Origin of the sequence: Clostridium arbusti SL206 (assembly GCF_000246895.1) — a bacterium.
Lineage (GTDB): Bacteria > Bacillota > Clostridia > Clostridiales > Clostridiaceae > Clostridium_I > Clostridium_I arbusti.
In genome coordinates this window covers 1-57,671 of the sequence record NZ_BAEV01000008.1, presented here as the reverse complement: position 1 = coordinate 57,671, position 57,671 = coordinate 1, and the positions used below count along the sequence as shown (strand labels likewise).

The 57,671-nt window shown below is 29.2% G+C and carries 55 protein-coding genes and 3 pseudogenes (1 of these 58 running past the window's edge); 36 read left to right on the top strand and 22 right to left on the bottom strand.

What is annotated here, in order from left to right; translation table 11 throughout:
• From RH99_RS02930 to RH99_RS02900, 7 genes are all read left to right on the top strand, one after another.
• Positions 1–575 carry the 3' portion of an alpha-amylase family glycosyl hydrolase gene (locus RH99_RS02930; RefSeq protein ID WP_010233704.1) on the top strand. 784 nt of this gene lie to the left of the window's left edge, so the window shows 575 of its 1,359 coding nt (coding positions 785–1,359); its start codon lies off the left edge, out of view; its stop codon occupies positions 573–575.
• A gap of 231 nt (positions 576–806) precedes the next feature.
• Positions 807–2,237, top strand: coding sequence for an adenylosuccinate lyase (gene purB / locus RH99_RS02925; RefSeq protein WP_010233703.1), 1,431 nt, complete (start codon positions 807–809; stop codon positions 2,235–2,237).
• A gap of 282 nt (positions 2,238–2,519) precedes the next feature.
• On the top strand, positions 2,520–3,389 hold the full coding sequence (locus RH99_RS02920) for an SDR family oxidoreductase (protein ID WP_010233702.1): 870 nt from the start codon (positions 2,520–2,522) through the stop codon (positions 3,387–3,389).
• A 228-nt stretch (positions 3,390–3,617) separates the two neighbouring features.
• The gene (locus RH99_RS02915; protein WP_010233701.1) at positions 3,618–4,178 is read left to right on the top strand and encodes a nitroreductase family protein; all 561 of its coding nucleotides are present in this window, start codon (positions 3,618–3,620) and stop codon (positions 4,176–4,178) included.
• Positions 4,179–4,319: 141 nt separating this feature from the next.
• Positions 4,320–6,602, top strand: coding sequence for a heavy metal translocating P-type ATPase (locus RH99_RS02910; RefSeq protein ID WP_010233700.1), 2,283 nt, complete (start codon positions 4,320–4,322; stop codon positions 6,600–6,602).
• Between the two features lie 372 nt (positions 6,603–6,974).
• Positions 6,975–7,970, top strand: a complete 996-nt coding sequence (locus RH99_RS02905; protein ID WP_010233699.1) for an ABC transporter substrate-binding protein — start codon at positions 6,975–6,977, stop codon at positions 7,968–7,970.
• Positions 7,971–8,194: 224 nt separating this feature from the next.
• Positions 8,195–9,028 carry an ABC transporter permease gene (locus tag RH99_RS02900; RefSeq protein ID WP_010233698.1) on the top strand — a complete coding sequence of 278 codons (834 nt, stop codon included), beginning with the start codon at positions 8,195–8,197 and terminating at the stop codon, positions 9,026–9,028.
• A gap of 230 nt (positions 9,029–9,258) precedes the next feature.
• Here RH99_RS02900 and RH99_RS02895 read toward each other — a convergent pair whose 3' ends face one another.
• A complete protein-coding gene (locus RH99_RS02895) occupies positions 9,259–10,368 on the bottom strand; it encodes a DEAD/DEAH box helicase (RefSeq protein ID WP_010233697.1) in 1,110 nt (369 codons plus the stop codon).
• Positions 10,369–11,027: 659 nt separating this feature from the next.
• On the opposite strand from RH99_RS02895, the gene recQ reads away from it, so the two are divergent.
• Both recQ and RH99_RS02885 read left to right on the top strand, forming a co-directional pair.
• On the top strand, positions 11,028–13,196 hold the full coding sequence (gene recQ, locus RH99_RS02890; RefSeq protein WP_010233696.1) for a DNA helicase RecQ: 2,169 nt from the start codon (positions 11,028–11,030) through the stop codon (positions 13,194–13,196).
• 54 nt (positions 13,197–13,250) lie between these two features.
• Complete coding sequence (locus RH99_RS02885; RefSeq protein WP_010233695.1) at positions 13,251–13,778, top strand: 2'-5' RNA ligase family protein; 528 nt, start codon at positions 13,251–13,253, stop codon at positions 13,776–13,778.
• A 177-nt stretch (positions 13,779–13,955) separates the two neighbouring features.
• On the opposite strand, the gene RH99_RS02880 is transcribed toward RH99_RS02885, so the two are convergent.
• Entirely contained in the window at positions 13,956–15,650 is a 1,695-nt protein-coding gene (locus RH99_RS02880; RefSeq protein ID WP_010233694.1) for a SulP family inorganic anion transporter, read from the bottom strand.
• Positions 15,651–15,835: 185 nt separating this feature from the next.
• Between RH99_RS02880 and RH99_RS02875 the strand changes: the two genes are divergently transcribed.
• On the top strand, positions 15,836–16,855 hold the full coding sequence (locus RH99_RS02875) for a MarR family transcriptional regulator (RefSeq protein ID WP_010233693.1): 1,020 nt from the start codon (positions 15,836–15,838) through the stop codon (positions 16,853–16,855).
• 88 nt (positions 16,856–16,943) lie between these two features.
• Here the strand turns inward: RH99_RS02875 and RH99_RS02870 are convergent, their stop codons facing one another.
• From RH99_RS02870 to RH99_RS20015, 3 genes are all read right to left on the bottom strand, one after another.
• The gene (locus tag RH99_RS02870) at positions 16,944–17,675 is read right to left on the bottom strand and encodes a phosphatase (protein WP_010233692.1); all 732 of its coding nucleotides are present in this window, start codon (positions 17,673–17,675) and stop codon (positions 16,944–16,946) included.
• A 349-nt stretch (positions 17,676–18,024) separates the two neighbouring features.
• Positions 18,025–18,255, bottom strand: coding sequence for a DUF1292 domain-containing protein (locus RH99_RS02865; protein ID WP_010233691.1), 231 nt, complete (start codon positions 18,253–18,255; stop codon positions 18,025–18,027).
• Between the two features lie 155 nt (positions 18,256–18,410).
• Positions 18,411–18,569 (bottom strand): response regulator transcription factor, encoded by a 159-nt coding sequence (locus tag RH99_RS20015; RefSeq protein WP_010233690.1) that lies wholly within the window; start codon positions 18,567–18,569, stop codon positions 18,411–18,413.
• Between the two features lie 57 nt (positions 18,570–18,626).
• Here RH99_RS20015 and RH99_RS18865 point away from each other — a divergent pair, with 57 nt between their 5' ends.
• Positions 18,627–18,827 carry a hypothetical protein gene (locus tag RH99_RS18865; RefSeq protein WP_138990574.1) on the top strand — a complete coding sequence of 67 codons (201 nt, stop codon included), beginning with the start codon at positions 18,627–18,629 and terminating at the stop codon, positions 18,825–18,827.
• Positions 18,828–18,939: 112 nt separating this feature from the next.
• Here RH99_RS18865 and RH99_RS02860 read toward each other — a convergent pair whose 3' ends face one another.
• Positions 18,940–21,918, bottom strand: coding sequence for a Tn3 family transposase (locus RH99_RS02860; RefSeq protein WP_010233689.1), 2,979 nt, complete (start codon positions 21,916–21,918; stop codon positions 18,940–18,942).
• Positions 21,919–22,062: 144 nt separating this feature from the next.
• Between RH99_RS02860 and RH99_RS02855 the strand changes: the two genes are divergently transcribed.
• The 6 genes from RH99_RS02855 (at position 22,063) to RH99_RS02830 (ending at position 25,507) form a co-directional block, all read left to right on the top strand.
• Positions 22,063–22,674 (top strand): tyrosine-type recombinase/integrase, encoded by a 612-nt coding sequence (locus RH99_RS02855; protein WP_010233688.1) that lies wholly within the window; start codon positions 22,063–22,065, stop codon positions 22,672–22,674.
• Between the two features lie 114 nt (positions 22,675–22,788).
• Entirely contained in the window at positions 22,789–22,995 is a 207-nt protein-coding gene (locus RH99_RS02850; RefSeq protein ID WP_010233687.1) for a ketopantoate reductase family protein, read from the top strand.
• Between the two features lie 65 nt (positions 22,996–23,060).
• On the top strand, positions 23,061–23,621 hold the full coding sequence (locus RH99_RS02845; protein ID WP_010233686.1) for a ketopantoate reductase family protein: 561 nt from the start codon (positions 23,061–23,063) through the stop codon (positions 23,619–23,621).
• A gap of 117 nt (positions 23,622–23,738) precedes the next feature.
• The gene (locus RH99_RS02840; protein WP_010233685.1) at positions 23,739–24,158 is read left to right on the top strand and encodes a YkvA family protein; all 420 of its coding nucleotides are present in this window, start codon (positions 23,739–23,741) and stop codon (positions 24,156–24,158) included.
• 334 nt (positions 24,159–24,492) lie between these two features.
• Positions 24,493–25,230 (top strand): cupredoxin domain-containing protein, encoded by a 738-nt coding sequence (locus tag RH99_RS19465; RefSeq protein WP_202802430.1) that lies wholly within the window; start codon positions 24,493–24,495, stop codon positions 25,228–25,230.
• A gap of 58 nt (positions 25,231–25,288) precedes the next feature.
• Positions 25,289–25,507: an SHOCT domain-containing protein gene (locus RH99_RS02830; RefSeq protein WP_010233683.1), complete on the top strand. Its 219-nt coding sequence runs from the start codon at positions 25,289–25,291 to the stop codon at positions 25,505–25,507.
• Positions 25,508–25,725: 218 nt separating this feature from the next.
• Here RH99_RS02830 and RH99_RS02825 read toward each other — a convergent pair.
• Positions 25,726–27,081: pseudogene (locus RH99_RS02825) on the bottom strand (urease accessory protein UreH domain-containing protein); the annotation flags it as partial.
• Between the two features lie 371 nt (positions 27,082–27,452).
• Here RH99_RS02825 and RH99_RS20010 point away from each other — a divergent pair.
• The 17 genes and pseudogenes from RH99_RS20010 (at position 27,453) to RH99_RS02760 (ending at position 37,818) form a co-directional block, all read left to right on the top strand.
• Positions 27,453–28,132, top strand: a pseudogene (locus RH99_RS20010) (YetF domain-containing protein).
• A gap of 16 nt (positions 28,133–28,148) precedes the next feature.
• On the top strand, positions 28,149–28,871 hold the full coding sequence (locus RH99_RS02810; protein WP_010233679.1) for a YetF domain-containing protein: 723 nt from the start codon (positions 28,149–28,151) through the stop codon (positions 28,869–28,871).
• A gap of 24 nt (positions 28,872–28,895) precedes the next feature.
• Positions 28,896–29,096 carry a hypothetical protein gene (locus tag RH99_RS02805; RefSeq protein ID WP_010233678.1) on the top strand — a complete coding sequence of 67 codons (201 nt, stop codon included), beginning with the start codon at positions 28,896–28,898 and terminating at the stop codon, positions 29,094–29,096.
• A 16-nt stretch (positions 29,097–29,112) separates the two neighbouring features.
• On the top strand, positions 29,113–29,310 hold the full coding sequence (locus tag RH99_RS02800) for a DUF2383 domain-containing protein (RefSeq protein ID WP_010233677.1): 198 nt from the start codon (positions 29,113–29,115) through the stop codon (positions 29,308–29,310).
• Between the two features lie 75 nt (positions 29,311–29,385).
• The gene (locus RH99_RS02795; RefSeq protein WP_010233676.1) at positions 29,386–29,916 is read left to right on the top strand and encodes a ferritin-like domain-containing protein; all 531 of its coding nucleotides are present in this window, start codon (positions 29,386–29,388) and stop codon (positions 29,914–29,916) included.
• Positions 29,917–30,958: 1,042 nt separating this feature from the next.
• Positions 30,959–31,507 (top strand): phosphatase PAP2 family protein, encoded by a 549-nt coding sequence (locus tag RH99_RS02790; RefSeq protein WP_010233675.1) that lies wholly within the window; start codon positions 30,959–30,961, stop codon positions 31,505–31,507.
• Between the two features lie 258 nt (positions 31,508–31,765).
• On the top strand, positions 31,766–32,101 hold the full coding sequence (locus RH99_RS20090; protein ID WP_306301447.1) for a phosphatase PAP2 family protein: 336 nt from the start codon (positions 31,766–31,768) through the stop codon (positions 32,099–32,101).
• A gap of 16 nt (positions 32,102–32,117) precedes the next feature.
• Positions 32,118–32,699: pseudogene (locus RH99_RS02780) on the top strand (phosphatase PAP2 family protein).
• A 64-nt stretch (positions 32,700–32,763) separates the two neighbouring features.
• Complete coding sequence (locus tag RH99_RS02775; RefSeq protein WP_010233672.1) at positions 32,764–34,053, top strand: VTT domain-containing protein; 1,290 nt, start codon at positions 32,764–32,766, stop codon at positions 34,051–34,053.
• A 264-nt stretch (positions 34,054–34,317) separates the two neighbouring features.
• Positions 34,318–34,578, top strand: a complete 261-nt coding sequence (locus RH99_RS18220) for a hypothetical protein (RefSeq protein WP_158511925.1) — start codon at positions 34,318–34,320, stop codon at positions 34,576–34,578.
• 6 nt (positions 34,579–34,584) lie between these two features.
• On the top strand, positions 34,585–34,854 hold the full coding sequence (locus RH99_RS18215; RefSeq protein ID WP_026038375.1) for an ABC transporter permease: 270 nt from the start codon (positions 34,585–34,587) through the stop codon (positions 34,852–34,854).
• Positions 34,855–34,873: 19 nt separating this feature from the next.
• Positions 34,874–35,020: a hypothetical protein gene (locus RH99_RS19125; protein ID WP_158511924.1), complete on the top strand. Its 147-nt coding sequence runs from the start codon at positions 34,874–34,876 to the stop codon at positions 35,018–35,020.
• A 38-nt stretch (positions 35,021–35,058) separates the two neighbouring features.
• On the top strand, positions 35,059–35,316 hold the full coding sequence (locus RH99_RS18210; RefSeq protein WP_138990572.1) for a hypothetical protein: 258 nt from the start codon (positions 35,059–35,061) through the stop codon (positions 35,314–35,316).
• Positions 35,317–35,858: 542 nt separating this feature from the next.
• On the top strand, positions 35,859–35,993 hold the full coding sequence (locus RH99_RS19865) for a hypothetical protein (RefSeq protein WP_279373139.1): 135 nt from the start codon (positions 35,859–35,861) through the stop codon (positions 35,991–35,993).
• A complete protein-coding gene (locus tag RH99_RS18860; protein WP_010233670.1) occupies positions 35,993–36,196 on the top strand; it encodes a death-on-curing protein in 204 nt (67 codons plus the stop codon). Before RH99_RS19865 ends, RH99_RS18860 begins: the two co-directional genes overlap by 1 nt.
• 31 nt (positions 36,197–36,227) lie before the next feature.
• Complete coding sequence (locus RH99_RS18200) at positions 36,228–36,416, top strand: hypothetical protein (protein WP_010233669.1); 189 nt, start codon at positions 36,228–36,230, stop codon at positions 36,414–36,416.
• 406 nt (positions 36,417–36,822) lie between these two features.
• On the top strand, positions 36,823–37,818 hold the full coding sequence (locus RH99_RS02760) for a tyrosine recombinase XerC (protein ID WP_010233668.1): 996 nt from the start codon (positions 36,823–36,825) through the stop codon (positions 37,816–37,818).
• A gap of 203 nt (positions 37,819–38,021) precedes the next feature.
• Here RH99_RS02760 and RH99_RS02755 read toward each other — a convergent pair whose 3' ends face one another.
• The 9 genes from RH99_RS02755 to lipB all read right to left on the bottom strand — a co-directional run bounded on the left by RH99_RS02755 (position 38,022) and on the right by lipB (position 48,317).
• Positions 38,022–38,432: a hypothetical protein gene (locus RH99_RS02755; protein ID WP_010233667.1), complete on the bottom strand. Its 411-nt coding sequence runs from the start codon at positions 38,430–38,432 to the stop codon at positions 38,022–38,024.
• A gap of 219 nt (positions 38,433–38,651) precedes the next feature.
• A complete protein-coding gene (locus RH99_RS02750) occupies positions 38,652–39,227 on the bottom strand; it encodes a GDSL-type esterase/lipase family protein (protein WP_010233666.1) in 576 nt (191 codons plus the stop codon).
• A 206-nt stretch (positions 39,228–39,433) separates the two neighbouring features.
• Positions 39,434–40,825 carry a dihydrolipoyl dehydrogenase gene (gene lpdA / locus RH99_RS02745; RefSeq protein WP_010233665.1) on the bottom strand — a complete coding sequence of 464 codons (1,392 nt, stop codon included), beginning with the start codon at positions 40,823–40,825 and terminating at the stop codon, positions 39,434–39,436.
• Between the two features lie 12 nt (positions 40,826–40,837).
• Positions 40,838–42,157: a dihydrolipoamide acetyltransferase family protein gene (locus RH99_RS02740; protein WP_010233664.1), complete on the bottom strand. Its 1,320-nt coding sequence runs from the start codon at positions 42,155–42,157 to the stop codon at positions 40,838–40,840.
• 94 nt (positions 42,158–42,251) lie between these two features.
• Positions 42,252–43,223, bottom strand: coding sequence for an alpha-ketoacid dehydrogenase subunit beta (locus RH99_RS02735; protein WP_010233663.1), 972 nt, complete (start codon positions 43,221–43,223; stop codon positions 42,252–42,254).
• 1 nt (position 43,224) lies between these two features.
• Complete coding sequence (locus RH99_RS02730; RefSeq protein WP_010233662.1) at positions 43,225–44,208, bottom strand: thiamine pyrophosphate-dependent dehydrogenase E1 component subunit alpha; 984 nt, start codon at positions 44,206–44,208, stop codon at positions 43,225–43,227.
• A gap of 206 nt (positions 44,209–44,414) precedes the next feature.
• Entirely contained in the window at positions 44,415–46,388 is a 1,974-nt protein-coding gene (locus RH99_RS02725; protein WP_010233661.1) for a sigma-54-dependent Fis family transcriptional regulator, read from the bottom strand.
• A gap of 303 nt (positions 46,389–46,691) precedes the next feature.
• A complete protein-coding gene (gene lipA / locus RH99_RS02720) occupies positions 46,692–47,564 on the bottom strand; it encodes a lipoyl synthase (RefSeq protein ID WP_010233660.1) in 873 nt (290 codons plus the stop codon).
• Between the two features lie 84 nt (positions 47,565–47,648).
• The gene (lipB, locus tag RH99_RS02715) at positions 47,649–48,317 is read right to left on the bottom strand and encodes a lipoyl(octanoyl) transferase LipB (protein ID WP_010233659.1); all 669 of its coding nucleotides are present in this window, start codon (positions 48,315–48,317) and stop codon (positions 47,649–47,651) included.
• A gap of 388 nt (positions 48,318–48,705) precedes the next feature.
• Here lipB and RH99_RS02710 point away from each other — a divergent pair, with 388 nt between their 5' ends.
• Positions 48,706–49,284, top strand: a complete 579-nt coding sequence (locus RH99_RS02710) for a GDSL-type esterase/lipase family protein (RefSeq protein ID WP_010233658.1) — start codon at positions 48,706–48,708, stop codon at positions 49,282–49,284.
• Between the two features lie 115 nt (positions 49,285–49,399).
• On the top strand, positions 49,400–50,011 hold the full coding sequence (lexA, locus tag RH99_RS02705) for a transcriptional repressor LexA (protein ID WP_010233657.1): 612 nt from the start codon (positions 49,400–49,402) through the stop codon (positions 50,009–50,011).
• A 45-nt stretch (positions 50,012–50,056) separates the two neighbouring features.
• Here the strand turns inward: lexA and RH99_RS02700 are convergent, their stop codons facing one another.
• The 6 genes from RH99_RS02700 to RH99_RS02675 form a co-directional block, all read right to left on the bottom strand.
• On the bottom strand, positions 50,057–51,334 hold the full coding sequence (locus tag RH99_RS02700) for a methionine gamma-lyase family protein (RefSeq protein ID WP_010233656.1): 1,278 nt from the start codon (positions 51,332–51,334) through the stop codon (positions 50,057–50,059).
• Between the two features lie 267 nt (positions 51,335–51,601).
• Positions 51,602–52,777, bottom strand: a complete 1,176-nt coding sequence (locus RH99_RS02695) for a nitrogenase component 1 (RefSeq protein WP_010233655.1) — start codon at positions 52,775–52,777, stop codon at positions 51,602–51,604.
• A gap of 6 nt (positions 52,778–52,783) precedes the next feature.
• The gene (locus RH99_RS02690) at positions 52,784–54,271 is read right to left on the bottom strand and encodes a nitrogenase component 1 (RefSeq protein WP_010233654.1); all 1,488 of its coding nucleotides are present in this window, start codon (positions 54,269–54,271) and stop codon (positions 52,784–52,786) included.
• 55 nt (positions 54,272–54,326) lie between these two features.
• On the bottom strand, positions 54,327–55,505 hold the full coding sequence (locus RH99_RS02685) for an ABC transporter substrate-binding protein (RefSeq protein WP_010233653.1): 1,179 nt from the start codon (positions 55,503–55,505) through the stop codon (positions 54,327–54,329).
• A 42-nt stretch (positions 55,506–55,547) separates the two neighbouring features.
• On the bottom strand, positions 55,548–56,321 hold the full coding sequence (locus RH99_RS02680; RefSeq protein WP_010233652.1) for an ABC transporter ATP-binding protein: 774 nt from the start codon (positions 56,319–56,321) through the stop codon (positions 55,548–55,550).
• A gap of 6 nt (positions 56,322–56,327) precedes the next feature.
• Positions 56,328–57,380: a FecCD family ABC transporter permease gene (locus tag RH99_RS02675; RefSeq protein ID WP_010233651.1), complete on the bottom strand. Its 1,053-nt coding sequence runs from the start codon at positions 57,378–57,380 to the stop codon at positions 56,328–56,330.
• Between the last annotated feature and the right edge of the window lie 291 nt (positions 57,381–57,671).

Sequence of the window (57,671 nt, the reverse complement as noted above, 5' to 3'; positions counted from 1 at the left end):
ACCGCCAGTTTGGGGAGAACTCTGGTATATATAGAAATATTTATTTATATAACTTTGTTGATAACCACGACGTGAATCGAATTGCAAGCACATTAAATCATTCAGATTATATTTACCCATTGCACGTACTTTTATTTACTATGCCAGGTATTCCTTCTATTTATTATGGCAGTGAGTGGGGAATTAAAGGTACAAAAAATAACACCGATGATGATTTGCGTCCAGAACTTGATTTAATAAGTATATCATCAGGTAATTGTAATAAAAAGCTAATAAAATTAATCCATGAATTGGCTGAAATACGAAAAGATTCTAATGCATTAAAGCAGGGGCAATATATGCAAATCAAGGTAATGAATGAACAATTTGCATATGCTAGAATAACCAAAGAACAGTGTATAATTATTATAGTAAATTTATCAGAAAAGTCTAGTTCTATGGAAGTTGATATACCTGTAAAAGGGAGTAATGTGATTGATATTTTGAATAATAAAGAAACATTTAAAATTGAAAATAATAAATGTTTCATACCCAATTTAGATCCTTGCTGGGCACGAATTCTTGAGGTAAAGTGAGAATAGACTATAGCAAGTTGACTTTATGATTAAATATTCTGTTGAGTTAATATAAAATAGATTTAATAGCAAATAGCAAATAACATTTATAAAATCTGGCAAGGTAAAAATTTAGCAAAGAAATAAATATTTAAATTTACGAACATGTAAATTTAAATATTTATGAATGTATGATATAATATGAAATATATTTATTTTACATTAAGCAATGTTCGCTAGGAGGAAACTTATATGAGAAACATTTACCAAACACCGCTAAATACTAGGTATGCATCAAAAGATATGTCATATCTATTTTCTGATGAAATGAAATTTAAGACTTGGAGAAAGTTATGGGTAGCTTTAGCTGAAAGTGAGAAAGAATTAGGCTTAAATATAACTGATGAGCAGATAGATGAATTAAAAGCTCATGTTAATGATATCAATTATGAAGTGGCAGAAAAGAGAGAAAAAGAAGTTAGACATGATGTAATGAGTCATGTATACGCTTATGGAGTTCAATGTCCTAAGGCTAAGGGAATAATTCACCTTGGTGCTACAAGTTGTTTTGTAGGGGATAATACAGATATAATTATAATGAAGAATGCTTTAATATTAATAAAGAACAAGATTATAAATGTTATTGAGCATTTGTCAGAGTTTGCATTAAAATATAAAGATTTACCATCTCTTGGATATACTCATCTTCAGCCAGCTCAGCTTACTACTGTAGGAAAGAGAGCTACTCTTTGGATGCAGGATTTACTTTTAGATCTTGAAAGTATAAATTTTGTCATTGATACCATAAAACTAAGAGGAGTAAAGGGAACTACAGGTACTCAAGCAAGTTTTATGGAGTTATTTGATGGTAATGAAGAAAAGATTAAAACATTGGAGAAAAAGGTTACAGAAAGAATGGGATTTAAGGAAGCTTACAGTGTAACTGGCCAAACTTATTCTAGAAAAGTTGATTCCATAGTGCTTAATACACTTTCAGAAATAGCTCAAAGTGCTTATAAATTCAGTAATGACTTGAGAATACTTCAAAGTTTTAAAGAAATGGAAGAACCTTTTGAGGCTCATCAAATAGGTTCTTCTGCTATGGCCTACAAGAGAAATCCTATGAGATCAGAAAGAATTGGATCTCTAGCAAGATATGTAATTGTAAATTCTCTTAATCCTGCTATAACAGCAGCAACACAGTGGTTTGAAAGAACACTTGATGATTCAGCAAATAAAAGAATTTCAATTGCTGAAGCTTTTCTAGCTTTAGATGGAGTATTAAATCTATACATAAATGTATCTAGCAATTTCGTTGTATATGATAAGGTTATTGCTGCTCGTGTAAACAATGAGCTACCATTTATGGCTACAGAAAACATATTAATGGAAGCTGTTAAAAGAGGCGGAGATAGACAGGAACTACATGAGAAAATAAGAGTTTACTCTATGGAAACTGCAAAACGTGTAAAACAGGATGGACTTGACAATAATCTAATAGAACTAATAGCAAAGGATTCTGCTTTCAACATAAAGAAAGAAGAAATCTTATCAATATTGGATGCTAAAAACTTTGTTGGAAGAGCACCTGGTCAGGTAACAGATTTTATAAATACTTGTGTTAAACCTGTATTAGAAGCTAATAAAGAAATTTTAGATATAAATGTAGATATAAATGTATAATTTCATATTATGTAAAAAGCTGCTATTATTATAGTAGCTTTTTTTATTTACACACATATTCTAAATTACTTATGAAAAATATAAATGTTTATATATAATTATTTTTCTAATAAAGTTTGATATATTAAATAGTTTACATATTAAAAAATGGATGATTTTTAATGAGATTTTATATTATGAAAATTACTTGCCTTGTAGTTTTAGTATATATTCTATAACAATTAATAATACTATAATTTATAAAGTTAAATTTAATTTTATAAAGAGAAAGGAAGAATAAAAATGGTAAGTACTTTAAATTATCCTGAAACTATACCTGCGCAAAAACAAAATCAACAACCAGGATTAGAAACATTAATGAATCCTAGACCAATATATGATAACCCTGAATATAAAGGTAGCGGAAAGCTTAAAAACAAAATAGCTATTATTACTGGTGGGGACAGTGGAATAGGTAAAGCTGTATCAATAGCCTATGCTAAAGAAGGAGCTAAAATAGCTATAATTTATTTAAATGAACATGAAGATGCAAAAGAAACTAAAAAAATTATAGAAGAAAAAGGTTCCTCTTGTTTACTTATTTCTGGAGATATTGGTGATGATCAATTTTGCAAGGAAGCAGTAGATAAAATAATGAAAGAGTACGGTAAAATAGATATACTTGTTAATAATGCAGGAGAACAGCATCCTCAAAATAGTATTGAGGATATAACAAATGAACAATTAGAAAGGACATTTAAGACAAATATATTTGGTATGTTTTATATGACAAAAGCAGTAATGCCATATTTAAAAAATGGAGATTCAATTATAAATACTGCATCCATTACTGCCTATAAGGGAAATGAAACCCTAATTGATTACGCATCTTCAAAAGGTGCTATAGTTTCATTTACAAGATCATTATCACTTTCTTTAGAAAGTAGAAATATAAGGGTTAATGATATTGCTCCTGGTCCGATATGGACTCCACTTATACCTTCTTCTTATAGTGATTATAAAGTTTCTCAATTTGGATTAGATACACCTTTAGGAAGAGCGGGTCAACCAGTAGAACTTGCTCCAGCCTATGTATTTTTAGCCTCTAATGATTCATCCTATGTTTCAGGTCAAACAATTCATGTAAATGGTGGAAATGTTTTAAATGGTTAAAGAATTTACAATAAAATATAATTATTATTTGAAAAATATATCTAATATATTAAATAATAATTGACAAAATTATTTAATTACTATAGAATAATAGTAAATATATAGGAATGTTAGGTTATTCTGACTAGTGAAACTAGAGGGAAATCTCATAATAATGAGATTTCCCTTTGTGCTTTAATAAAATCATTAAAGCACAAAATAAAATAATATAAGTGAGGGTGAATAAAAATGAGTGAAGCATTAAGAAATTTATTAGAAAGAAGAAGTGTTAGAGCCTTTAAAAGTGAACAGATAAAAGATGAAGAATTACAACAAATATTAGAGGCAGGGAAGTATGCTCCTAGTGCAGCTAATCAGCAGTCTTGGCATTTTACTGTAATACAAAATAAAGAGGTATTACAAAAAATAAATGATGTGACAAAAGCTGTATTCGGAAAGTCAGGAAATAAAATATATGAAGAAAGAACAAAAGCAAAAGATTTTAGTGCTTTTTATCATGCTCCAACCTATATTATAGTATCTGCGGATGAAAAGGCAATTGCCCCAGTAGCTGATAGTGCTCTTGCACTAGGAAATCTATTTCTAGCAGCTGAAGCTTTAGGCATTGGTTCTGTTTGGATTCATGCTGTAAATTTTCTTTACACCACAGAAGAAGGTAAAGCTTTATTTAAAGAGTTAGGAATACCTGATGGTTATATTCCATATGGATCAGGTGCTTTTGGTTATAATGCTGGAGAAAAACCTAAAGCAGCTCCAAGAAGACAAGAAACCGTAAATATTATAAAATAGCTTAAAGCTTTATTTTTTAAGAATTTATAAAAATATGAATAGTTAATAATAGTACAATTACCAACTAGAAGAACTAGAGGTGGTGTTACAATGTAATGCCACTTTTTTATATTTTGCATAAAATAGGGTGTGATAGATAAAATGATAGAAAGTATTTCTTTAAGGATATATGGAATGACATGTTCTTTATGTTCAATTAGTATTGAATCAACTTTAGAGAGGCTTGAGGGAATTAATAGAGTGAATGTAAGTTATTCAACTGAAAAAGCTAAATTACAATATGATTCAAGTAAAATTGAACTAGATAATATCAAGAGAGAAATAGAATTATTGGGTTTTTCAGTAAGAAAAAATGAAGAAGACAGTGATAATGGGATAGATCCTAGTTTGATACAAGAAAATAAATTAAGAAATACATTTATAATTTCTGCTGTTTTAAGTTCCCCATTAATTTTAGCTATGATACTTGGGGGGTTAGGATTTTGTCATGATTACATAGATCCTAATTCTACTACAAAAATTGGTGCATTTATTGCGTACTTAAGATGGAGAGCACTAATACTTCATGATTGGAGATTGCAGTTTGCATTAGCTACTCCCGTTCAGTTTATAATAGGTTTTAGGTTCTATAAAAATTCATTTTATGCTTTGCGTGCCAAAGTTGCCACTATGGATTTACTTGTTGTGGTAGGATCTACAACAGCATATTTCTATAGTTTGTATATTGTATTTTTTCAAAGACCATCTTTCCTTTATGGAATGAGGAATATATATTTTGAATCTTCAACTGTAATCATAACTTTAGTTTTACTTGGAAAGTATCTTGAATCAATTGCTAAAGGGAAAACATCAAAAGCTATTAAAATATTAATGGGGCTTAAAGTTAAAAAGGCCAGAGTTTTAAGAAATACTGTTGAAGTAGATATACCAATTGAAAAATTATTAGTTGGAGATATTGTCATTGTGAGGCCGGGTGAAAAGATCCCTGTGGATGGAATAATTATAGAAGGTACTTCAATGGTTGATGAATCTATGCTTACAGGTGAAAGTATACCTGTTAAGAAAAATGAAAAAGATTTTGTAACAGGGGCTTCTTTGAACAAAAATGGTACATTTAAATTTCAAGCTACAAAAGTTGGAGATGAAACAGTTCTTTCTAACATAATAAGAATGGTTGAAGAGGCTCAGGAAAGTAAGGCTCCAATACAAAAAATTGCGGATAAAATATGTGGTTATTTTGTACCATTTATTTTCTTAGTAGCATTTAGTACATTTTTAGTTTGGTATTTTATTATATATCAAAGCCAATTACTGGATTTTGCTTTAATTAATGCCGTTTCAGTTATGGTTGTTTCTTGCCCATGTGCACTTGGACTTGCTACCCCTACAGCAATTATTGTAGGAATGGGTAAGGGAGCACAAAATGGAATATTAATTAAAAATGGTGAAGATTTAGAAAAAATATGCAAAATAAATACTATAGTATTTGATAAGACTGGTACTATTACCATAGGGAAGCCAGTGGTCACTGATGTGATTATATTGGATAAAAGCTATGGATATGATAAGGAAAAAATAATACATATTGCTGCAGTGGCTGAAAAAAGGTCCGAACATCCTATTGGTGCAGCTATATATGAAAATGGAAAAGAAATAATAGATCAACAAGAAGAAAGTGCAGTAGTCAAAAGTTTTGAAGCTATACCAGGAAAAGGAATTCAAGCAGTTATTAACAATAAAATTGTATTAATTGGAACAAAGAAGCTAATGCAAGAAAATAAAATTGATCTTAAAAATGCTGAGACAACTTTGAATTCATTTCAAGAAGAAGGTAAAATTGCAGTACTTATGGCTATAGATAATAATTTAATTTCAGTTTTAGCTCTTTCAGATAAGATTAAGGATAAATCTAAAGATGTAGTTTCTTCGCTTAAAAAAATGGGGATAGAGGTTTATATTCTTACTGGAGATAATGAAAAGACAGCTTTTTCTGTGGCGAACAAAGTTGGTATAGAAAATGTTATGGCAGAAGTTCAACCAGGAAATAAAGCGGAGGTTATTCAGAAATTAATGGATAAAGGTAATATTGTAGCCATGGTTGGAGATGGTATAAATGATGCACCAGCTTTAGCAACAGCAAACATAGGCTTTGCAATTGGTACTGGTACTGATGTAGCTATTGAAACAGGAGATGTGATTTTATTAAGAGATGATTTAAGCGCATTACCATTGTCAATTAAGCTATCAAAGAAGACTATGTGTAAAATCAAACAAAACTTATTGTGGGCGTTTATTTACAATTTAATAGGAATACCAATTGCTGCTATGGGCTATTTAAATCCAGTTTTAGCAGCGGGAGCTATGGGTTTGAGCTCAATATCAGTGCTAATTAACTCATTAAATTTAAAAAGATTGAAATTATAAGATTATGATAGTAAAAATTTATTTTAAAATTACACATATCTTAAGAATGTTTTGTATTCAATGCATTATCATCAGACTTATGTTTCTAAAAATTTAATTGAATGTATACGTAAATAATTTAAGTTTATTTAAACTAAATAGTAGTTTAATATTAATACTCACTAGATAACTAGAGGTAGCTTTTAAAATAAAAGCTACCTCTTTTTTATAAAGTAGCTTCTGATATTTTATTCTATAAAACAAATATGAATAATAATACTTGGAGCTTAAAGATAACAATTTTTAAATTATTATTTATTATCAATTTAACATGTATTATCAAAATCTGAAAGTTATTTAAACTTTAATATATTAGTAAATGGAGGCTTTAATATGAAAAAGAAACTTAGGATCTTAGTAACAACTATAACATCTCTTTTAGTTGTATTATCACTAACAAGTTGTGGCAAAAGTCAGAGTACTAGTACTGAAACAGATGGATCAAAAAAATTGTTTACAATTAGAATGGTGACTCAGACAAGTTTTAATGAACTGAATATTGCTGATGAACTTGGATATTTTAAAGAACAGGGTATTAAGATTCAATACACAGGAGTACTTAAACCTGGTATAACGGAATATCAACTTATTGCACAGGGAATAAATGACGCATTTGTTGGGGGACATCCACCCAATGTAGCGCAAGCCAGATTAGCTGGGATAAAGGTTACAGCCGTTGCACCTGGTATGGTAGATAATCCCAAATATCCTCATGTAAGATATTTGGTGAAAAATGATAGTCCCATAAAAACTTTGGATGATATCAATGGTAAAAAAGTTTCTATTTCTGGTGTAGGCGGATGTACAGATGGATATATAAAATATTATTTAAAGCAAAAAGGCAAAACTGAAAATATAAAATGGGTAACATTGCCAAATCCAGGACAACAGGAACAGTCTTTAGTACAAGGGTTAGTAGATGTGACAACTTCCCATCCACCTTATGCAGGACTAGCAGTTGCGGCTGGTGGAGTGCGTGAGATTGGGACAAGCTGGGATATTCTTCATTCTCCTGGGGCGGGTCTCTCAGTGCGTGGTTTTAGTGATCAATTTATAAAAGAACATCCTGATGTAGTTAAAGGATTTACTGAAGCGTTATATAAGGCACATGTATATATAAATTCACATCCTAAGGAATCTAAAGAAATTATTGCTAAATGGTTAAAACTTAAACCAGATGATTTAAGTGCATTCTGGTACGATGAAGATAAAACTATAAATCCAGAATATATAAATAAATGGTTTGATATATCTCAAAGTATAGGATTATGGAAAAAAGGAGATATAAAACCTACTGACATTTATACTAATGCTTATGCTCCAAAATAATATTTTGATTACATGATTTGTATTACTAAAATGTTAATTTAAGATTTATATATAATCTATTGATAATATAAATTAAAAAAGCTGGGTTAAAACCTAAATAAAATTTTTACTCAGCTTTTTTTAATTAAGTTTGAAGTTTAATATTAAAATAAGTTCGTTTGGATATATAAGGATTACATGGGAAATATAGAATATTATTAAAACTTACATGGAGGGGATAGAAAATGTTGTTAAAAAACTTAAATGAAGGAAATAGAGTTTTAGTAAAGGAGTTAAATAGAGTAAATGTAGCAGTAGCAAAAATTTTTAGAAAAATATATGAAGTGATTTACAAGCTGCTAGCTATATTTATTTTTATTGGATTATGGGAATTTATTGCTAGACTTAAAATAATTAATCCTGTGTTTTTACCACCTTTCTCAAAAATTTTTGTTACATTCTTTGGATTATTCATTTCAGGGGATATATATCCAAATCTTTTTATAAGTCTTCAAAGGTCATTAACTGGATTTATTGTAGGGCTTATCATAGCAATACCTTTGGGTCTCATAATAGGTTGGTTTAAAAAATTCGAGAAATTTATAGATCCCCTAATGCAAACTTTTAGAAATCTTTCGGTTTTGGCACTTCTTCCCGTATTTGTACTTTTCTTTGGCATAGGGGAAACCTCTAAAATAATTGTAATAGCTTGGGCAGTTACATGGTCTGTACTTTTAAACACCATTTCAGGTGTTAAAAATGTTGATCCTCAAGTTATAAAGGGAGCTAGATCAATGGGTGTTTCAAATTTCTGTTTATTTAAAACGGTAATTTTCCCAGGCGCTTTGACATCAATTTATACAGGCATAAGAATCAGTGCAACAACTTCTATTTTAGTATTGATTGCTGCTGAGATGCTTGGTGCCAATACAGGTTTGGGATATTTATTATATCTTTATCAATCAAACATCAAGATACCTGAGATGTTTTCAATTATAATTATATTAGCTTTACTAGGACTGTCGGTAAATTATTCTTTAGTAGCTTTAGAAAAAAGATTATTTAGATGGAAAGAATAAATATTCACTAATTTATAATGAAAATTTAACTATATAGTTAAATAAATTAAGTGAAAATATTTAATTGTCTAGTTAATATATAAAAAGTAGCTTGTTTAAATGATCGAAAAATATTGGTTTCTAATGTGAAAAGTGAAGGATTTTTATTAATATAAGTTATTCAAAATTAACAATGACTATAGATAGATTTCTTAGAATTCAAATCTATCTATAGTCACATATCTAAAGCTTTATATATCTAATTTTCTTCTTGGTATCTTAAATTTTATGGCCTTCTCTATTTCCTCTAATTCTCTTTTGTTTTTAGGGTCAATAAACATACAGGTATATCCATATTCACCAGCTCTTCCAGTTCTGCCAATGCGGTGAATATAGGATTCTGAACTTTCTGGAATGTCATAATTATATATATGACTAACTCCGCTTATGTCTAATCCTCTAGAGGCAACGTCTGTAGCTATTAAGTATTGAATATCTCCATTTCTAAAAGATTTCATTATTCTTTCACGTTTTGACTGAAGTATATCACTATGAAGTTTTACACAATCGTATCCACGTTTATATAAGGCCACTTCAAGATCGTCAACCCTTCTCTTAGTTCTACAAAATATTATAGCCATAAAGGGTCTATCTTCATCTAAAACACTGCATAAGGCATCTTGCTTTTGTCTATCTGTAGTTTCTACTACATATTGCTTGATATTATCCAGTGTAACTTTTTCTTTTTTTGCAGTTACTACTAGAGGGTCATTCATATATCTATAGGCTAGTTTTTTAACTTCAGGGTTCATAGTTGCAGAAAAACATAATGTCTGACGTTTTTTAGAAGTTTCTTTTATAATATTTTCAATATCATTTTTAAAGCCCATAAGCAGTATTTGATCAGCTTCATCTAGCACTAGAGTTTTTAAATTCATAAGGTTTATTGTCTTTCTAGCAAGATGATCTAAAAGTCTGCCTGGAGTTGCTATAATCAAATGAATGTTCCTCTTTAATTTTTTCATTTGAGATCCTATATCCTTACCACCATAGGCTGCTAAAATATTAATATCTTTAGCTTCTTTTAGTTTCATAGCTTCTTCAGTTATTTGAATAGCAAGTTCTCTTGTAGGGGTTACAATCAAAGCTTGGATTGATGGAGCATCAGGTGATATATTTTCAAAAATAGGTAGTAAAAAAGCAAGAGTTTTTCCAGTACCTGTTTGTGCCTCCGCTATAACATCTTTTCCTTTTTTGATAAAACTAATACTTTCTTTTTGAATCGCTGTTGGCTCAGTAATGCCTGTTTTCTTCAATATGTTTATTATATCTTCACTAATTCCTAGTTCTTTAAAACTCATTTTCGTATACCGTCCATTCTTAGGTACATTTAGAAAATAATCAATCAGTATGCTAGCTTATTTTGCATTTTGGATTTATTACTTATTTTCAGATACCTTATTCATATTTTTTATTCAAATCATCTAATGATATCATATTGCTGAAATTAATACTAATAGTATTACGTAATGTGGACATAAATATTATTTATTATATGATAGGACTATTTAGCATTAATTTTTTGAGCATCTACTTTACGTAATTAATATTATGTAAATTAAACTAAATGTAAACTAAACCAAAGTTTAAACTTTAAGATTAAAATTCTTAAAAATAAAAATTTGAATTAAAAATACATATGATATAAATACCTTTTCATTAAACATAAATTGTAAAGTATATCCTAATATATAAGAAATACTTAGTATAAAAAATTCACTAAAAAAGTTCGTATTGCTCAGAAGACTTTGAATAAAACTAGTTTATAAATAAAATATGATAATTTTAATGTACGTAATTTTATATATTGTAGATTTATTAATAAATTTTGATAAAAAATATACATTATATTTAAAATCTAGCAAAAGTAAAAGAAGACTACTGAAATATTATTTGAAAACTTGTCAATAATGTATGATAATAAAGGTACATATAAGTTTTGAATGAGGTGTCCAAATTGATGAATAACGCATTAAACGCATTGCAGGAATACTATGGATATAAAGAATTTAGAAAGTCTCAAAATTCTGTAATTGACAGCATATTGTGTGGAAAAGATACTTTAGCTGTTATGCCTACAGGAGGAGGTAAATCCATTTGTTATCAGATACCAGCACTATTATTTGATGGAGTTACAATTGTCATATCTCCACTGATATCTCTTATGAAGGATCAGGTGGATAATATAAAAGATTTAGGAATAAATGCAGAATATATAAATAGTTCTCTTAATTTTAAGGAAACTCAAGAAGTCATTGAAAAATTAAATAATAATGAAATAAAACTTCTTTATCTGGCACCAGAAAGATTGGAATCAGTTGAATTTTGTAATATTATGCAAACGCTAAATATATCTCAGGTGGCTGTAGATGAGGCTCATTGTGTATCGCAATGGGGTCATGATTTTAGAACAAGCTATAGATATATAAGTAAATTTGTAAAAACTCTTTCAAAAAGACCAATAGTAACTGCATTTACTGCTACAGCTACTGAGTCAGTAAGAAAAGATATAATAAAACTAATAGAACTTAATAATCCTGGAGTTTTTATATCTGGTTTTGATAGAGAAAATTTAAAAATAAACATACTAAAAATAGCAGGAAGATTAAAATATACATTAAATTATGTAAATGAAAATAGAGATCAATCGGGAATAATATATGCATCAACTAGAAAAGAAGTAGATAATATATATGAAAATCTTATTGAAAATAACATATCTGCCTCTAGATATCATGCCGGATTATCCGATTCTGAAAGAAAACAAAATCAAGAAGACTTTGTATATGATAGAGTTAATGTTATGGTAGCTACCAATGCCTTCGGTATGGGAATTGATAAATCAAATGTACGGTTTGTAATTCACTACAATATGCCTAAAAACATTGAGAGTTATTATCAGGAAATAGGAAGAGCTGGTCGTGATGGGGAGAAAAGTGAATGTATTTTATTATTTTCACCACAGGACATTATGACTCAAAAATATTTAATTGAAGTTGGAACTCAGCAGCCTGAAAGAAGAATAAATGATTATAAAAAACTTCAAACTATGATTGATTTTGTTCATCATAATGGATGTCTTAGAAAATATATATTAAATTATTTTGGAGAAGAAACCGAATATGAGGATTGTGGTAACTGTAGTAACTGTTTAGCCGAAGGTGAATTAGTTGATAAAACTGTAGATGCACAAAAGGTTTTATCCTGTATCTATCGAATGAAAAGAGATTTTGGAGTAAATACAATTGTAGATGTATTAAGAGGATCCTCTCAAAAGAAAATATTACAGTATAGATTTAATGAACTATCAACTTATGGATTAATGAAAAATTATTCTAAAAAGGATTTGTCAGAGTTTATAAATACATTGATATCTCATGGCTTTATAAACTTAAAAGAGGGCGAATACCCTACAGTGATACTTAGTGATAATTCTATGAAAGTTTTAAAAGGAGAGGAAAAGGTAGTTTTTAAGGAAGCTATTGTAGTTAAGAAAATATCTGAGAATAATGAACTTTTTGAAGTCTTGAGAAGCCTGCGTAAGGATATAGCGGCAAGTGATGGTGTACCACCATATTTTATTTTTCCAGACAATACATTAAAGGAAATGAGTTTGAGGTACCCTTTGAATAAAGAACATATGCTTGATATATCTGGTGTAGGGCAAGTGAAATATGAAAAATATGGTGAGACTTTTTTAAATGAAATAAATCACTACGTAGAAAAAAATAATATTGAAGTTAAATGGACTGAAAGAATAGAAACTAAAACTCTGCATACAACTAAGACTAGAAATAGAACTACAAATCATAAGGAAAAAACTCATGATATAACTATTAATATGATAAAAGATGGTAAAAGCATAAAAGAAATTGCTAAAGAAAGAAATCTTACATTAACTACAGTACTGGGACATATAGATAAGTATTTTAGAGAAGGCAATACAGAAAATTTTGAAATTAATTTTGATGGACTTTTTACAGAAGATCAAGAACAAGAGGTTATATTAGCTGCTGACAAATTAGGTATGGATAAAATTTCGCCTATAAAAGCTGAAGTATCAGATGGAATAAGTTATGATGCAATAAGAGCGGTCTTATTAAAAAATTATGTTCTTAATAAAATTTAAAAGCATATCAAAAATCTATCTGAGTAAGATTATGAAAGGAAAGTGAGCTTTGTAATGAGATATGTTATAGTTACTACATTGAATGGAGAATCATTAAAATTTCATGATGAAATAACAACAGAAGTTTGTAATAAGTTTAAGGTGAGAAGAACTAAATTACCAGGACACATTACATTGAAAGCACCTTTTCATAGTGAAAATGTAGATAAACTAATGGATTTACTTGGATCTTTTGCAAGGAACAATAAAAAAACACCAGTATACATAGATGGATATGGTAGTTTTAGAAATGATGTTGTATTTATGAAAACAACATTTTCAGAAGAAGCAAAAAAAGTTTATACTGATTTAGAAAATTTATTAAAAACACAAAGTTGGTTGCCCTGGAGCAGAAATGAAAGTGGGGAAAGAGTTTTTCATACTACTATAGTTTCAAAAAGAATAAAAGATAAGTTTGAAGAGATATGGAATTATGTAAATAAAAATCAGTGCAATTTTAATATCTACTTTGATAATATATCTGTTTATGTGTGGGAAGAAAATACTTGGATATTATATAAAAAATTCTTGCTTAGAGATTAAGAAGAACTTATAAAAGAAATTGTTATGCTGAAAAAATCAAAAAATTTCAAAGATAATATAATTAAGGTATTTATTAAAATAAGTACTTTAAAAATTGCTGGTAAGGATAATCTTATCAGCAATTTTCTAGTGTATATATTCAAATATAACTTTCTCTATTTTTAAAAATTTAGTTAGCTATTCAGTAATAGTCTTACTAGATATTTGTTTATTATCTATGTTGGATTTATGCTCACTTAATATAACATTAGCTCTCTCAATGGCTTCATCTACTGCACCACAAAAATTATTTTCTCCAATCATTTCTACAAAACCATATTTTTTAAGCATTTCTAATGGTTGATTTTGAATCTTTAATATGATTAATTTTGTGTGATGTTTTTTACAGATATTGTGAAGCATTTCAAAGGAATGATAGGCTGTAGAATCCATAAAAGGAACTTTGCTCATTTTTATTATTAGTACTTTAGTAGGTACTCCCATTTCTCTTATTGCAGACACAAATTTATTGGCGGCTCCAAAGAAAAAGGGCCCACTGATTTCATAGATTGAAATATGCTCATGCAGTGTTACATTTTCTATAAATTCATTAGCATCTTTATCCTCCTCATCATCTAATATACATTTGATTTCTGTAATTTCACCCATCTTTCTCATAAATAAGAAGGATGCAAGTACTACACCTACACCTATAGCAACAACCAAATCCAAGAAAATAGTTAGAATAAATGTAACTATAAATACTAAGGAATCACTTTTAGGAGATTTAAATACTGTTCTAAATGCTTCCCAATCTCCCATGTTATATGCAATCATTACTAAAACAGCGGCTAAAGAAGCCATGGGAATTAATTTAACATAGGGCATAAATAATAACATGATAATTAAAAGCACCAGGGCATGAACTATTCCTGCTATTGGTGTTCTACCACCATTTTTAACATTTGCTGCTGTTCTTGCAATAGCTCCTGTAACTGGTATGCCTCCAAAGATTGCTGAAAAAATATTAGCAAATCCTTGAGCTATTAGTTCCATATTGGAACGATGACTACCACCAATCATGCCATCCGATACTACCGCCGATAATAGGGATTCAACAGAACCAAGAATAGCAATTGTAAGAGCTGGAAGCATCAGTTCGTTTATCATAGCAAAATTAACTCTTGGGAAACTAGGATGTGGAAGTGAAGAAGAAAGATTTCCAAACTGGCTTCCTATAGTTGTAACATCTAATTTAAAAATCATTGTGACTACGGTTACTATTATTATTGCTATAAAAGTTCCTGGTATTTTCTTATTTATCTTTGGCCATAATATAATTATTCCAAGAGTTAGAAGAGATATAAATAAACCTTGAAAATTAATTGTATGAAAATTATTAAAATATGATATCAATTTTTCTACAAAATGGGAAGGTACAGTTTTCATATGTAAACCAAAAAAATCTTTTACTTCCGTAGATAGAAGAACTACTGCTATACCGCTTGTAAATCCAGTAGTTATTGAAGATGGAATATATTTTATCAAACTTCCAAATTTCAACAAGCCCATTATAACAAGAAAAATTCCTGCCATTATAGTCGATACAAATAAACCTTCCAGTCCAAACTTTTGTATTATTCCATATACAATGACTACAAAGGCTGCTGTGGGACCTCCGATTTGAACTCTACTTCCACCGAGTAATGATACAATAAAACCTCCAATGATTGCTGTGTATAAACCTTTTTCAGGTGAAACTCCAGATGCAATAGCTAAGGCAATGGATAGCGGCAGGGCAATAATTGCAACTATGATACCTGAGATAAGATCCTTTATAAATTGTTCTTTAGTGTAATTTTTTAAACATGTAATTGACTTTGGAATTAACAAGTTATCACTCCTATAACATTTTTATAATTAGTTAGTATTCGAATATTGAAATGCGGTACATAAATAATCATATCTTATTTTATGCATATAAACAACAAGTTTCGATATTTTAACATAAAATTTGATTTGCTACTTAAGACTATGTTAAAATTATACATACTTGTTTTATAAGGAAAGGATACAATATGGATCTAAAAAATAAATTATTTGATATTCATGAATTTTATAACTTATCAAGATATGTATTTTTAAATATAGAATGTAATTATAATAATTTTGTTAAGAAAACAGGTATTACTTTACCTCAACTAAGAGTACTGTGGATTATAAAAATATTTGAGGGCATCTCTCTTGGTGAAATTGCAAAGATAGGCTGTTGGTCTCCGCCTACAGTAACAAAAATACTTAAACTTTTAATGGAGAAAAATTTAGTTGTACGTGAAGAAACTTTAAATAAGAAATTATATACTTTAAATCTCACTGAGGATGGATATAATTTAATTAAATTGAACAGAATGAAAAAACATGACAAAGCTGCATTAATTCAATTGCTTTCAGGAGTTAATGAAGAGGATTTGAATTTTACTATAGAAATTTTAAAATCTATAACTGTATATTCAAACAATACTTTTTTATTTGAATATATTGAGAAACTAAATAAATTAGGATTAAAAATTGACTTTAGCGATTTTAACTCTGAAGATAAATTTATGCTTCAAAAGCTAGTTCTCTTTTATAATCTTTTAAGAACATTTATTTTAACTCTTGTAAACAATCACAGAAACTTACTTTCTAGCTTTAAACTTACATATCCTCAACTTAGAGCTTTATGGATTATTGATGCTTTTCCTGGTGTTACTTCATCTAAATTAAGTAAACTTGCTTATTTAGCTCCCTCTACTGCTAATATTATAGTAAAGAAGCTCTATGAGAAAAATTTAATATATAAGGAAAAATCTGAATTGAAAAATTCACTATTTTTGTATATTTCAGAAAGTGGAGAAGGACTACTTATTAAAGAATTTGATGTAAATCAAAAAAGTTTTTTAATATATAAGGATCTAGAATTTTTATCAAGAAATGAATTATTGAAGTTGAATAAATTCATGCTGAAATTGAACCTAGTGCTTAAAAATGATTTTGTAAAAGAATACATTGAAAAAACTTTTACAGTAATAGAAAAAAGACTTTATGAAAAAGTATAATTTAATAAAGAAATTTAAAAATAACAGCAAAGTTATTCCTCTGCTGTTATTTTTATTAGTATACATGAGTGTATACTAATTATTAAAATTATCTTGATTCAATTGTTTTACCCTTATCTTTTAAATAGTTAAGTAAATCTGTTTTACTTCTATTTATAATTAGTTCTTCTGGCATATCAATATCTTTTAACATTTTTAATGCTGCATCAAAATTTCCAATACTAAAACAAGAATGAGCATCACTGTTCAATATTATTTTTACATTGTTCTCTTTGCATAAACGAGCTATTTTTGTACAGACTTTTTCACTTCCAATTCTTGATCTAACTAAAGAGCTGTTATTTATTTCAATAAGTATATTCTTTTCTTTTGCTTTTTTAACTAACTCCTCTGCGTGAATTGGAAAAGCAGGATTACCAGCATGACCTATAATGTGCACATTGGGATTATTCATAGCATTTAAAAAGGCAGCAGTATTTAAATCTGGATTATCATTTGGTTTCATTACTGGATCATGTATGCTGGCTATCATAATATCAATCTGTTCTTGTCTGTACAATGGTAAATCTATATTGCCATCATAATCAATAATATTAGCCTCGCAGCCATAAAGCATAGTAACTCCATAAATTTCTCTTGGCAATGCTTTAAAATTACCAAAATACCACTCATGCGGTGCATCAGGCATACTAGGGGCATGGTCTGTAGTACCTAAAATTTCAAGGCCTATTTCACTGGCATATTTTGCATTTTCTAATAATGTAGTATAAGCATGACCACTTGCTACAGTATGTGTGTGTATATCAATAGGATATTTCATAAATTTGTTTCATTCCTTTCAATTCCTAAAAAATATTTTTAGCTTATAAACTCAAATTCTTATTGATTAATTAAATCTCTATATTTAATTATAACTTAAAAATTATTTGTTTGCATTTATTTGAAGTTAATAATGTTTGGTGTATGTAAAATTTTTATGGAAATCAAGTAGATGGTATCATTTAATTGTAAAATAGTTAAAAAGCTATCTCAAAATGCATAGTGAGATAGCTTTTTATTCTACTGAAAATTGAAATGATTTAAATAAAATTAACTGTAACAGTGAAAAATCATATACTATCATTGACAAGATAGTAGTAACTGCACCTATGCACTACATAAAATATTTTTTACTGCTGATTATATTTTTGTAATACTTTTTTAAACTCTTCCCCTTGGCCTATGGATAAGTATGTGGTTTCACCATTCTTTATAATTGACTTGTAAGCATATGCTTCATTGGAATCCTTAGGACCAACTATTACATATTCATTTCCATCCATTTTAATAGCATCAATAAATTCTAAATCCACTTTCTCACCATTTTCATTTAGTACAGTGATTAATTTATTAGTTTGCATATACATACCACCTTTCACTATTATATTGTGTCTAAGAAAAGGTTTTATACCAAGTTTTTATAATAACTTAAGTTGAAAATTTCTTAATAAAATCTTAATAAAGTTATCTTTTAACATACTTATAAAAAACGTAACTATAGAATAATGTAGTCACGTTAAATTTTGTTATTCAAGTAGATTACCAGTTCTGTTCTACTACTTAGTTGTAATTTTTCTAATATTTTAGATACATAATTTTTTATAGTGCCTTCAGTGACGAATAGAATTTTACCTATAGCTTTATTCGTTTTCCCATCTATTATATGTTTTACCACATCAAACTCACGAGGGGTTAATGTCTGTAACAGTTTTATTTTTTCTTTATCTTTATTTTGAACAATATTTTCATTGTTCCTAGAGCTAATGCCCTAACAACTTTTTTAGTAACTTTAGGATTTAAAAGTATGTTTCCGCCTAAAGCAGTTTTTATAGAGGCTACTATTTCTTTTGAACCGCAATCTTTAAGAATGTATCTATCATGTCAGGGAAAAGGAAGTAATGGAAGTAATAAAACAAATATTTATTTGGGGTAATGGGAGCATTCGTGTCATGTACTGAAAAGTAAATGGATTATAATGTAGATATTATAATAAAATCCACACTAATAAATTTTAAAAATTAGAGTGGATTTATTTATACTTAGTGTTATGCTTGTACTGCGTTATTGTACATATCTATTGGAATCCTTTGATTCATATCTAAATCAAAATTCCCATATGGATTTACATGATTATAGATTAATGGAGTTAAAGCTCTAAAATCTTCTGGTGCCATCATATCGTACCATTTCTTTTCAGATAATACTTGTTGTATCATTAATGTATTTATATATACCAAACAATTTTGTACTAGATGAAGGCTTAATACTGAAAGCTCCTGATCTTCGATTCTATTTGTTGATATTTCACCACTCTTGCCGTAGAAAATAAATGAATTGGCTGAATTCCAGTTTTCAACAACATTGAGACCTTCATGTATCTCTATTCTCAATTCTTCTGAATTTAGGTATTCACAAAGGAATATAGTTTTTATAGCTTTCCCTAATTCAGCAAAGGCAAGGTATGTTGGATGCTTTAAATTATTTCTAGTAAATCGCTTTAATATAGCTTCTGTTTCAGCAGTACCTAACCTTAATGCAGTTGCATATTTTATCATTTGGTCGTACTGTTGTCTTATAAGTTCCCAATTTATAGGTCTTGTTAACACTGGCTGCAGGTTAGGGTATGCTTCACTTATTCCAGTATCCGGTCTATATAATTTTTGTGAATGTATTGCTTTAATTCTAGGCATTAGATTAAAACCTAACAAGTGACAGAAAGCAAAAGCAACTTCACTTTGGCCATGAGAATCTACAAAATTTTTTTCTATTTCCATGTCTGTACAATGTTTTAATAATCCTTCTATCATTGCAGATACCTCAGAAGATGAGCATTGTTTTAACTGTGAGTATAGACATGTAGAATTTTTTTCAACATGCCAGTATATCATTACACCACGCCCACGATATCTAATATGCCATTCTGTCATTAAATTCTGATCCCATGCTCCAAATTTTTTACTATCTGAAGCACAAGTTGTTGTACCTTCACCACAAATATCTTCTACTCTACTTTTAAGTATGGCATTAACCACTGTTGATATTGCATTATGCAGATTATCTTTATTTATAAATTTTCTTTTTATATAAAGCAAATCTTCATAATTTTCACCATGATTTCCTGCAGCAATACGTTTTAAACCTGTATTTGTACCTAATCCATATAGAGCTAAAATAAGACGTCTTTGTATTGTCTCTCTATTTAGCCTTTCATGTGAAGCTACAGTTTTAAAATTATCAGTAAAGTTTATTCTTAAATCTGCTTCCTTAAGTACATCAAGTAAATTAGTCATAGGCCAATGTCTCATAATTTCAGTTTTTATTTTTGATAAGTTCATAGGTTCATTTTGTGGCTCACTTGGTGATACAGTAATCCAACCTTTATTATTTTTATTAGATATACGTACTTTGGGATTTTTAGGCATGTTAATATCCAGTTTAGTTAATGAATTATACATTGATTGCTTAATATCATTTATAAATTTTTCTGAATCTAATGGTTTATTTAAAGCTTTATAATTTTCTTCTCTATGCTCTTCAAAATCAGTTGGTAAATCTTCATCAGGATTTCTATACCTATTTCCACCAACTACCCATATTTCTTTACATCTTAATTTATCTCTTAAGGCCTGTAAAGTAACAATTTCATAATTTATTCTATTTATACGTTCATGGCCATCAGCATCATTTTCTATAACTGCATCTTTCATAGCAGTACGAATAACACCATTAATAGGTATAATTTCAGTGTTAGTGAAGTAATGGGTACCTATATTATAATATTTTTTAATAATATCTAAAGCTTTTATAATAGGTTGATGTATTTGATTATTTGAGCAAAATTGTAGAGTGTTAAGTATTTCTGGAACCATTCGTCTATAGTGGTTACTATAAGATGATCTCATGACTGTATATACTTTTCGCTTATACGCAGTATCAGTATTCTTAAATTCTTTTACTAAATTAGCAAGTGTATCTTCGCTTACTATAGGAAATAATACTTGCTTTATTATACCATCAGGATTATTTAAAGCAGCATCTGCCATTTGAAAAAGAATATTTGTTTTGCCATTAACCTTTCTAAAGTCATTTATGAATTCTCTTTCAACTTTTCTTTCAGCTCTGACACCTATTTTATGAATTATTTGCATCAGAAGTTCAATAAGATTATCTGTAATTTCTCTACTTCTAAGCCAAAAAAAAGCCGCTAATATTGTATATCTCATATTTTCTGGGTGACGGCGTAATTCTGTTAATTTTTCTGAAACAGCTCTTAACTTATACTTTCTAAGTACTTTTTGAGAAATATTATTGAATAAATCATCTGGCAACGCTAGAAATTGAATAGTTTTTAATTTTGTTACTTCTTTAAATATACTCTCTAATCCAATACGACCAGGATCTGATCTTAATTGACTAAATGAAATAAATTCTTCTGTGTTATTATTAATTTCAGATTCATCGCAAGAAGTAAGATCGTTTAATAAATTATCCATTTTAACAATAGTTTTTCTTGATAATTTATTGAAGGTTTTTTCAAAGAATTGTTTTTCATACGTAGATATTGATGATTTTATTATACGATCTATACGCTCAGGAGTTGGAGGTTCTATATGCAACTGTCTAAATTTACTATATACTTTCTCTTTAAGAGTTTCAGTATTAGCATCGTAGTAAAAAACATGATTTGATAACCATTTTGTCATAGAATTAGCATCTTCGGCTGTAGGTTCACGAAATTCAAAATACTCCCTAGTTTGAGATTTGTGGTTATAATAGGTTCTACTGTTCATATCATAATTGTCAAATAAATTTCCTGTTACTTGTACTTGTTTTGCAATATAATCAATTACTACTTTTGCTACTTCATTCTTTGAATTTGGAAATCGAGCTTCCATTTGAAAGAATTTTAACAAAACTGCAAATCCAAGTCTTGTCTCACCATATTTATTTCCAATGAGAGATAGTTCATTAGGCATGAGTGTAAAATGTTCAATTAAATCTTCTAATTCCCAGTTTCTTCTCAAAATAACTTCACCCTTTATTATTTTTAATTAATTTATCGTAAGTATATCGTATTTCTGAATGTTACATAATTATACAATATAATATTAATGTGTAACATTATCCTTAATGTAATTTATACAATATGATTCAAGGAGAAATAAAAAATGAACTCAGTAGAACCAATAAGAGATATTAAAACAATTAAAAATATGAGATCTGTTTTAAAGGGTCAATCCACTAGAAATGAATTACTTTTTATACTTGGTATAAATGTTGGATTAAGGATCAGTGATATATTAAAATTAAAGCTTTCAGATTTATTAAAGCCTAATATGAAGACTGTAAAAGATTATGTAACAATTACTGAAAAGAAAACTAAAAAGACAAAAAAATTCTATATTGGAGATATAGTTGTTAAATTAATACAGAATTACTTAAAGGAATATCATGAATTGGATTTAAACTCTTATGTCTTTAGAAGTCGCAAGGGTAGTAACTCACCTATAACTCGCCAGCAAGCATACAGAATATTAAATAATGCTGCTGAAGCTATAGGTCTTATTGAAAGAAATGAAAATACTAATATTATAATATCAGGAGAAATTGGAACCCATACTTTGCGAAAGACCTTTGGGTATCATGCATATCAAAATGGTACATCTTTAGAATTGCTTATGGATATATTCAATCACTCCTCAAAATCTCAAACTTTAAGGTATATAGGAATTACCGAAGAGCAGAAGAAAGAAGTTTATTTACAATCTAATTTAGGTTAATAAAGATACCTTTTATATGCAAGAATATATTTTAAATCATGGTAAAAAATGATACTATTATATAGAGAATTACAACGCAATTGTAAAATTAGCCGAATTTAATGGGGGATAAAAATGAGAGCAAATCAAATGAAAAATGTAAGAATATTAATATATGGTGCAGGAGCAATTGGAAGTATTTTTGGAGGTAAATTAGCTTTTTCTGGCGTTGATATTACTATGCTCGCAAGAGGAAAGCGTTTTGAAGAACTAAAAAAGAATGACATAATACTTAAAAATGTAATCAACGGAAAAGTAGAAAGGATAAAAGTTCAAATATAGTTTTTCTAGTAAATAATCCGTGTGGCTATCAAAAGTATATTGATTCAGTTGGGTACGATAGGATAATGATAGGGTTTCCAGCTGCGTGGGGAGAAAGAAAAGATGGAATTGTTTCATACTTTATAGGCAAAGGGTCTGCCAAGCTATTTCAATCTACGACCTTCGGTGAAATAAATGGTAAAAAAACAGATAGACTTAAAAAATTGCTACAGGTTTTTAAAAAGGCAGGATTTTCACCGAGCCAAAACAACAATATGATGGATTGGCAAAAAACTCATGTTGCAGTTATAGTCCCAATAGGAAAAGCATTATATAAGTTTAATTCAAATAACTATGAGTTAGCTAAATCACCTGAAACACTGAAAAAAATGATACTTGCAATTAGAGAATGTTTTACGCAATTAAAGAAAAAAGGAGTTAAAATTACCCCAATAAAATTAAATTTTTTTTATCTGCCTTGCTTTATATTAGTTCCAATTTTTTCACTAGGCATGAATACCAAAATCGCTGAATTTGCTATGGCAAAACATACAATAGTAGCAAAAGATGAAATGGATGTTTTGGAAAAACTCTTTATAGAGATCTTAGGTAAAACAAAAGATACTATGCCTTATCTTAAATTTTAAAACTTATACTAACTTCGTCTAATTCTAAAATGAAGTAATAGTAAACTATAAATCAACTAAAATACGATAATTTAATAAGTAAATTAAAATATTGCAAGTGCAATTTTGAGGTGTTTTATGAAGAATGAACTAAATAAAAAATTTAAGACTTGGTTTTCAATAATTAAGCAAAATGCTAAAAAAATAAAAAAAGAGATTGGAGCATTATATTTTGCATATAAACGGCCCGATGTACCTTTTTATGCAAAATTAGTTTCAATATTAGTAGTATGTTACGCTTTAAGTCCCATTGACTTAATACCTGATTTTATACCTGTTTTAGGATATCTTGATGATTTAATTTTATTGCCACTGGGTATTGCTTTTGCTGTAAAACTAATACCAAACGATATTATGAATGAGTGTAGACAACAATCAGAAAATATTTTTAACGAAGGTAAGCCTAAAAATTGGATTGCTGGAGGTATTATAATATGTATCTGGATTATAATAGTAAGTTACATTTTAACAAAAATAATTTACCATTTTAATTCATAATATTCTATAAAGGCCAACTAACAATATTATCTAAAAACCATATGAATACTGTTATACCTATTATGTGGGGAATAAATGAAGTAATGTCCGTAATTAGCTCTGTATTGTCTTTGGGCTTTACTGGAGCATTAATTATTGAGTATATTTTTTATATTTTAGTTAGTTGTTTTAATACTATTTGATCTTTGGCTTATGATTTACTTATAATCATAGGCATATTTACGTATAAACATAATTTTAAAATATTTTTCTGTCCATAATTCCACCATAATTGTCTTTTATACTAAATTTATAAACATGAAATAAGTTTTACTAAAAATTATGCGTATATAAAATGAAAGGACAAGGTGATATTATGAGAAGAGCAAAGCTTGGTTGGAGCTTAGTATTAACTATTTCAATTGTCTCCCTCATAGGTTACGGTATTTGGAGTTTTAACTTTGTTAAAAATAATTCAATTTCTGCATTTCATTACAATAATACAGGTGAAATAAACAATTCCACTATCACTTCTACTAGTGATGAAAATATCAAAGATTATAAAAATTTTGAAGGTATGATGAGTGGATATGGTATGATGGGCGGAAATGGAACAACTGCTTTATCTTATTTAAATGAAGATACTGCAAATAAACTAATGGAAAATTCTTTAAAAGGTGCAACTGTAGATAAAAAAAATAATACTATTACTTTTTCAGGAAAAGATATAACTATTGTAATGTTTGGTGGTCCTGAAACAGCAGATGGAAAATTTGTCATTGGTGGTTTAATTAATCCTACTATTCAAGTTCCTAAGTCTGCAACGATTTCTTTAGAAATGGTTAATGAAGATGAAGGAATGCCTCATGGAGTAGAAATCACGAATGCTGCTCCGCCTTACGCCTATATGCCTATGATGCAAGGCGGTATATATGATAATTCTTTTGTTTCACCACTGCCTGCAGCTTCAAATGATAATTATCCTGCGGCAGTTACTGCCTTTACTACTGACGCAAATGGAACATTTCATTACATTTGCCAATACCTAGGTCATGCATCAAAAGGTATGTATGGAAAATTTATTATTAAATAATTTATTATTAAATAATTTATTATTAAATAATTTATTATAATAGAAGGAGAATATTATTATGATGTATTATGGATTTGGTTATGGAGGGATGTTTATGATGTTAGTACCTATAATTCTTATTGCTATTATTGTTTACGCTATTATTAAATTAAAAGATCATCCAAGTCATGGTGATAATAATAACAGGGCTTTAGATATTTTAAATGAACGTTATGCCAGAGGAGAGATTAATGAGGAAGAATATAAACAAAAGAAAAATACAATTATGAGAAGATAAAGTTAACTCTTCTAAGACTTCAATCACCTATGTTCTTAAAAAGATATAGGTGCTTTTTAAAACACTATAAAATTTATCACCACAAATATTCTATCTTGTTCAGGTTAAGACAACCTATTTATAGAATTACCAGTGGTTAATTTAACCATATAAGTAGTCTTTTCTTATCTTTAGTTGGCAGCAGGTTCTGTAGTTGTCCTACCCAAGTTGTAATCAGGCATTTCACTAGATGGAGCTGATATTGAAGGATCAGGTTTTGAGGTATCTACAGTGGAAATATTATTAACTACTTTAATTACACCTCGAATCATACCCATTCCACAGCTGAAGCTTATATCTTTATCCTCTGGTGTAAATTCAATTACATTTTCACCAGGCTGTAAACTCTTTTGAATGTTTAAGGAAGGTATAATAATTTGTCCGTTGCAGGAATTTAATGATTTACCGTCGATTATCCATTTTACAGGCATATTTTTTTCAACATATAGATCATTTGGAGTATATCCTTCATTATCTGCAGTCATTCTAATTACCTGAACACCATTTTCTATAGTTAGCTTAGCACCTGATGAAGATGATACTTTATTACCGGATAAACTAGTGGTTAATATAGCTGCAGTTGGTATGTTTACACCAGCTAAGGTAAGTCCCCTGGTTCCCATTAGAATACCTAGAACTACAACTAGGGTTCCACTAAATTTTAGTAGAGTTTTTGTATACCTCTTGCTTATTAAGCCTGATAATGCACCAAAGGTTAACATTAGAGGTATTGTACCAAGGGAAAATATAAACATAGATAGTGCACCATTAAAAGCACTTCCGGTTCCTAAAGCATATAGTTGCATTGTCTGAAGTGGTCCGCAGGGCATGAGTCCATTGAGAATACCAACTATAAAAGGTGTGTTATGCTTTTTCTTAACTGAACAAGTAGACCATGGAAGCCTTAAATTAAGCTTTCTAAAAAAATCATAACCACTCATATTAAGCCCCATTATTATCATGAATATGCCAGCAAATATTTGAAGTGTCGCTTTCATGGATATAGATAGAGAAAGTACTGAACCTAGAGCACCGACTACTCCACCAATTATTGTATAGGATAAAACTCTTCCGGCATTGTATAAAATAGTAGGCTTAATTGAATCAAATTTACTTTTGATATCTTTATTTATACTTTGCGATAGCATTATTCCTCCACACATACCAACGCAATGTATTGATGTAAGTATTCCCACCATGAATAGAACAAAATATGTAGCGCCATTAAATTTAGAGGTCATATCAATTCCACCTGATGAATTTCCAATTAATATAATAGCAGCTGCAATTATAAATATACCAGCTATTTTATAGTTGTTTGAACTTTCTGTACTATAACCAGCTGATTTAATAGCAGTTTTAATTTTCTCAAGATTACAGAGTTCTATATCATATTGTATAGTTAAAGATTGGCCGCTGAAGCTTGCCACAGCATTTTTTACGCCATACAACTTTTTAACTGCTCTTTCTACTCTTAATTCGCAGGATGTACATGTCATGTCGAAGACTTTAATTTTTTCCTTTTTAATACTCAAATTTAAACCTCCTAAAAGTTTTTAATATGATTATTTTGTGTGAGAATAATATTGTATTCAATAAATTTTTATGTTGAAAGTGCCATTAATAGAATAATAAGATTGATTTTCTATTTTTGATAATATAAATCATAATTCAAATTATACAAAAAAGAAGTCAGAAGGCTTTATCTTTAACGTATAAAATATTCTGATAATTAAACACTAAATATGATGCTTTTTTCTCAAATGGTAGGTAATAAATCAAAAACTCATTTATATGCTGATATCATCATTGTTATCATTGCAGTTATTCTTTCAGAACTACTTGAAAAATAATTATCAATAGTAGTAATAATTGGGGAGGTGTCGCTTTGAACTGGAATTCATTTATGGAAGGTAGTAAGAATTTATCCACCTTTGCGCTGGCAATAAGGGCTGTTATTCTTTATATCGCATTAATTATTGCAAATCGTTTGATGGGTCACAGACAAGTAGGAATTTTATCAGGCCACAACTATCTAGTAGCTGCTGGAATTGTGAGTTTGGCTGCTATTAGAATGTTAAACCCAGAATCTTCTCTTACTTCTGGAATAGTAATTATTTTTGTATATGCCTTTGTAAATATTTTTCTGTCTTATTTAGATATAAAATGGCCTAAAGCAATCGACCGAGAACCAACGATCCTTATGAAGGATGGGATAATACTCAGGCAAAATATGCTTGATTGCCATGTAACACTGGATAACTTATTAGGGCAATTAAGACTAAAAGGAGCTCATAATCTATCAGAAATTGATACCATTGTATTGGACCCTATGGAAAAATAAGCGTTATCAAAAAGCCTGAAGCTCTACCACTTACGCGAAAGCAAATGAACTTACCACCTAAAATGACAGCATTACCTACAATTCTTATATATGATGGAGAAATAAAGGAAAAAAATCTTCAAGGGATGGGATTAGATTATAAGTGGATAATGGCAAAATTAAGTGAAAAGGGCATTACCAATCCAAAAGATATATTTTTAGCAATGCTTGAGTCAGACGGAACAGTTTATATAAGTATATAGTAAAGAAGGGATGATAATGGAACTATTAAAAGATATATTTGGACCTGCTGAGAAAATTACTCCCTTTGTATTTTCTTTACGCAGTATCGCAGTTGGATTTTTGCTGTATGTAGAAGGAAAAGTTCTACCACACAGATCTGGCGGACAATTTGCAGGATATGATTTCGCATTTTTCTGGATGATGGGAGGTATTACAGCAGCTTCTTTATTTGACGCTAAAATAAGCTTTATTAACACTGTTGTTATAATTGCTGTTATATACATTCTTCATTATCTTATATCCTACATTGCTGTAAAAAATAGAGCTTTTGCTAGGATTGTAATGGGAGAATCAATACCATTAATTTCGAGAGGAAAAATTCTCCGCTCTAGCATGGCAAAAGCTTTCTTTCCATTAGAACTACTTTTATCTGATATGCGGAGTATAGACTCGCCTAATATTAGTGAAATGGAAGATGCAATTTTGGAAACAAGTGGCCATGTAAGTGTTCTAAAAAAATCTGATTATCAGCCTATAACTCCAAAGGATTTAAATATTGAAACCATGGGTGGTGGTCTTCCAACTCTTCTTATAAATGAGGGAAAGATTATTGAAGAAAACTTAAAAAAATTAGGATATGATGAGAAATGGCTAAAGGATGAATTGCTTAAAAAAGGTATTATAAATATTAAAGACGTTTATGCCGCATTAATTGATTCGAACGGTGAATTATACTATTCTGTGATTACTGAAAAATAATGAATATTAGGAGGTAATGTAAAAATGCTTACTGAACAAGAAATAATGAACAATGCTTTTAAAAAAATGCAATTTCATGAAGAAAGTATGGCTAAAAAATATGCCAACATTTCGGAGCAGATTAATGATCCAAAGCTTAAGCAAATGCTAAAAGGAATGGAGCAAGGTTCACGTAATAACTATAATACATTGTCACAAACCATGCCAAAGTTTTCAATTGTTTAAAGGAGGATAATATTAAATGAATACTATTGACTTTCTACATGATTCTCTAGAAGATGAAATAATGTTGCAGTCTATGTATAATAAGTACATGATGGAGATTAGTAATCCAGAGGTGCGTCAGCTTTTTACCCAATTAAGAGATAGAAAAATGCAAAACGTTTCACAACTTCAGCAAGAAATTAAAATTATGACGGGGCAAGGAAAAACTCAATAAAAACTATGAAAAGTGTAATATAACTTTAAATTCAGCATAAAATGAATTGTATTGATATTTTTATAGGAGGCAAAGATGCCAGGTGATATATCAAAACATACAAAATTCATTGTTAATTTACCTTACCCAAAACCAAGGGTAGAAAGACAAAATGTAGAGTATGCAAATATTCTTCTTCAAGACTACGCAGGAGCAGTTAGCGAATTTACCGCAGTTTCTCTTTATGTGTATCAGCACCTTGTAAGCAAAGGAGAATTTGAAGATTATGCTGAAATTATTGGTGGAATATCTATGGCTGAAATGAAACACTTAGAGCTTATAGGAGAAACAATTAAACTTCTAGGGATAAAACCAATTTATATTAATTCTGTATGTCCTCATGGACAATTATGGACACCATGCTATGTGAATTTTACAATATTTATCAAAAATATGTTGTTAGAAGATATTAAATCAGAAAGAAAAGCTATTGAAAATTATAAATATCATATATCAATAATTAAAGATATATATATAAGAGAACTTCTTGAAAGAATAATTTTAGATGAAGAGCTACATTTAAAATTATTTATGGAGTTATATGAAAAATATAGTACAAGATATTAGTTCTAATAATAAAGTACCCTGCTAACACATTACTATTAGCAGGGTACTTCATAAAATAGATAAGTGAAAAGTTAATTAGTTTCTTATATTTATGTTCTACCAATTATACCCACCATAAAAAGCCAGTCTATTCAACAAATAAGCTAATTAAAATTTTCCCACACTTTTCCCACAAAAGTTTCAGATAACTCTAGTTTTGTTTAGAAAGTATTAGTAAGTAAAGCTAGCAATGCCAACATTTATAGGAAAGTGTAGAAAGATAAAAAACTATTAAAATAAATCTGAAGGCCGGGAGTTCGGGTTACCCTAGGTGCACCAAAGCCTTGATACAAGCTAGTTTACGAATGATGTAAATTTTCTTGTATTTTTATTTTCCCACAAAAGTTATAGAACCATTTAGTTTCTTTTAGAAGAGAATAGTTGATAAATTAGTAAGAACGATAGTTATAGTTAATTTTAGAGATATATAATTCGATAGTGAATAGGCAAAGCAATCGAGGGCCTAATTCACTATAGGTACGTTATTAGTAAGTTTTCTATAGTACATATTAAAGAAAAAATTTTTATGCTGTAATAATATTGAAATTAAAATTATTATAAGTATTGGTGTTGCGTCAATAAATTTCTAATAATTATAAATTACCTCTATTGGCACTGCTTTAATCGATAATAGAATCGAAGATGATATAGAGATTTTAGGTTTACTTAGAAAAAAGACTGTCTCAAAAAATAATATAATTACTATTAAGTAACGAGAGAAGATATAATAACATATTCTCTCGTTTAATTTTTTGACTTTTGCCAACGGATAATATTTCTAATGAATATCTAAGTATTTTTTAATGAAATTTTAATGTTCTAAAGTTAATATATTAAGAGGTTTTTGTGGAGTGTATTATTTTTAGGGGGAGGATACTTCTTTAGAGACATTCCTTTTATAAAACAGCATTTTACTATGTATTAATTGCTTGTATAATAATATCTATTATTCCAGGAATAGTTACATTTATTAAAGAAAAGGGAAATGGAGGTAATAACGAAGATGATGTCATTAATACAGAGCCTTGATAATTCTATTCTATTGTATATAAAGAATAATATGCATGGATATATAATGGATAGAGCTATGGTTATCATAACCTCTTTAGGTAACGGAGGATTCATATGGATTATAGTAGCTGTTTTACTAATGAGTAATAAAAAATATAGAAATATAGGCTTCATGGCTTTAGGAGCGTTAATATTAAGTACAATTTTAGGAGAAGGAATATTAAAACATATAGTTCAGCGTATAAGACCATCAGCAGATATTCCAGCAGTTAATCTTCTGATTTCAAAACCTTTATCGTATTCCTTCCCATCAGGACACACTACTACTTCATTTGCAGTTACAGGAGTATTAGCAAAATATTTTAAAGATTATGCACTTGAGTTTTTCAGTTTAGCATCTTTGATAGCTTTTTCAAGATTGTACTTATATGTTCACTATCCTACAGACGTTTTAGCTGGTATAATTTTAGGATTAATATGCAGTAGAATAACAATTTATATGTTTAGTAGAGTAAGTCAGCATTCCATAGTCTCTATGTAAACAAAAGAGGTGATTATGTGTATTTAAATGTTTGGAGAGAAATAAATATATTTGATAACTATATCTTATTTGTTATTAAGAAGTATGTACAAAATAAATATTTGGATATATTAATGCGTATAATGACAACCATGGGAAACTTAGGGGCTATTTGGATTACTTATAGCTATTGTTTTATTATTAGATAAGCCTCATAGAATAATTGGAGGCATAGTTCTACTGACATTAATTATAAGTACAATCATTGGAGAAGGAATAATGAAGCAATTAGTTAGACGTATAAGACCATGTAACAATGGAAGTGAAATTAAACTTTTGATTGAGAAACCCAGATCTTATTCATTTCCATCAGGACATACGATATCTTCTTTTGCTGTAGCAGAGGTTTTATCAGTATACTTTACCGAGTATAGGTTAATTTTTATAGGTATAGCATTTTTAATAGCTTTATCAAGATTATACTTGTATGTTCATTATCCAACTGATGTTATTGCTGGAATTATATTTGGATTGCTATGTTCAAAGTTGGTCTTTATAATCTTACAAGAAGGATATTTACAGAAATTTATAGTTGCATACAAAAGTATACGATAGAAAGGGTGTTTTAAATATGAATATGGAGATTTTTAAATTAATAAATAATTTAGCAAACAAAAATGTAGCTTTAGATGTAGTGATGATTTTCTTTTCAAAATATGTATAATATATATTTATGGGTATTGTTGCATTAGTATTTATTTTAGGTGTTATTAAGAAAAATGAAGAGTATAGAAAAGTGTCTGTGAACACATTTATTATTACAGTGATTAACTTAATATTAAGTTCTTTAATTGGAGTCGTATATTATGTAGACAGACCTTTTGTGCATAATAAGGTTAACTTGCTTGTTCCACATGTTAAAGATGCATCTTTTCCAAGCGACCATGCTATAGGAACAATGAGTATAGCTTTAGGTTTGGTTGGAATGATAATGACAATACTATCAATAACTGTAGGGTTTTCAAGAGTGTATGTTGGAAATCATTATCCTTCAGATGTTATTGGTGCATATATTATAGTTTTTATTACAAACTATATATATAATTTAGTATTGAAAAATAAAATTGAAGAGTTTTATACAAAAATTGAAAAGTTGTTACTTAGTAGATTGAAGTTTGGTAAGAATACAGGTGAAAATATATTAAATAACTAATGAGATAAACACTCTTCACCCTATAATGAGTTTGTAAAGGGTAGACATTGGAGGGATTTATAAATTGCAGTCTATAACAGGACTTCTCAATCATTACGGATATATAGTTTTGTTAGTTGCATTAATATTAGAATTGATTGCATTTCCACTTCCGGGTGAGGTCCTTATGACCTATTGTGGATTTCTTGTAAATCAACAAAAATTGAATTGGTTTTTAAGTATTATAATTGCATCATCTGGAGCAATTATAGGTGTAACAATATCGTATTTAGTAGGAAAATTGTTAGGTGTTAAGCTTTTTAAGCGATATGGTCATTATATTCATTTAGGTCCAGATAAATTAGATAAGACATCAGTATGGTTTAATAAATATGGCAACAGACTATTATTAATTTCGTATTTCATACCTGGTGTTAGGCATATTACAGGATATTTTTCAGGAACAATGAAAATTTCCTATAAAAAGTTTGCATTAAATTCTTATATAGGAGCTATTTTATGGACTGCAACATTTATTTCATTAGGGAAAGTTTTAGGAACTAATTGGCAAAAATATCATCGTATGATTTCTAAATATTTAATTATAGGTGGTTTGATAATATCTCTAATTATAATTGTTATCTATTTATATAGGAATTATAAGCAACAGATTAATGAGCTTAATATAAGAATACTTGGAAATGCTATAAGAACATTCAATTCTTTTGGTAAGATTAAAGTTGCGATAGCAGGAGTTGCTGTAGCTTTTTTAGGACTTTCTGCTCTTGTAATTGGCGTTACTCAAGATTTTTTAGCTCACGAATTTAACCAATTTGATACCATTGTAACCTATTTAGTAAAAACAATTTTTACAGAGAATTGGCGATATACGATGGGTTTATTTGATAACATAACATCTTTAAAGATGCTAATACCAGTGACCATTTGTGCAATTATATTGATTATGATAAAAGGTATTGATAAATTTCTTGAAATTAGATCTGTGTTTTTAGCAATTGGTGGTGGAGAGGTTTTACAGGCCATATTAAGACTCCTTTTTAGACGTTTAGGACCAGCAGGATTATCACTCATAGGAACTATTAAATATACTTTTCCAAGCAAACAATCTTTAATGGCTATAGTCACATATGGTTTCTTATGTTCCCTTATATTACGACATACAAAAAGAGCTTGGATAAGGACTGCTTCTGTAGTAGTAACTATAATTATTTGCTTTCTTGGGGGCTTGAGTCCTGTATTTCATCAAATAGAATATCCAAGTGATGTTTATGCTGGATACGTTTTTGGTGGGGTATGGCTAACTTTAAATATTGTTTTATTAGAGGTTTATCGCATATTATCTAAAATACAGTAATAATTTTCAAAGTATAAAAAAGGAGATAATTTTGTGGGACAGAAAAGATTAAAGATATATCCATAATTAAAATAGTATAAGTTTATTGCAACTATTGTCTTAATTACAGTATTTGTAAGATGCAATTGATACGCAACATTCTTATATTGTTCATTAACTAAAAAGGCATAACTGCCTTTTTTATTTGCATTTGTATAAGTATAAAACACCATATTATTACATTTACTTTTCAGTACATGACACGAATGCTCCCTCCACCCCTATTTGGCAGACGAAGATAAAAGCAGTTACTCAAAACAATTAATATCTATGATAAAAAATCATAAAGATGATAACAATGAAATTGATGTTGGAGCAGTTATTGAGAAAGACTTTGGAAATGATTTGAAAAATGGTAAGGGTTTAAAGGTAAAACTTATTAAAAATTATGATAATGCTGATGGAAAAAATCTTTCCCAATCAATTTTATCTGAAGGAAATACCATGGAAAAGATTATAGGAGATTCGAAAAAATTGGGGATGTGATGAAAGATGATAATATATATTTCAAAGCGGCTTACCAATAAAATAAATGATAATAACAGTATAACAATTTCAGTAAAAGCTTTAAATTTAGGTGAAAGCACAGAAGATAAAACAACTGTAACTTTAATTGGATTTTTGGTGATGTTTTTATGGATTGTTGTAATACAGGGGTTAAGAACTTTAATAGAAGAAAAAGAAAACAATACCTTTAATCGAATAATAGGAACACCAATAAATTATGTAAAATATTTAATCAGTAAAATATTTAATCAGTAAAATTGCAGCTGCATTTATAATGGGGCTAGTAATGATAGCAGTAATACTTTTAGCAGCAGAATATTTTTTCAAGGTTAGCATATTTAACAATACTTTTCCAATGATGTATATATTTGTAATATATTCATTTGCACTGATTGGAATAGTAATGATATCGTTCTGTTAATAAAAAAACATCAAAGTTTCACTATATTTGAAGCAGTGATGATGGCATTAACTGGAATGCTTGGCGGATGCTTTTTCTCAATAGATGAATTTGCACCAAAATCAATTCAAACTATATCAAAATTTATGCCGGAAAGTTGGGCAATAAAATCTCTTAAAAATGTAATTTTTAATAATTCATCTTTAACATCTCAGATGCAGACTATACTTATAATATTTTGTATTGGGATTATAGGAATCTTAATAACAATAATATTAATTAATAGTGATATTAAGGCCTATTCAACAAATAAATAGACTAGCATCTTTGACTTGCTCTTTGGCTTCGGATGAGTAAAGCTGAAAAAGCTTTTAAAAATAAAAAATGGAGGTTTTAAAATGAGTTCAACATTAATATTGAGAATATTGGAGATAATTTTAGGGATAATATTAAATATATTTATAGGAAATATAAAGATTAAGTATATGTATTGTATGTTATTATGCATAAAACATACAATACCGTATATTAATGCAATAATATGAGAAGATTTTCCGGGAAAACACTTTTATTAATGAATAAATAATGTATAATAGTAAAACTAATAAACGTCACTCATTTTTTATAATTAAGTTAATTTTTAATATGTAATAAGCAGATATAAGTTAGTATACAATGATAGTTTTAAGAAAAAAATATTGTAATTGGTTAAAAGTTCCATTGACATCCTATTTATAGTATAATAAATGGGAGATTGTGTATAACAAGTATCTTGTAAATCTTAGAGGAGCGTGATATGATATGATATGATATGAGTAAGATAAACGATGAGAGTCACAGTGATAAAGGAGAGAACGATATGGAAATAAGAAAAGATACTTCTAATTCTAATAGATCAAAAACTTATAAACAGGCTAAAAATAGTGATGTTCTTGCAAGTATAAAAAAATGTACAAAAAAATATGATAGTGCTTTAAAAAAATTAGCTAAGTAATGGATATAATTACATTAACAAAAGAACAAATATATTTATTTCACGAAGAGGCTCTCAAGGTTTATGGTGGAGAAGCAGGTATAGATGAACTTACAGATGGAAAAATAGAAAGCATATTGGCACAACAATCAGGATATTTTGAATACGATAAATATCCAAGTGTATTTGATAAGGCGTCAATGTTGCTTTGTTTTTTTTGCTAAAGATCATTGTTTTAAGGATGGAAATAAAAGAGTGGCATTATATTCAGTAGTTGTTTTTCTTGATATTAATGGCTATGAAACTACTTTTTATAACGAAGAAATAGAAAAGGTTGTATATAATGCAGCTAAAGATGAATCAAAAAATATTAAAATAGACCAATATATAGAAAAGTTATCTATTTGGATTTCTAAAAAGTGTATAATAAAAATATCTAATTAATTTTAGCTTTTGTTTTAAAGGAGATTGTTTATCATAGGATGCTATCCAGCATCCTATTTATTTTCAGCGGATTTCCAATTGAATTACCAGTAATAAGAGATTTCCTGAAATATATAATTGATAACCATTATCATTTGATTATCATTGGAGCGGAATAGGTGACAATTAGAGGATTTTTTAATAAACATATATAGCAATTTAAAAATCAAATCTGTTGAAATTTTAATCAAATAGAATTTCTAAAATTACATTAGATATGACTAGTAAAAAACTATTTTAATAAAAATTTATTTAAAGCTAATATAAAAATTACTATACAAAAGAAGGAATTTATCCCCCTCGCGTCGAATTATTTATGCGTAAAATAAGAATTTGACGCAGTTGGGTTAATTTTAAGGAGGATTACATGCAATATAATATAAAAAATCTATTTGATAACACTGTACCAAGGCAAGTAAATGACTTTTTAAATTATTTAGGAACTATTCGAGGAAAATCAGAAAATACAATTTATAACTATAAAATTGATCTAACTCTGTTCTTCCGTTTTTTAAAATTATATAAAGGTCAAGTAAACAAGAATGCAGATTTTAATGAAATATTTATTGGAGATATAGATGATGAATTCATTAAAAATATATCACTTTCAGATTTATATGCCTTTATATCTTTTACAGAGAATTTTAGAAATAATAGTAATTATGCTCGTGCAAGAAAAGTTGCTACATTAAAATCATTTTTTAAATATCTATCTTCAAAAGCAAAAATATTAAAGGAAAATCCTACTTTGGAATTGGAATCTCCTAAGATTCATAGTAGAAATCCTATATATTTAAGCTTGGAGCAAAGCAAAGAACTTTTATATGCAGTTAAAGGTGAAAAATATGAGAAAAGAGATTATTGTATATTAATATTATTTTTGAATTGTGGAATGAGACTCTCAGAACTTGTAGGCATAAACATATCAAAAATTAAAAATGATACTCTATCTATAATTGGAAAAGGCAATAAAGAAAGAACTGTATACTTGAATAACATATGTATTAAAGCTATTGAAAATTATATGTCTATACGCAATGAACAATTGGAAAAAGTATCAAGAGAAGATAAAGACGCCCTTTTTTTAAGTAGAAATAATAAAAGAATAAGTAAAAGAACTGTAGAAATTACAGTGAAAAAATATATAAAAAAAGCTAATTTGGATTCCGATAAGTACACTCCTCATAAGTTAAGGCATACTGCTGCTACATTAATGTATAAGTACGGAGATGTGGATATAAGAAGTCTTCAGCAAATTTTAGGACACGAAAGTGTTTCTACTACACAAATATATACTCATGTAGATAATGAAAAATTAAGGGAAGCTGTAAAATCTAACCCTCTTAACGATTTAGATGATTGATAAATTATATTCTCATTTACTTATTAAAATATAAGCAAATGAGAATATAGGAATATTAATATTCTGGAATTATGCGATTATTTCCATCAATATTTTATAATATGCCCCTCATAATTAAATAAAAATAAGAAACTATATATAAAAAATCAAAAACTTTTATACATAGTTTCTTATAAAATTATTTTGTAAATATTTTCTTATTACTATTTTTGCTTTTTAATAACAAAAAATCCTGGATACTTTTCTTCAATAACTTTATTTCTTTCTTCTTCATTATCTAATTCTAGCACTTCTTTTAATCCATCAATATCATCGATTAATTCTATATCAAGCGGTATATCGTCTTTTTCATTTCTTATATAGTCTTCATCATAGTCATTTAGGATTTCTCCATTATTATCTTCATCATTATAATTGTAGCCATTTTCTTCTACTTTTTTTATTTCTTCTGGATCCTCAATAATTTCATCTATTAAAATTGACTTTTTATCATGATCTAAGTCAAGGCATTTACCACAATTATTACAGATTTTATTTTTATCTAAATCGCATATATTACAATCACCGCAATCAGTACATTGAATCGTTGTATTAAAAATACATATTTTATTCATTAAATATTCTATCCTTTCCTATTTAAATTTAAACAGTAAAATTAAATATATCACAAAAATCTTTAATTATCAATGGTTTATTTGAAAAAATAGTATATTGGTGAATAAATTTTATGATTGAATCAATATTAAGATTAGTTGTCATATTATTAATTTACATAATATTTAGTATGTAAATTAATAATAGTTTGCTATAAATTAAAGCTAAAATGGTAATAATTATATTACTATTTTAGCTACCTCTTCTGCTATTTTTTCATGACCAAGTTTGTTTAAGTGTAATCCATCAATATAATATATAGGATCAACTTCTCCATTTTTCTTATAAAATATAGAATTAAAATTTAAAACCTTTATATTATACTCTATAGCAAATTCTTTTATCCAATCCCCTAAATTCTTCAACCTATCATTAATATATTCAGCACCATATTTTGAAACTGGTTTCCACTTTTTTTCTGCCAATGTACTGTGAAGTGGTACAGGTATTAGTATAATAGGCTTTATATTGTAATGCATCATATGAAATAAAATAGTAGCTATATTTGAGATAACCTGTTCTATATGAACACCCCATATAAAGTCATTTGTTCCACACATAATAATAATTTTATCTGGTTTACTTAAAAATACATCTTTATAAATCCTGCTTAAAACCCCTGCAGTAGTATCTCCGCATATTCCCCTATTTATAATATCACAATTAAGCTTCTTATCAAGTATAGATGTCCACCTATCATTTCTTTTAACTCCATATCCATAGGTTAAACTATCTCCAATACAAATTATTTTCATTGCATTGCCTCCAAATAAATATATATAGTAAGTCAAAGATGTGACGGATATTTTGAAGTCTACAAGGAAACGGGTTTCCTATGATAGTAAGCTATCTGATGGTTCTGTTGACGTAGTAGGATTCAAAATAGACTAGCATACTGGCTAGTTATTTATTTGAATATGCCTTAGATAAAATACCCTGGCTAAAAGGCCAGAGTATTTTATCATCTATTCACCATATGAATAGCCTCTTTATTAACAGCTAGAGCAGCTTCTCTCATAGCTTCACCAATAGTAGGATGTGCATGTACTGTACTTACTATTTCTTCCACAGTAGCCTCAAGCCTTATTGCTAGTGCAGCTTCCGTTATAAGATCTGTTGCTCTTGGACCAAAAATATGAACTCCTAATACCTCATCATATTTTTTATCTGTAATAAATTTTATAATACCACCATTTTCACCCATTATAAGAGATTTTCCATTTGCAGCTAATGGGAACTTACCAATTTTATAGTCTATACCTTTTTCCTTAGCCTGTTCCTCTGTTAAACCTACAGAAGCTATCTCCGGTTTAGTATATACGCAAGCTGGAACAGTTTTGTAATCCATCTTCTTATTTTTACCCATTATATTTTCTGCTGCTACAACCCCTTGATCTGAAGCAACATGCGCAAGCATATTTTTACCAGTACAATCTCCTATAGCATATATACCGCGTACATTGGTCTCCATTTTATCATTAACTAAGATGAATCCTCTTTCTGTTTTTATATCATTCTTTTCTGCTTCTAAATTCACGATATTGGAGCGTCTACCTACTGCTACAAGTACCTTTTCTGCCTCTACGCTAAGTTCGCCATTATCACCCGTAAATAAAACCTTTAATCCATCTTTACTTTCTTCAATCTTAGTAACTTTACAATTGTTGTACATATCAATACCTTCACTTACTAACTTTGTCTTAGTAAGTTCTGAAATTTCTCTGTCTACAGGAGGTAAAATGTATGGAAGCATTTCAATAATGGTTACCTTACATCCTAGTGGATTAAATATACTAGCAAATTCTACACCAATTACTCCACCTCCAATAATGACTAAACTCTTAGGATTATTTTCTAGACTTAAAGCTCCCGTGCTATCAATTACTCCTGGTAATTTACTTCCTTCAATAGGAGGTATAAATGGTACTGATCCCGATGCAATTATAGCATTATCAAACTTTATCTTTTCACTTGAGCCATCTTGTTTCGTTATTAACACAGTATCCTTTGCTTTAAATTTGGCAGTTCCTTTAATTACTTTAACTTTATTCACTGCAAGTAAACCTTTAACTCCAGAAACTAGCTTATTTACTACATTACTCTTTCTATTCTGAATTCCTTTCCAATCCACAGTTACTTTTCCGTCAATCTTAATTCCTATCTCTTCTCCTCCTCTTATTTCTTCAAGAAGCTCTGAAGAATGCAATAATACTTTAGTAGGTATACAGCCTACATTTAAACATGTACCACCTAAGGCCTCTTTTTCAACTAAAGTTACATCTGCACCTAATTGTGCTGCACGAATAGCTGCTACATATCCGCCTGGTCCACCACCAATAACTACTAATTTCATTTTCGATACCCCCTATAATAAAAGTAATTCTGGTTTTTCAACATACTTTTTAAGTGTTAATAAGAATTGGGCTGCAACAGAACCATCTACCGCTCTATGGTCCGCAGTAAGAGATAAATTCATAAGTGGTTTTATCACTATTTCACCATTTTCAACTACTGGTGTCTCAGTAATTTTATTAACTCCAAGTATTGCAACTTCTGGCTGATTTATAATTGGTGAGAAATACTCTATACCAAACATTCCTAAATTTGTTATAGTAAATGTTCCACCTTTGATGCTATCAGACTCAAGCTCATTATTCTTTGCCTTTTGAGCCAAGTCTTTAACTTCTGTAGAGATTTCTTCTAAACCCTTATTATTTGAATATTTAATAACAGGAACTATGAGTCCTTGCTCTAAAGCTACTGCTACTCCCATATTTACATAGTTCCTCATGATCAATTCATTTCCATCAATAGAACTATTAAGAAGCGGAAATTGTAATAATACCTTTGAAACTATTTTTATTAATAAATCTGTATATGTTATTTTACATATATCCTTGAAATCATTCTTTAATTTCTTTAAATTACTAGTATCTACTTTTATATCATAAGTAACTGTAGGCGATGTAGTCCAGCTTTCACTCATTCTTGCTGAAATAACTTTTCTCATAGGTGACATTTCAATTTTTTCTTCTGCGTATGCTCCAGTATTTACATCACTGCTACTATTGCTATTATTACTAAATGTCAATACATCTGATTTCATTACTCTTCTATTTACATTTATTTCTTTTAAATCTACACCTAAATCCTTAGCCAATTTATTTGCTGCAGGTGATACCTTAATTTTATTATTCTCTATATACTTTTTCACATCTTCTATTACTATTCTTCCCTCAGGTCCTGTTCCTGTAATAATTTCAAAATCCAAATCATTTTCAATAGCAAGTTTTTTTGCTGCCGGTGATATTTTTAACCTGCCTTCTCTACTAGGCAGTTGTTCCTCTTTAGAGACTTCTTCCTTAGTTTCTTTACTACTATCACTTTCATCTTCGATGCTATCTCCCTCAGCATCAGCCTCTTTTAATAAAGCAGATATATCTTCATCGATACCTGCAATTATAGCCACATTCTTTAGGCATTCTACAGTTTCACCTTCGGGAGCTAATATTTTTCTTACTACTCCACTTACCTTAGCTTCAATTTCATTGGTTAATTTATCAGTAGTTACATCAAATAATATCTCGCCTTCCTTAATCTCTTCTCCCTCTTTTTTATGCCACTTTTCTATTTCTCCTTCTGTCATAGTTAATCCAAGTTTTGGCATTACAACTAAACTACCCATAAATAATCCTCCCTTAATCACATTTTAATATCATTGCAAATACATCATAAAGAATTTTTTACTTCCCACTCAATTTAGATAAGAATTTTTTATCTTAGAACATAGATTTAGCAGCTTCAACTATTTTTTTTACACTTGGAAGTACAAAACTTTCCAACCCTGGTGAATAGGGTATAGGTGTATTAAGAGATGCAACTCTCAATACTGGTGCATCTAAATAATCAAATATTTTTTCATTTATTTCTGCTGAAATTTCTCCACTATAGGCTCCTCTCTTATTTTCCTCCGTAACAATTAGCGCTCTATTAGTCTTTTTCACAGAATTAAATATAGTTTCTTTGTCAAGCGGAAACAAAGTTCTTGGATCTATAACTTCTACTTCAATACCATTCTTCGCTAGTTGTTTTGCAGCCTTAAGAGACTCATGTACCATTCTTCCTGTAGCAACAAGTGTAAGATCAGCCCCCTCCCTTTTTATATCTGCTACTCCAAAAGGTATAGATTTTATTTCCTCAGGTACTTCTCCCTTCATAGCATAAAGCATCTTGTGTTCCATGAACATAACTGGATTATCATCTTCAATAGCCGTAATCATAAGTCCTGCTGCATCAGCTGGAGTCGATGGATACACCACTTTAAGTCCTGGTATATGAGCAAACCAAGCTTCTAATGACTGTGAATGCTGAGCTGATGCACCAACACCTGCTCCACAGGGCATCCTTACAACTAAAGGCAAGTTCATTTTTCCTCCAGTCATATATCTAAGCTTTGCTGCTTGGTTTACAATCATATCCATAGCTACTGTTGAGAAATCCATAAACATTAATTCAGCAATAGGTCTTAATCCTGTTGCTGCAGCTCCTATAGCACAGCCAACCAGAGCCCCTTCTGATATAGGGGTATCTCTAACTCTCATCTCTCCAAATTCTTTATGCATTCCTGCAGTTACTCCAAAACATCCACCAAAAGGACCTACATCCTCTCCAAATATCAAAACGTTTTCATCCTCGAGCATTTTAATTCTCATACCCTCTCTTATTGCCTCTGAATAGCTCATAGTTCTCATATTACTCTACCCCCTCTTTTATATCAGAATAGATATCTTCAAACACAGACTCAACTTCTGGATAAGGACTATTATTTGCAAAATTAACAGCTTCTGAAACTTCGTCATCAATACCGCTTTGTATATCTTTAAGTCCCTCTGTACCTACAACCTGTTGTTCTAAAATATATTTTTCAAATCTTGGTATAGGATCTTTTTTGATCCATTCTTCCTGTTCTCCCTTTGGCTTATATGTTCCAGGGTCACCTTCATAATGTCCTCTTTGACGATAAGTTTTACATTCTAATAGTGTTGGCCCCTTGCCTTCTCTTGCTCTTTCTATAGCTTCCTTTGAAGCTTCATAAACTGCCAATATATCATTTCCATCAACTATAACCCCAGGAATTCCATAAGATGAGCTTCTATCTGCTACATCTACTATTTTTTGATGTCTCTTTTGACTTACTGAAATTCCATATCCATTATTCTCACACACAAAGACTACAGGTAAGTTCCATACACTGGCCATATTTACTGCTTCATGAAATGTTCCTTGGTTTGTAGAAGCATCCCCGAAGAAACATATGGAAACTTGTTTTGTCCCCTTATATTGTGCACTTAATCCAGCACCCAAACATATATCATGTCCAGCACCAACTATACCGTTAGCTCCTAATATTCCTTTTGTAGCATCTGCAATATGCATGGATCCGCCTTTTCCCTTACCGTATCCAGTTGCTTTTCCAAAGAGTTCAGCCATCATCACATTAAGTTCTCCACCCTTTGCAATAATATGACCATGTCCTCTATGTGTACTAGTTATATAGTCATCCTCATTTAAATTAGCGGAGACACCTGTTGCCACTGCCTCTTCACCTATATATAGATGTACAAATCCCGGTATTTTACCTTCAGCAAATAAGTTCATGGCTGTTTCTTCAAATTTTCTTATTCTTAGCATAGTCTTATACATATTAATAAGAGTATCATTATTTAGTTTTTCCATGACAATCCCCTCCATATAATATATTAAATTTAAACAAAATTAAGTTTTATTAAAAAAATTTAAACACATAGCTTTTAGCCTGCACTTATTATATAAAGCAAAAGCCATGCCAAAATTAGCATGACCTATATCAAGGGTTTAATCCATATGCAATCAAGTAGAAATTCAAATTGGGAAAATATTTTTATCAATTTGGGAAAATCCAACTATAATTTTCCCATTAAATTACTTTTAAGTTTTAAATCAATATCATATTGTTTAATCTTTCTATATAAAGTAGATTTACCAATGCCTAACATTTTACTTGCCTCAACAACATTTACATTACATTTTTTTAAAGCTTTTAAAATAAGTTCTTTTTCTTTATTCTTCAGAGTTCCCAGATTATTTGTAATAATCAATTCATTAATTGATTCATTTTCATGAACACTTTCATCCGATTGTCTTGCAATAAATGAGTAATCAATAATCTCATCTTTTGATAAATAGTATGCTCTCTGTATCATATTTTCAAGTTCTCTCACATTTCCTGGCCAATTGTAACTTATAATCTCATTTATAAAATTTCTTCCAAATGTTTTTTTACATTCATTATTTTTATTATTCAGCCTTTGTAAAAATAAATTAGCACACAACACCGCATCCTCTTTACGTTCCCTTAAAGGAGGAATATGTATACTAAGTACATTTAATCTATAGTATAAATCACTTCTAAAATTATTTAGCTCTATTTCTCTATAAAGATTTCTATTAGTTGCAGCTACTACTCGTACATCTAATTTTCTTTCGTATTTTCCACCAAGTCTAGTTATACTATGATTGTCCAAAACTCTAAGCAGTTTAGATTGTACTTCTAAGGGTAATTCTCCAATTTCATCTAAAAATATAGTTCCTCCGTTAGCCAATTCAAATTTTCCTGGATATCCTTCCTTAGATGCTCCAGTAAATGCACCTGATTCATAACCAAATATTTCACTTTCAACTAAATTTTTAGGTAATGCCGCACAATTTATAGCAACAAAAGGTCCTTTACTTCTGTTACTTCCATTATGAATTGAATGTGCAAATAATTCTTTGCCAGTACCACTTTCACCCATTATAAGTACTGAACATTCATTTCTTGAAATATTTTTGGCCTCATCTATTACAGATAACATCTTTGAATTTTGGGTAATTATATTTTCAAAGGAATATTTTGATGAAAATCCTACCATTTTATTAACAACATTACGTATGGTTTTTAAATTCTTAATAAGAATTACAAATCCTTTCTGTACATTATCTAACTGTACTGGTGTTACATTTATATTACACTCAACCCTGCGTTTTTTTACATATAAAATAGCCTCTTTATCAGAAATTCTAATATTTTTACTGATACTATCAATACTTTTAACAACATCTTTCAGTAAGAATTTTATATCCAGCTCCTCTATATCCTCTTTTTTTATCTTTAATATATTGCATAATTTTGAATTAAAGTTTTTTAATCTAAAATCTTTATCTATAACTAATATTCCATCATTAATTGAGTTAAATGCCGCATCTACCCACTTTCTCTGCTGGAGCATAGAGAATTGCTTTTGTATAGTATCCGACGCTTCAACTACTATTCCTATAGTATGAGAATGGAAGTTAGAAAAATCTCCTGATAAATTAATGCAACCTATAGTTTTACCTTCACTATCATGTATAGGTGCTCCTGAACAAGTCCACTTATGTTGTTTCTTGCAATAATGTTCTGCTCCTAAAATCTGTATTGGTTTATTTAAATAAATACTAGTTCCAATAGCATTTGTACCCACATCTTTTTCAAGCCACCTACATCCTTTTAAAAAACTTAGTTTTCTATTTTCATCCATTATTAATTCATTTCCCATCACCTCTAATATAACCGCATTTTCATCTGTTAGAATAATAGAGTAATTTGATTCTTTTAAAAGATTAAATAAATCTAGCATTACTGGTACAGCTATTTGAATAAGTTCCTTCCTATCATCTAATATTTTATTTAGCTCACCTATAGATACCTTTTTATTGCCCATTCCCATATTGGGATTAACATTAAAACCTTTACATCTAATCCAAGAGTTCAATATGTCTTGTCTCATATCTTTTGATATTTCATTATTATTTACAAAATTATTCCATTGTCTTTCTATCTTTGCCGAGTAATTCATAAATTTTCCCCCTGTGAATATATAAAAATTCTTATACTTAATTATTAATTTATTATACATCACCAATATTTTATGGATTTAAATAAATTATAATACATTATATTTATTTAAATCAAGCAATTGTTTTAGTTAATTATACTAGTTTCCAACAATTAAATAGAAAAAGCTCCAGCATAACATGTTACTATATCTTTAGAAAGCAGATTTAATCTAAAAGATAGACACCAACATGTGTGCTAGAGCCAAAATTTCTCTTTATTCAGTTTGGAATCAAGTGAAAATAATATTCACTTAATCCACTTATTAAACTCCTTTATTTAAATTTCTCAAAGTTTCCATCCCCTCAGAAGCTTTATAAGAACTGCGAACAAAAGGTCCCGAAGCTACAAACTTAAATCCTTTATTTAAAGCTATATCTCTGTATTCATTAAATTTCTCTACTGTTACATACTCTACCACAGATATATGCCTTTCAGATGGACGAAGATACTGACCTAATGTTAAAATATCACAACCTACTCTAAGTAAATCATCCATTACCACTTTTACTTCTTCCTTTGTTTCTCCTAGTCCTAACATTATTCCACATTTAGTATATACACTGGCATCAATCTTCTTAGATTGATTTAAAAGTTCAATAGATCTTTCATATACTGCTTTAGGTCTAACATTTTTGTATAGCCTAGGAACTGTTTCTATATTATGATTAATTATATTTGGTTTTGCCTCTACTATTTTTCTTAGAGCCTGCCAATTCCCCTGTAAATCTGGTATTAGAAGCTCTATAGTTGAGTTAGGGGTTATTCTCATCAACTCTTTAACAATTTTCACAAAATGTTCTGCTCCACCATCTTCCAAATCATCCCTAGTAACTGATGTTATAACTATATGTTTAAGTTCTAATTTTTTACTGGCTATTGCTACATTTACTGGCTCCTCTTCATCTAAGTCTTTTGGAATCCCTTTGCTTACAGCACAAAATCTACAGTTTCTTGTACATACATTTCCCATAACCATAAAAGTAGCAGTTTTATTTTTAAAACATTTACCGATATTAGGGCAATTTGCACTTTCACAAACTGTATGAAGAGAAAGGTCTTTAATCATGTTCTCCATTTTATCCAACACTTCCATTTCAGGTGCTTTCATTTTAAGCCATTCAGGTCTTGCAATCATAATATCACTTCCTATTTCTTAAGATATTTTGTTTTAAAACTTGTATATTACAGTAGATAGGATATTGAAATATATCTTTTATCTTTACCAATCATCCGGCCTAGCTTTATCAATTAACTCAGTGTGAAAAACTTCTTGAAATTTTGTTTTAATATTATAAATAACTTCATTGTAATCTACTTCTGTAACAAAATCTTCAAGAGAGCATATTCCAAAGCTAGTTATACCACAAGGATTTATTAGTGCAAAGTGATCTTTGTTTACAGAAATATTAAAGGAAAATCCATGTTTGGTTATCCATCTTCTTAGCGCTACTCCAATAGCCGCAATCTTTAAATCATCAACCCAAACTCCAGTGTATTTAATTTTCCTTCCGGCATTTATGTCATACTCTCTTAAAGTTCTAATTATCACTTCTTCTAACTGCCTTAAATATAAGTGGGCATCTTTATTAAATTTATTTAGATTTAATATAGGATAAGACACTAATTGTCCCGGTCCATGGTAAGTAATATTTCCACCTCTTGTAGTTTCATATATTTCTACTCCTAGTTCGTCTAATTTTTCTTTGGAAACAAGTAAATTTTCTTTTCCTCCACCTTTACCAATTGTAATAACAGGTTTATGTTGAAGTAATAATAGAATACCATCTATTTTTCCAGCATTAACAATATCAAAAGCTTTTTTTTGCAATTCAATCCCTTCTTTATAGGATATAGATTCTCTTAATTCAGTAACATAACAACTTTTCAAATGTTCCGCCTTCTTCCTTATTAGATGAATTCGTTTACAAATCAAACCTATATGATAAACTTATTATAATATTACAGCAAATTTCATACCAATATTTTCAATTTAATATCATGTGATGAAAATACCATTTATATAGCTTGTTTTATTAGTTGCAACACTTAAAATATGAGTTAAATATTTTAATCAATATCAATATAAACATTAATTACAATAATATTTCCGATCTATTTTTCGGCAAATACCTCTCAAACTGGGAATAATTTTCTCGATTTCCCATTTTGAGAGGTACTCTTGCATTAATTACACTATATTAATACACTAAATTTAAATAATGAAATAATGTGATATAATAAATAATAAAATATCATTAATATATAAGGAGTCTATTATGAAAATAGTTTGTATTGGGGATAGCTTAACCTATGGATATGGGGTATATTCAGATGAATGTTGGGTTAAATTACTTCACAAGAGTTTAAATATAGAAATAATAAATAAGGGTGTTAACGGCGATACTACTGCTGGCATACTTTCTAGATCCCATAAAGATATATTAGAATTAAAGCCTTCTCATGTTATACTTATGGCTGGAACTAATGATATACTGTTAAATTATCCTGTAAATAATATTATAGATAATATAAAATTTCTACTAAAAGAAATAAAAGACAATAATATAACCCCCATTTTGGCCTTACAGCCCCCTATTATTGGTGAACTCGCTGAAATTTATTGGGATAAATACATAAGTTATAGTAAGGCTAACGAACATTTGTTCGAATACATTAGAAAAATTAATTCTTTTGCCTGTGAAAACAATATTAATATTATAAATTTCTATGATTCCTTTATAAAAATTAAAGATATAGTTAACTTATATAGCGATGGCATTCACCCTAACAGCGAAGGTCATAAATTAATGATTCAAACTGTTATTCAATCAAATATTTCTGGAATATATCAATAATTAGCTTTTAGTAAGATTCATTGATATTTTGTACTTTCAGAACATAAGTTTGCACCATGTATAATAATATGTTATAATTTTCTCAAATAATGTTATTATAGTTAGGGGTGTAGCTATGCCAAAAGATAAGAAAAGGGATATGCAAGCTGAAATATATGAATTTATTAAATCTGAAGTAATAAATAAAGGTTACCCTCCTTCAGTTAGAGAAATTTGTGCTGAAGTAGGTCTAAGTTCTACATCCACTGTTCACGGTCATCTTTCTAGAATGGAAAAGAAAGGACTTATAAAAAGAGATCCAACAAAGCCTAGGGCAATTGAATTATTAAGAGATACGGCTACCAAAAGAGAACTTATAGATATTCCTATTGTAGGTAAAGTTAAAGCTGGTGAGCCAATTTTGGCTTTTGAAAATATTGAAGATTCTTTTACTATACCACTAGAATATATTAAAAATAAAAATGATTTATTTATGCTTAATATATCCGGCGATAGTATGATTGAAGCCGGTATATACGATGGTGATTTAGCAATCATTGAAAAAATAAATTCAGCAGAAAACGGAGACATAGTGGTAGCATTAATTGATGATGAAGCTACAATAAAAAGATTTTATAAGGAAAAAGACCATATAAGACTACAACCAGAAAATCATACTATGGATCCTATAATTGTTCCAACTTGTGATATTATAGGTAAACTTGTAGGATTATACAGACGTTATTAAAAAAATCAGGCAAAAACAAATCGTGTTTTTATGCCTGATTTTTTATTATAAATTTGAAAGAGCTATCATAATACCTATTTTAGCATGATCAAAGGTTAATCCACCTTGTAGATAAGCAATAAATGGCTCCCTTATAGGTGCATCTGCTGAAAGTTCTATAGAAGCTCCTTGAATAAATGCCCCTGCCGCCATTATAACTTGATCTTCATATCCTGGCATATCCCAAGGCTCACATTCTACAAAAGAGTCAATAGGTGATCCTTTTTGTATTCCCTTACAAAATTTAATAAGCTTATCTTTATCATTAAATTTTATTGCCTGTATTATATCACTTCTATTATCATCAAATTTAGGAAGCACTTCAAAACCTGCAAGTTCCATAATTCTTGCGCAAAATACAGCTCCTTTTAATGCTTCAATAGCTACATGAGGTGCAAGAAATAATCCTTGATAAAAAGATCGCATAACTCCAAAAGTTGATCCACATTCTCCACCGATACCTGGTATAGTAAGCCTATAGGACGCTTGAGTTACATACTCTTCTTTTCCAACTATGTAACCACCTGTTGGAGCTATTCCACCGCCTATGTTCTTAATTAAAGAACCTGCTGCTAAATCGGCTCCCACTTCTGTAGGTTCCTTTGTATCAATAAATTCACCATAGCAATTATCTACAAAGCATATTACATCTTTTCTTATAGCTTTAATAAAATCTATAACATTTTTGATTTCTTCAATTGTTAAAGCTTTTCTCCAGCCGTATCCAGTAGATCTTTGTATATGAACTAATTTTATGCTTTTATCTTCCTTTAATGCCTTTTCTATAGATTTAAAATCAAATGTTCCACTTTCACTTAAATCAAATTTTCTGTATTTTACGCCATATTCCATAAGAGAACCTATGTTCTTTTCCTTACTTATACCTATTATATTATGTAATGTATCATAAGGGGTTCCACAAATAGAAATCATTGTGTCTCCAGTTCTTAAGTTACCAAATAATGCTGCACCAATTGCATGGGTTCCATTTACAAAATGTGGTCTTACAAGTGCCATTTCAGTTTTAAATATCCTTGCATACACTTTGTCTAAGCTGTCTCTACCTATATCTCCATATCCATACCCTGTGGAATTTGTAAAATGTGAGTCACTTATCCTCTCCTCTTGAAAGGCATTTAATACTTTTAGTTGGTTATACTCCCTTATGGCATCGTATCTATCAAATTCAACTTTAATATCTTCCAAAGCCTTATCTGATAAATTAATTACTTCTTCACTTATATTATATTTATGTAGCAATAAATTTTTTGTAGATTCCATCATTTGTTGAAAAAGCCTCCTTAGCTATGTGAAAATAAATCTATATAAAGACTTATTATTTTTTTTAATATCTTAGAATCAATCAATAAACATATTAGCATAGAAAAAAAGAATAGGCAAATAAATGGCCTATCTTCTTGTGTCAGTATACCGTATAGTTACGTTTATTCCTTAGTTATCCCCACTGTCATACCATAAACAAAATATCGACAGCAAAAATTGATGAATTAGTAATAAAAAACGGGGCGACTAATGATTAAAAAATATTAATTACATATATTGTCTTTCTCTTCTATAATTCATAGTCATAAATGAATTTATTAAATCTTCTATCAAATTAATTACACCATAAAACCCTACATAGCCTCTATTTCCAATACTTATGGAATCAAATATAGGGTATACGTATCTTATGAATGATATTTCAAGTTCCTCTGCAATTTCTCTCTCAAAAGATGATCCAAATAATATTGATGCAGCAGAGCTTTTTAAAATTTTTTTAAACTCATTCATATCATTATCTCCCCGTTCATAATATACCTGTACATCCATTCCAAGCTCATCTTCAAGAAATTTTTTCATGGCAGATGCTCTTAAACTGTCTCCAAACACAGCACAAGGTATAGAATATAAATGTCTGATATAATCATAGATGTTTTTTAACACTGCTATTGTGTATTCTTCTTTTTTTCGTAGTTCCTCTTTATATTCTAAATTAAAAAAAGAATATATTTCTTTTATAAAATTCTTACTATTTTCTATTCCATAGGGATATTCAACAACTATATAAGGTATATTAAACTTTCTTTCCATTAAATCTCCTATGGATTCAAACCCCTTAAAAACTACATTTAGTACTGCAGAAGGAGCAGCTTTTATATTTTCAATGTTATCAAAAGGTATTATTGAATTTATATCCACTTTATTTCCAAGCATTTTTTTTATATTGTTAATATCAGCATTTACCATATAATCATCGGATAATAAACCTATAATATTTATGGATTTGGTCTTTTTCCTTTCACACTGCATTAAGTTTATCATTAACTTTATTGCTTCAATTTGTCCTTCATCCATACTACAAATAAATCCTGGAGCTTTTATATATACAATTTCTCTACCTTCTGAATATTTTCTTATTTCAGTTTCAAAATCCTCACCTAATATTCCTGAAACACAACCCGAAATAATAAATAATATTTTAGGATTATACATATTAATAATATTATTCATAGCCTTCTTAAGTATTTTTTTTCCTCCAAATACAACATCCTCATTGTATATTACAGTGGAAGCTTGTCTCATATCATTTAGCTTAGATGGCATATGAAATATTGATGTACCCCAATTACATCCAACAGTTGTATGTAAAAGGACATATGAATCTTTAACACTTATAGCACTTCTATAGGCACCAAATAAATTACACGATGTAGATGGTTGCATTTTTCATCATCTCCTTAAAGTCCACATTTTATGCCACATCTTTTCAGAAGTTGTAGGCCCCATTTCCCCAATAGTAGGATACAATAAATCATCATAAGTGAATTTTGAAATTATTAAATTTTCCTGACTTCTAGCTTTTTTAACTTTATTGGCAAAATCATAGACGTTATTCTTAAAATTATTGAAATCTATTGGAATAAATAACTTTCCTACATCTATAGTTTTTAAACCTTTAAAAGAAGATAAAAACTCTGTACCATTAATTACAATATCTACATGTTTAAATATCCTTTTTAAATCTTCTTTTTCAGAATTAATATAAATAATTGTATTATTTCCTGTATCATTAATTACTTTTTTAATATTCATCATGGTATTTTCTACTATATTTTTGTCTATATATTCATATTCTAGTTTATTATAATCAATGTTTATACATATATATTTAAGATTTACACCATAATCATTAGTTAAGGCCTCTATCATGTAAGGTAGATTTGAGACTGAGTTGCTATATAGAGCAAAAGTATGCTTCATTATGTAATTTTTGGTTTCATGTATTTCTGTAGATACCTGTTGTTTCATATCTGATAATATTTTACTTGCTTCTAAACTTATATCAAAATAATCGGCTATATTCGTATAGAATTTTTCAATCCCTTCCAATCCATGATATGGATGAAAAGTATTCACATGAAAGTATTCTGTACCAAAGACCTTCTTCATATTTTTCGCCCAAGAAGATCTTCTGACAATGTTTAATTTTGCTATAGGTGCTTTAATAATATCTTCTGTACTACAACTTGGCATTACTGAATTTACACTTATCCCCATTTCACTTAAAATAGAAATTATACCCTCTAAATTTTTATTACCACCCCAAGCAAAACTTTCAATATTGACGGTTCTATCCTGTACTTTCTGCTTCTCCATGAGCTGCGCTACAAATGCTGTCATAGCTTCATCTATGCCACACCCTTTACCTATACCCTTCTGTTTTTCAGGTTTATCCCAATATAATATTCTCTCCTCATTATTTTTCTTAGAAGATGATTTATCAATATGTGAAAAAACCTCTGATTTAATAAATATAATTTTGCAATCTGTTTCTTCTTTGAATTCATCCTTAATGTCCTTATTTATTTCTACATCTATTATATCTGTGCATACACTTGGTATAATTACTATTAGCTTAGGATGATAATTATTTATAGTTTCCGAGATAGTTTCTTTAAGTTTCTTTTCTATTCCAAAAATAATATCTTCTTCCTTTAAATTAGTACATTGAGCTTTATAGGAGGGTAAATATCTCCTTCTTGCAATATATTTATAATGAAATCCGCAGCCTTTTGGACTATGGATTATAGCAACTGCATCCTTTATTTCACTTACAACATTCATAGCTCCTGATATTTTACCACTTACCCCCATGTTGTGCATTATTCTTGAAGGGTATATACCAGAATAAGAGTGCTCTTTATAATATTCTCTCATGATTTTTAGCCTCCATTAAATTGTAAATATATCTTTTTAAAATATTTTAAGTTATTTATTTACTCCAGTTAGCCCAGAATGTTCCAGAATCTTTAATCGGCATATACTTTTTGAAAAATTCCTGCATATCTTTTTCTGGATTTAAATTGGCAAATTCATCAGGATATAGGATTTTAGCCATTTCTTCTATCCCGGCAAAGGCAAATGGATGGACTGTGATGTTAAAATGAATTGCGCTCAATCTCCCAGTTTTTATTGCATTCAAATCCGACCATCCAGCTCTTTTTGTGTATAAATCCAAATGTTCACTTGCACTTTTCTGAGTTGCAAAGAAACCTAAACGCATAATATTCCCGTCAGGATTCCAATTTGCGCCACCTATAACAATGAGATCAGGGTTAGAAGTCAGAACTTGCTCTGGATTCATAGAATTGTTTTTATTACCCACTCCAATATTATCTGCACCTAATTTTTGCCATATATATCCCCAACCATTTGAGGTATCCCCTCTTGTTACTCCAATTTCACTTGGACTTACATTACCACATTCAAAATATAATTTAGGTTTTTTTACGTTTGAAGCCTCTAGCTTGGCAACTGTTTTCAATACAGAATCAGTTTTTTTATTGGCATAGTCTACCATTTCATCTACATGTTTTTCTTTTCCAAGCATCTTTCCAAGCATTTTCATGCTTTTCCCAGTTCCATAAAAAGGATCTGAATTGTCATCTGTAAAAACTACAGGAAGTCCCACTTCAATCATCTTATTCACACAAGAATATCCATAAAACTGTTTATCTACAATAATAATATCTGGATTTAGTTTTACCATAGTTTCCAAACTAATTGCATCATCGTATATACTTCCTACATTAGTCATTTTATCTAAATTATGATAAACTTCTGAATATTTTTTATATCCATCTATGTCGGTCTGCTTAAAACTCTGACCTACTGCAATCAACTTACTATCGAGTTCCTTCCCAAGAATAGCAGACATCACATAAATATCCATAGTTCTAAGAATTGCAACTTTCTTTACATTGGTAGTTAATGTAACTTTTCGTCCCAACATATCGGTATATACTGCTGTTTTTGAAGCTGTACTGGAATTTGTAGCATTTGCTGCATTCTCTGATGAGGCCGTTTTGCTGCTGCACCCAATTGATGTTAATACTAATACAAATGCTAATAGTAATCCTAAAATGTTAGTTTTGATTTTTGATAATTTCAAGATTGTTTTCCCCCTTTAAGTTGTTTTATTGAAAATTTATATTTAAGAATTTGTTGCAATATCAACAAATTCTATTACTGGATAACCTTGTTCTCTTAAATAGATGTTACTGTCAATTTTATAAATATCTTTTAGCATTTCTTTAGTTATAACTTCATTGGGCTTTCCTTTGGAATGTACCTTGCCATTATTCATTATTACAATATTATCTGCATAGCGAGCAGCTAAATTTATGTCATGCATGACAATAGTAGTAATCATATCTTTTTCCTTTGATAATTTTGTTATTAAATTTAATAAGGCAAATTGACGATGTATATCCAGATTGTTTAGTGGTTCATCTAAAAGTAGTATTTCTGGTTCTTTTATAATGGCTTGCGCAAGTAAAACCATTTGCAGTTGTCCGCCACTCAACTCATATATTCGACGCTGCGCAAGAAGCTGCAATTCAAATATATCCATCATGGCATTAACTGCTTGTACCTGAGCTGAGCTCACATGAAGTGTTAGCGTATTCATAAGTCCTAATAAGATAGCTTCAAAAACAGTTATTCCTGAATCATTTTCTGAGGACTGTGGCAAATAACTCAAGCTCTTTGTAAAAAAGTTTTTATCATTACGGTCAATTTTTTTATTCATATAAAATATATTACCACTGCTTTTAAAAATATTGGCTATGCACTTTATCATAGTAGACTTACCCGCTCCATTGGGCCCAATAACTGCGGTAATGCCATTGTGAAAGCTTAAATTTATATCTGTCAATGAAAATTTTGACGAATAATTATAATTTAGATTTAAAACTTCAAGACTCATTTCTTATTATCTTCCTTTCTTTAATATCAACATTATCAAAAATGGAATTCCAATGATTGAAGTGATAATACCTAGAGAAATTTGTCCATTAGGTATGACACTCTTACTCAAAATAGACGAAATAGAAAGCATAAGAGCACCAGTTAACAAGGAAATCGGAATATAAAAGCGCTGTTCTTCCCCCACCAAGCTTTTTGCTATGTAAGGTGCTACTAATCCCACAAAACCTATTGTACCTACAAAGCATACAGCTATGGCGGTTATAATTGAAGTTAAAATAAGCACTTTCGTTCTTAACTTTTCCACTTGAACACCAAGTGATTTAGCAGTGTTTTCACCCATACATAATGCGGTAAGTTTCCATGAATCTTTGAAAAGAAATGGTGAAACAACGATAAAAATTACAACAACAATTATGTTTTTTGTCCAAGTAGCACCTAAAATGTTACCTTGTGACCAGTTCGTAATTCCTCTTAAAACCTCATCACTAGCAAAATATGTAAGAATAGAATTGAAGGCTGAAAATAAAAAATTAATGGCAATACCCGTCAAAATAATTGTGGCCCTATCTTTTCTAAATTTTCCTATAGTGTAAATAATTAAGGAAGAACCTATGGAAAAAATAAATGCAAATATAGGTGTTGCAATATTTTGAACAATTTCGGGCAGTATAGAATGGCCTAACACTAATGATAAAGCCGCACCAAATGAAGCTGCTGCTGAAATTCCCAAAGTATATGGACTTGCCAGAGAATTATTTAATATAGTTTGCATTTCCATACCAGCTATAGCGAGACATGCCCCAACTAGTAATGCCATTGTTGCAATTGGAAGTCTTATTATCTTAACAACTATATTTGTCTTTTTATCAACCGAATCAGGATTTAATAGTGACTTGAGCACATCCACTATAGAAATATGAGCAGGACCTGTTGAAATATCAATAAGGAAACTAGTTATTACTAATACCATTAAACATACACATACAAGCACTTTAAGGTAAATAACCTTCTTATAATTGGATTTATTATTGCTAGTTATTTTAGATACAGAAAGCATTGATTTTCACACTCCATCCTTATTATTTTTATAACTCATCTTACTAATTTTTGTAGATTTAAATTTATTACGATATTGTTTTTTATAAAATACTATAAAATACTATAAAATAATACATTTATTTATATAACCTCATATACCTTTATATAGTTCTATGTATCATTATATTATCTTATATAATTTTTCATATTATATCATACTATTATACTAAATAATATAATATTTATAAAAATATTTTATATTTTTTTATAATTTATCAATACTATCTCCATGTTATTATATACTACGTGT

Coding starts and splice junctions, on each gene's coding strand:
- RH99_RS02805 (WP_010233678.1), top strand. CDS start 28,896: ATGCTTACTGAACAAGAAATAATGAACAATGCTTTTAAAAAAATGCAA.
- RH99_RS18860 (WP_010233670.1), top strand. CDS start 35,993: ATGGATATAATTACATTAACAAAAGAACAAATATATTTATTTCACGAA.
- RH99_RS02915 (WP_010233701.1), top strand. CDS start 3,618: ATGAGTGAAGCATTAAGAAATTTATTAGAAAGAAGAAGTGTTAGAGCC.
- RH99_RS19465 (WP_202802430.1), top strand. CDS start 24,493: ATGAAAGGACAAGGTGATATTATGAGAAGAGCAAAGCTTGGTTGGAGC.
- RH99_RS02910 (WP_010233700.1), top strand. CDS start 4,320: ATGATAGAAAGTATTTCTTTAAGGATATATGGAATGACATGTTCTTTA.
- RH99_RS02700 (WP_010233656.1), bottom strand. CDS start 51,334: ATGATGGAATCTACAAAAAATTTATTGCTACATAAATATAATATAAGT.
- RH99_RS18215 (WP_026038375.1), top strand. CDS start 34,585: ATGATAATATATATTTCAAAGCGGCTTACCAATAAAATAAATGATAAT.
- RH99_RS02730 (WP_010233662.1), bottom strand. CDS start 44,208: ATGGAAAAACTAAATAATGATACTCTTATTAATATGTATAAGACTATG.
- RH99_RS02675 (WP_010233651.1), bottom strand. CDS start 57,380: ATGCTTTCTGTATCTAAAATAACTAGCAATAATAAATCCAATTATAAG.
- RH99_RS02735 (WP_010233663.1), bottom strand. CDS start 43,223: ATGAGAACTATGAGCTATTCAGAGGCAATAAGAGAGGGTATGAGAATT.
- RH99_RS02875 (WP_010233693.1), top strand. CDS start 15,836: ATGGATCTAAAAAATAAATTATTTGATATTCATGAATTTTATAACTTA.
- RH99_RS02845 (WP_010233686.1), top strand. CDS start 23,061: ATGATAGGGTTTCCAGCTGCGTGGGGAGAAAGAAAAGATGGAATTGTT.
- recQ (WP_010233696.1), top strand. CDS start 11,028: ATGAATAACGCATTAAACGCATTGCAGGAATACTATGGATATAAAGAA.
- RH99_RS19865 (WP_279373139.1), top strand. CDS start 35,859: ATGGAAATAAGAAAAGATACTTCTAATTCTAATAGATCAAAAACTTAT.
- RH99_RS02900 (WP_010233698.1), top strand. CDS start 8,195: ATGTTGTTAAAAAACTTAAATGAAGGAAATAGAGTTTTAGTAAAGGAG.
- RH99_RS02855 (WP_010233688.1), top strand. CDS start 22,063: ATGAACTCAGTAGAACCAATAAGAGATATTAAAACAATTAAAAATATG.
- RH99_RS20090 (WP_306301447.1), top strand. CDS start 31,766: ATGAAGCAATTAGTTAGACGTATAAGACCATGTAACAATGGAAGTGAA.
- RH99_RS02810 (WP_010233679.1), top strand. CDS start 28,149: ATGGAACTATTAAAAGATATATTTGGACCTGCTGAGAAAATTACTCCC.
- RH99_RS02755 (WP_010233667.1), bottom strand. CDS start 38,432: ATGAATAAAATATGTATTTTTAATACAACGATTCAATGTACTGATTGC.
- RH99_RS18210 (WP_138990572.1), top strand. CDS start 35,059: ATGATGGCATTAACTGGAATGCTTGGCGGATGCTTTTTCTCAATAGAT.
- RH99_RS02760 (WP_010233668.1), top strand. CDS start 36,823: ATGCAATATAATATAAAAAATCTATTTGATAACACTGTACCAAGGCAA.
- lexA (WP_010233657.1), top strand. CDS start 49,400: ATGCCAAAAGATAAGAAAAGGGATATGCAAGCTGAAATATATGAATTT.
- RH99_RS02850 (WP_010233687.1), top strand. CDS start 22,789: ATGAGAGCAAATCAAATGAAAAATGTAAGAATATTAATATATGGTGCA.
- RH99_RS02750 (WP_010233666.1), bottom strand. CDS start 39,227: ATGAAAATAATTTGTATTGGAGATAGTTTAACCTATGGATATGGAGTT.
- purB (WP_010233703.1), top strand. CDS start 807: ATGAGAAACATTTACCAAACACCGCTAAATACTAGGTATGCATCAAAA.
- RH99_RS02870 (WP_010233692.1), bottom strand. CDS start 17,675: ATGAAATATCCTATTGATATACACACACATACTGTAGCAAGTGGTCAT.
- RH99_RS02795 (WP_010233676.1), top strand. CDS start 29,386: ATGCCAGGTGATATATCAAAACATACAAAATTCATTGTTAATTTACCT.
- RH99_RS02920 (WP_010233702.1), top strand. CDS start 2,520: ATGGTAAGTACTTTAAATTATCCTGAAACTATACCTGCGCAAAAACAA.
- RH99_RS02690 (WP_010233654.1), bottom strand. CDS start 54,271: ATGAGAGAATATTATAAAGAGCACTCTTATTCTGGTATATACCCTTCA.
- lipA (WP_010233660.1), bottom strand. CDS start 47,564: ATGATTGCAAGACCTGAATGGCTTAAAATGAAAGCACCTGAAATGGAA.
- RH99_RS02710 (WP_010233658.1), top strand. CDS start 48,706: ATGAAAATAGTTTGTATTGGGGATAGCTTAACCTATGGATATGGGGTA.
- RH99_RS02790 (WP_010233675.1), top strand. CDS start 30,959: ATGATGTCATTAATACAGAGCCTTGATAATTCTATTCTATTGTATATA.
- RH99_RS02800 (WP_010233677.1), top strand. CDS start 29,113: ATGAATACTATTGACTTTCTACATGATTCTCTAGAAGATGAAATAATG.
- lpdA (WP_010233665.1), bottom strand. CDS start 40,825: ATGAAATTAGTAGTTATTGGTGGTGGACCAGGCGGATATGTAGCAGCT.
- RH99_RS02695 (WP_010233655.1), bottom strand. CDS start 52,777: ATGCAACCATCTACATCGTGTAATTTATTTGGTGCCTATAGAAGTGCT.
- RH99_RS02905 (WP_010233699.1), top strand. CDS start 6,975: ATGAAAAAGAAACTTAGGATCTTAGTAACAACTATAACATCTCTTTTA.
- RH99_RS02680 (WP_010233652.1), bottom strand. CDS start 56,321: ATGAGTCTTGAAGTTTTAAATCTAAATTATAATTATTCGTCAAAATTT.
- RH99_RS19125 (WP_158511924.1), top strand. CDS start 34,874: ATGGGGCTAGTAATGATAGCAGTAATACTTTTAGCAGCAGAATATTTT.
- RH99_RS02725 (WP_010233661.1), bottom strand. CDS start 46,388: ATGAATTACTCGGCAAAGATAGAAAGACAATGGAATAATTTTGTAAAT.
- RH99_RS02830 (WP_010233683.1), top strand. CDS start 25,289: ATGATGTATTATGGATTTGGTTATGGAGGGATGTTTATGATGTTAGTA.
- RH99_RS02865 (WP_010233691.1), bottom strand. CDS start 18,255: ATGCAAACTAATAAATTAATCACTGTACTAAATGAAAATGGTGAGAAA.
- RH99_RS02840 (WP_010233685.1), top strand. CDS start 23,739: ATGAAGAATGAACTAAATAAAAAATTTAAGACTTGGTTTTCAATAATT.
- RH99_RS02740 (WP_010233664.1), bottom strand. CDS start 42,157: ATGGGTAGTTTAGTTGTAATGCCAAAACTTGGATTAACTATGACAGAA.
- RH99_RS02895 (WP_010233697.1), bottom strand. CDS start 10,368: ATGAGTTTTAAAGAACTAGGAATTAGTGAAGATATAATAAACATATTG.
- RH99_RS02885 (WP_010233695.1), top strand. CDS start 13,251: ATGAGATATGTTATAGTTACTACATTGAATGGAGAATCATTAAAATTT.